At 46.8% G+C, this 56878-nt stretch carries 59 protein-coding genes, 1 riboswitch and 1 other annotated feature (1 of these 61 cut by a window edge); of the genes, 18 read left to right on the top strand and 41 right to left on the bottom strand.

Features of this window, described 5'->3' with window-relative positions:
• Nucleotides 1–163 carry the 3' portion of a PepSY domain-containing protein gene (locus M3212_RS02175; protein WP_251192304.1) on the top strand. The gene continues 146 nt to the left of window position 1, outside the view, so only the last 163 of its 309 coding nucleotides appear in the window; the start codon falls outside the window, past its left edge; the stop codon is at nt 161–163.
• Between the two features lie 289 nt (nt 164–452).
• Here the strand turns inward: M3212_RS02175 and M3212_RS02170 are convergent, their stop codons facing one another.
• The gene (locus M3212_RS02170; protein WP_251192303.1) at nt 453–1298 is read right to left on the bottom strand and encodes a YtnP family quorum-quenching lactonase; all 846 of its coding nucleotides are present in this window, start codon (nt 1296–1298) and stop codon (nt 453–455) included.
• Nucleotides 1299–1378: 80 nt separating this feature from the next.
• Nucleotides 1379–2020, bottom strand: a complete 642-nt coding sequence (gene trmB / locus M3212_RS02165; protein WP_251192302.1) for a tRNA (guanosine(46)-N7)-methyltransferase TrmB — start codon at nt 2018–2020, stop codon at nt 1379–1381.
• An 87-nt stretch (nt 2021–2107) separates the two neighbouring features.
• On the opposite strand from trmB, the gene M3212_RS02160 reads away from it, so the two are divergent.
• A complete protein-coding gene (locus tag M3212_RS02160) occupies nt 2108–2359 on the top strand; it encodes a YtzH-like family protein (RefSeq protein ID WP_251192301.1) in 252 nt (83 codons plus the stop codon).
• A gap of 130 nt (nt 2360–2489) precedes the next feature.
• On the opposite strand, the gene M3212_RS02155 is transcribed toward M3212_RS02160, so the two are convergent.
• Nucleotides 2490–3275, bottom strand: coding sequence for a phosphotransferase (locus tag M3212_RS02155; RefSeq protein ID WP_251192300.1), 786 nt, complete (start codon nt 3273–3275; stop codon nt 2490–2492).
• 108 nt (nt 3276–3383) lie between these two features.
• Nucleotides 3384–5537 (bottom strand): type I pullulanase, encoded by a 2154-nt coding sequence (gene pulA, locus M3212_RS02150; protein WP_251192299.1) that lies wholly within the window; start codon nt 5535–5537, stop codon nt 3384–3386.
• Nucleotides 5538–5661: 124 nt separating this feature from the next.
• On the opposite strand from pulA, the gene purU reads away from it, so the two are divergent.
• A complete protein-coding gene (purU, locus tag M3212_RS02145) occupies nt 5662–6531 on the top strand; it encodes a formyltetrahydrofolate deformylase (protein ID WP_251192298.1) in 870 nt (289 codons plus the stop codon).
• A gap of 67 nt (nt 6532–6598) precedes the next feature.
• Here purU and M3212_RS02140 read toward each other — a convergent pair whose 3' ends face one another.
• From M3212_RS02140 to thpR, 5 genes are all read right to left on the bottom strand, one after another.
• Nucleotides 6599–6922 carry a type II toxin-antitoxin system HicB family antitoxin gene (locus M3212_RS02140; RefSeq protein ID WP_251192297.1) on the bottom strand — a complete coding sequence of 108 codons (324 nt, stop codon included), beginning with the start codon at nt 6920–6922 and terminating at the stop codon, nt 6599–6601.
• A gap of 300 nt (nt 6923–7222) precedes the next feature.
• Nucleotides 7223–8179, bottom strand: a complete 957-nt coding sequence (locus M3212_RS02135; RefSeq protein WP_251192296.1) for a nuclease-related domain-containing protein — start codon at nt 8177–8179, stop codon at nt 7223–7225.
• A gap of 84 nt (nt 8180–8263) precedes the next feature.
• Entirely contained in the window at nt 8264–8950 is a 687-nt protein-coding gene (locus M3212_RS02130) for an LrgB family protein (RefSeq protein WP_251192295.1), read from the bottom strand.
• 2 nt (nt 8951–8952) lie between these two features.
• Nucleotides 8953–9315 (bottom strand): CidA/LrgA family protein, encoded by a 363-nt coding sequence (locus tag M3212_RS02125; protein WP_251192294.1) that lies wholly within the window; start codon nt 9313–9315, stop codon nt 8953–8955.
• Entirely contained in the window at nt 9302–9877 is a 576-nt protein-coding gene (gene thpR, locus M3212_RS02120; RefSeq protein WP_251192293.1) for an RNA 2',3'-cyclic phosphodiesterase, read from the bottom strand. Before thpR ends, M3212_RS02125 begins: the two co-directional genes overlap by 14 nt.
• 166 nt (nt 9878–10043) lie before the next feature.
• On the opposite strand from thpR, the gene cysK reads away from it, so the two are divergent.
• Nucleotides 10044–10976 (top strand): cysteine synthase A, encoded by a 933-nt coding sequence (cysK, locus tag M3212_RS02115; protein ID WP_251192292.1) that lies wholly within the window; start codon nt 10044–10046, stop codon nt 10974–10976.
• A 207-nt stretch (nt 10977–11183) separates the two neighbouring features.
• Here cysK and pepV read toward each other — a convergent pair whose 3' ends face one another.
• Nucleotides 11184–12602: a dipeptidase PepV gene (gene pepV / locus M3212_RS02110; protein ID WP_251192291.1), complete on the bottom strand. Its 1419-nt coding sequence runs from the start codon at nt 12600–12602 to the stop codon at nt 11184–11186.
• 286 nt (nt 12603–12888) lie between these two features.
• Between pepV and M3212_RS02105 the strand changes: the two genes are divergently transcribed.
• On the top strand, nt 12889–13110 hold the full coding sequence (locus tag M3212_RS02105) for a DeoR family transcriptional regulator (RefSeq protein ID WP_251192290.1): 222 nt from the start codon (nt 12889–12891) through the stop codon (nt 13108–13110).
• A 57-nt stretch (nt 13111–13167) separates the two neighbouring features.
• Here M3212_RS02105 and M3212_RS02100 read toward each other — a convergent pair whose 3' ends face one another.
• The 6 genes from M3212_RS02100 to M3212_RS22215 all read right to left on the bottom strand — a co-directional run bounded on the left by M3212_RS02100 (nt 13168) and on the right by M3212_RS22215 (nt 19440).
• Nucleotides 13168–13893, bottom strand: a complete 726-nt coding sequence (locus M3212_RS02100) for a pseudouridine synthase (RefSeq protein ID WP_251192289.1) — start codon at nt 13891–13893, stop codon at nt 13168–13170.
• 32 nt (nt 13894–13925) lie between these two features.
• Complete coding sequence (gene rodA / locus M3212_RS02095) at nt 13926–15107, bottom strand: rod shape-determining protein RodA (RefSeq protein ID WP_251192288.1); 1182 nt, start codon at nt 15105–15107, stop codon at nt 13926–13928.
• Between the two features lie 54 nt (nt 15108–15161).
• On the bottom strand, nt 15162–16310 hold the full coding sequence (gene ftsW / locus M3212_RS02090; RefSeq protein WP_251192287.1) for a putative lipid II flippase FtsW: 1149 nt from the start codon (nt 16308–16310) through the stop codon (nt 15162–15164).
• A gap of 146 nt (nt 16311–16456) precedes the next feature.
• On the bottom strand, nt 16457–18091 hold the full coding sequence (locus M3212_RS02085; protein ID WP_251192286.1) for a putative polysaccharide biosynthesis protein: 1635 nt from the start codon (nt 18089–18091) through the stop codon (nt 16457–16459).
• Between the two features lie 445 nt (nt 18092–18536).
• Nucleotides 18537–18992: a DUF3231 family protein gene (locus tag M3212_RS22220; protein WP_349774163.1), complete on the bottom strand. Its 456-nt coding sequence runs from the start codon at nt 18990–18992 to the stop codon at nt 18537–18539.
• 97 nt (nt 18993–19089) lie between these two features.
• Entirely contained in the window at nt 19090–19440 is a 351-nt protein-coding gene (locus M3212_RS22215) for a DUF3231 family protein (protein WP_349774162.1), read from the bottom strand.
• 326 nt (nt 19441–19766) lie between these two features.
• Between M3212_RS22215 and M3212_RS02075 the strand changes: the two genes are divergently transcribed.
• Together M3212_RS02075 and M3212_RS02070 are read left to right on the top strand one after the other, a co-directional pair.
• Nucleotides 19767–21032, top strand: a complete 1266-nt coding sequence (locus M3212_RS02075) for an NAD(P)/FAD-dependent oxidoreductase (RefSeq protein WP_251192285.1) — start codon at nt 19767–19769, stop codon at nt 21030–21032.
• A 324-nt stretch (nt 21033–21356) separates the two neighbouring features.
• Nucleotides 21357–21875, top strand: a complete 519-nt coding sequence (locus tag M3212_RS02070) for a YfiT family bacillithiol transferase (RefSeq protein WP_251192284.1) — start codon at nt 21357–21359, stop codon at nt 21873–21875.
• Nucleotides 21876–22026: 151 nt separating this feature from the next.
• Here the strand turns inward: M3212_RS02070 and leuS are convergent, their stop codons facing one another.
• Nucleotides 22027–24450, bottom strand: a complete 2424-nt coding sequence (leuS, locus tag M3212_RS02065; RefSeq protein WP_251192283.1) for a leucine--tRNA ligase — start codon at nt 24448–24450, stop codon at nt 22027–22029.
• Between the two features lie 218 nt (nt 24451–24668).
• Nucleotides 24669–24889 (bottom strand) — a binding site (T-box leader).
• Nucleotides 24890–25038: 149 nt separating this feature from the next.
• Between leuS and M3212_RS02060 the strand changes: the two genes are divergently transcribed.
• The 3 genes from M3212_RS02060 to M3212_RS02050 all read left to right on the top strand — a co-directional run bounded on the left by M3212_RS02060 (nt 25039) and on the right by M3212_RS02050 (nt 27178).
• Entirely contained in the window at nt 25039–25980 is a 942-nt protein-coding gene (locus M3212_RS02060) for a TIGR01212 family radical SAM protein (protein ID WP_251192282.1), read from the top strand.
• Nucleotides 25980–26552 (top strand): class I SAM-dependent methyltransferase, encoded by a 573-nt coding sequence (locus tag M3212_RS02055; RefSeq protein WP_251192576.1) that lies wholly within the window; start codon nt 25980–25982, stop codon nt 26550–26552. The genes M3212_RS02060 and M3212_RS02055 overlap by 1 nt, the downstream gene beginning before the upstream one ends.
• Before the next feature lie 62 nt (nt 26553–26614).
• On the top strand, nt 26615–27178 hold the full coding sequence (locus M3212_RS02050; RefSeq protein ID WP_251192281.1) for a beta-class carbonic anhydrase: 564 nt from the start codon (nt 26615–26617) through the stop codon (nt 27176–27178).
• A 221-nt stretch (nt 27179–27399) separates the two neighbouring features.
• Here the strand turns inward: M3212_RS02050 and M3212_RS02045 are convergent, their stop codons facing one another.
• Both M3212_RS02045 and M3212_RS02040 read right to left on the bottom strand, forming a co-directional pair.
• The gene (locus M3212_RS02045) at nt 27400–28461 is read right to left on the bottom strand and encodes a tetraprenyl-beta-curcumene synthase family protein (RefSeq protein ID WP_251192280.1); all 1062 of its coding nucleotides are present in this window, start codon (nt 28459–28461) and stop codon (nt 27400–27402) included.
• A gap of 79 nt (nt 28462–28540) precedes the next feature.
• The gene (locus M3212_RS02040) at nt 28541–29323 is read right to left on the bottom strand and encodes an alpha/beta hydrolase (RefSeq protein ID WP_251192279.1); all 783 of its coding nucleotides are present in this window, start codon (nt 29321–29323) and stop codon (nt 28541–28543) included.
• 109 nt (nt 29324–29432) lie between these two features.
• On the opposite strand from M3212_RS02040, the gene M3212_RS02035 reads away from it, so the two are divergent.
• The gene (locus tag M3212_RS02035) at nt 29433–29957 is read left to right on the top strand and encodes a gamma carbonic anhydrase (RefSeq protein WP_251192278.1); all 525 of its coding nucleotides are present in this window, start codon (nt 29433–29435) and stop codon (nt 29955–29957) included.
• Nucleotides 29958–30090: 133 nt separating this feature from the next.
• Here M3212_RS02035 and M3212_RS02030 read toward each other — a convergent pair whose 3' ends face one another.
• Complete coding sequence (locus M3212_RS02030; protein WP_251192277.1) at nt 30091–30246, bottom strand: DUF1540 domain-containing protein; 156 nt, start codon at nt 30244–30246, stop codon at nt 30091–30093.
• A gap of 233 nt (nt 30247–30479) precedes the next feature.
• Nucleotides 30480–31685 (bottom strand): methionine adenosyltransferase, encoded by a 1206-nt coding sequence (metK, locus tag M3212_RS02025; RefSeq protein ID WP_251192276.1) that lies wholly within the window; start codon nt 31683–31685, stop codon nt 30480–30482.
• A 161-nt stretch (nt 31686–31846) separates the two neighbouring features.
• A riboswitch (SAM riboswitch) is annotated at nt 31847–31960 on the bottom strand.
• Nucleotides 31961–32281: 321 nt separating this feature from the next.
• Between metK and pckA the strand changes: the two genes are divergently transcribed.
• Nucleotides 32282–33862: a phosphoenolpyruvate carboxykinase (ATP) gene (gene pckA, locus M3212_RS02020; RefSeq protein WP_251192275.1), complete on the top strand. Its 1581-nt coding sequence runs from the start codon at nt 32282–32284 to the stop codon at nt 33860–33862.
• A gap of 136 nt (nt 33863–33998) precedes the next feature.
• On the opposite strand, the gene M3212_RS02015 is transcribed toward pckA, so the two are convergent.
• On the bottom strand, nt 33999–34784 hold the full coding sequence (locus M3212_RS02015; RefSeq protein WP_251192274.1) for an alpha/beta hydrolase family protein: 786 nt from the start codon (nt 34782–34784) through the stop codon (nt 33999–34001).
• Nucleotides 34785–34876: 92 nt separating this feature from the next.
• Between M3212_RS02015 and M3212_RS02010 the strand changes: the two genes are divergently transcribed.
• The 3 genes from M3212_RS02010 to M3212_RS02000 are packed head-to-tail and all read left to right on the top strand — an operon-like array spanning nt 34877 to nt 37454.
• Nucleotides 34877–35878, top strand: a complete 1002-nt coding sequence (locus M3212_RS02010) for an ABC transporter substrate-binding protein (protein WP_251192273.1) — start codon at nt 34877–34879, stop codon at nt 35876–35878.
• Between the two features lie 12 nt (nt 35879–35890).
• Nucleotides 35891–36670, top strand: coding sequence for an ABC transporter ATP-binding protein (locus M3212_RS02005; RefSeq protein WP_251192272.1), 780 nt, complete (start codon nt 35891–35893; stop codon nt 36668–36670).
• Nucleotides 36654–37454 (top strand): ABC transporter permease, encoded by an 801-nt coding sequence (locus M3212_RS02000; RefSeq protein ID WP_251192271.1) that lies wholly within the window; start codon nt 36654–36656, stop codon nt 37452–37454. Before M3212_RS02005 ends, M3212_RS02000 begins: the two co-directional genes overlap by 17 nt.
• Before the next feature lie 55 nt (nt 37455–37509).
• On the opposite strand, the gene ytkD is transcribed toward M3212_RS02000, so the two are convergent.
• The 6 genes from ytkD to M3212_RS01970 form a co-directional block, all read right to left on the bottom strand.
• On the bottom strand, nt 37510–37992 hold the full coding sequence (ytkD, locus tag M3212_RS01995; protein WP_251192270.1) for an RNA deprotection pyrophosphohydrolase: 483 nt from the start codon (nt 37990–37992) through the stop codon (nt 37510–37512).
• A 70-nt stretch (nt 37993–38062) separates the two neighbouring features.
• Entirely contained in the window at nt 38063–39271 is a 1209-nt protein-coding gene (locus tag M3212_RS01990) for an MFS transporter (protein ID WP_251192269.1), read from the bottom strand.
• Between the two features lie 362 nt (nt 39272–39633).
• Entirely contained in the window at nt 39634–40122 is a 489-nt protein-coding gene (locus tag M3212_RS01985) for a YwpF-like family protein (RefSeq protein WP_251192268.1), read from the bottom strand.
• The gene (locus tag M3212_RS01980; RefSeq protein WP_251192267.1) at nt 40085–40273 is read right to left on the bottom strand and encodes a hypothetical protein; all 189 of its coding nucleotides are present in this window, start codon (nt 40271–40273) and stop codon (nt 40085–40087) included. Before M3212_RS01980 ends, M3212_RS01985 begins: the two co-directional genes overlap by 38 nt.
• Before the next feature lie 28 nt (nt 40274–40301).
• A complete protein-coding gene (locus M3212_RS01975; RefSeq protein ID WP_251192266.1) occupies nt 40302–40460 on the bottom strand; it encodes a hypothetical protein in 159 nt (52 codons plus the stop codon).
• A 140-nt stretch (nt 40461–40600) separates the two neighbouring features.
• Nucleotides 40601–41779, bottom strand: coding sequence for a MalY/PatB family protein (locus tag M3212_RS01970; RefSeq protein WP_251192265.1), 1179 nt, complete (start codon nt 41777–41779; stop codon nt 40601–40603).
• A 188-nt stretch (nt 41780–41967) separates the two neighbouring features.
• Between M3212_RS01970 and M3212_RS01965 the strand changes: the two genes are divergently transcribed.
• The gene (locus tag M3212_RS01965) at nt 41968–43521 is read left to right on the top strand and encodes an ABC-F family ATP-binding cassette domain-containing protein (RefSeq protein WP_251192264.1); all 1554 of its coding nucleotides are present in this window, start codon (nt 41968–41970) and stop codon (nt 43519–43521) included.
• A 168-nt stretch (nt 43522–43689) separates the two neighbouring features.
• On the opposite strand, the gene M3212_RS01960 is transcribed toward M3212_RS01965, so the two are convergent.
• Entirely contained in the window at nt 43690–44331 is a 642-nt protein-coding gene (locus M3212_RS01960) for a restriction endonuclease (RefSeq protein ID WP_251192263.1), read from the bottom strand.
• Between the two features lie 133 nt (nt 44332–44464).
• On the opposite strand from M3212_RS01960, the gene M3212_RS01955 reads away from it, so the two are divergent.
• Complete coding sequence (locus M3212_RS01955) at nt 44465–45088, top strand: restriction endonuclease (protein WP_251192262.1); 624 nt, start codon at nt 44465–44467, stop codon at nt 45086–45088.
• A gap of 206 nt (nt 45089–45294) precedes the next feature.
• On the opposite strand, the gene M3212_RS01950 is transcribed toward M3212_RS01955, so the two are convergent.
• Together M3212_RS01950 and M3212_RS01945 are read right to left on the bottom strand one after the other, a co-directional pair.
• Nucleotides 45295–46050, bottom strand: a complete 756-nt coding sequence (locus M3212_RS01950) for a glucose 1-dehydrogenase (protein WP_251192261.1) — start codon at nt 46048–46050, stop codon at nt 45295–45297.
• A 31-nt stretch (nt 46051–46081) separates the two neighbouring features.
• Entirely contained in the window at nt 46082–47068 is a 987-nt protein-coding gene (locus M3212_RS01945) for a zinc-dependent alcohol dehydrogenase (RefSeq protein ID WP_251192260.1), read from the bottom strand.
• Between the two features lie 212 nt (nt 47069–47280).
• Here M3212_RS01945 and M3212_RS01940 point away from each other — a divergent pair, with 212 nt between their 5' ends.
• Nucleotides 47281–47616 (top strand): DUF3243 domain-containing protein, encoded by a 336-nt coding sequence (locus M3212_RS01940; protein WP_251192259.1) that lies wholly within the window; start codon nt 47281–47283, stop codon nt 47614–47616.
• 171 nt (nt 47617–47787) lie between these two features.
• Here the strand turns inward: M3212_RS01940 and M3212_RS01935 are convergent, their stop codons facing one another.
• The 10 genes from M3212_RS01935 to M3212_RS01890 all read right to left on the bottom strand — a co-directional run bounded on the left by M3212_RS01935 (nt 47788) and on the right by M3212_RS01890 (nt 56350).
• On the bottom strand, nt 47788–48306 hold the full coding sequence (locus tag M3212_RS01935) for a gamma carbonic anhydrase family protein (RefSeq protein WP_251192258.1): 519 nt from the start codon (nt 48304–48306) through the stop codon (nt 47788–47790).
• A gap of 37 nt (nt 48307–48343) precedes the next feature.
• A complete protein-coding gene (locus M3212_RS01930; protein WP_251192257.1) occupies nt 48344–49555 on the bottom strand; it encodes a CaiB/BaiF CoA transferase family protein in 1212 nt (403 codons plus the stop codon).
• 62 nt (nt 49556–49617) lie between these two features.
• Nucleotides 49618–50205 carry a GntR family transcriptional regulator gene (locus tag M3212_RS01925; protein WP_251192256.1) on the bottom strand — a complete coding sequence of 196 codons (588 nt, stop codon included), beginning with the start codon at nt 50203–50205 and terminating at the stop codon, nt 49618–49620.
• 31 nt (nt 50206–50236) lie between these two features.
• Entirely contained in the window at nt 50237–50698 is a 462-nt protein-coding gene (gene tnpA, locus M3212_RS01920; protein ID WP_134229596.1) for an IS200/IS605 family transposase, read from the bottom strand.
• Between the two features lie 134 nt (nt 50699–50832).
• Entirely contained in the window at nt 50833–51030 is a 198-nt protein-coding gene (locus tag M3212_RS01915; protein ID WP_251192255.1) for a GntR family transcriptional regulator, read from the bottom strand.
• Nucleotides 51031–51116: 86 nt separating this feature from the next.
• Nucleotides 51117–52010, bottom strand: coding sequence for an AEC family transporter (locus M3212_RS01910; RefSeq protein ID WP_251192254.1), 894 nt, complete (start codon nt 52008–52010; stop codon nt 51117–51119).
• Nucleotides 52011–52055: 45 nt separating this feature from the next.
• Nucleotides 52056–53555 carry a tripartite tricarboxylate transporter permease gene (locus M3212_RS01905; RefSeq protein WP_251192253.1) on the bottom strand — a complete coding sequence of 500 codons (1500 nt, stop codon included), beginning with the start codon at nt 53553–53555 and terminating at the stop codon, nt 52056–52058.
• Nucleotides 53556–53581: 26 nt separating this feature from the next.
• Nucleotides 53582–54094 carry a tripartite tricarboxylate transporter TctB family protein gene (locus M3212_RS01900; protein WP_251192252.1) on the bottom strand — a complete coding sequence of 171 codons (513 nt, stop codon included), beginning with the start codon at nt 54092–54094 and terminating at the stop codon, nt 53582–53584.
• Between the two features lie 137 nt (nt 54095–54231).
• The gene (locus M3212_RS01895; RefSeq protein WP_251192251.1) at nt 54232–55257 is read right to left on the bottom strand and encodes a tripartite tricarboxylate transporter substrate binding protein; all 1026 of its coding nucleotides are present in this window, start codon (nt 55255–55257) and stop codon (nt 54232–54234) included.
• Nucleotides 55258–55327: 70 nt separating this feature from the next.
• Nucleotides 55328–56350 carry a 4-hydroxythreonine-4-phosphate dehydrogenase PdxA gene (locus M3212_RS01890; protein WP_251192250.1) on the bottom strand — a complete coding sequence of 341 codons (1023 nt, stop codon included), beginning with the start codon at nt 56348–56350 and terminating at the stop codon, nt 55328–55330.
• Nucleotides 56351–56878 lie beyond the last annotated feature (528 nt).

The raw sequence follows: 56878 nt of genomic DNA, 5'->3' as shown, positions 1-56878 counted from the left end.
AGGATCGTGGATACATATGCTGCCTGAAACGATTGAACGCAATCAAATCAGCTATGAGGTTTACCGCGGCGGGCTGTCGACTACGACAGCAGAAGGCACGGTGCAGTATGAATTTTTTGTCGACACAAAAACCGGCGCCCTGCTCGATTTGCAACCCGCGTAAGAGGGGCTGAGATCCAGCCCCTTAGCAATGTTCAACATCTGCGCCCGCTTTTAAAAGAGGCTGGACAAAAGGTTGTTTTTTACCTTTTGCCCAGCCTCTAAGCAATGAGCGGAACCGCCATGATCTTTTAAAGCCCGTTGTGAGTGGGTTTCTCACAACGGGCTGTGGCGTGTGAAGCATTGCCAGTAGGTCCAAAGCTGGTTTTGTCTCAAGCTCTTTACGCGGCACGGAGCGAATTCTATGTTTTTTCCTACTCAACTTCGACTTCTATCCCAGCTTTTGTTTTCAGTTATGTCCGTTCCCGCAACAGGCTGTATGTAATTTCTCCAGTCTTCCCCCACTTTAACGCGCGGTATTTGTAATCATGGTAAAACAAATAATAAGCATCCTTCTCTTCGGCATAGGCCTGCCATTTTTGCTTTTCGACAATTGAAGTCATCGGATAATCATCATAGGCCAGCACCCAGAGAACATTTTTATGGGCATGGGTCGGCATCAAATCGGCCATATGAAGAAAGGTCTCTCCCTGATGCTCGATTACTAAAATCGCATGTCCGTCACTGTGGCCCCCAGTATGAATCATTCTCACACCGGGAATGACTTCAAGCTCCTGTTCGAAGGTTTTGACTTGCCCGGCAATCGCGATACGATTCTGTTCCCAATACGTGTTTTTCGAGCGAATGTTAGGCTGCTGCATCTCATTCCATTCAATCGCTGATGTGTAAATCGTCGCGTTTGGAAAAACTGAGCGCTCCTGACCACGGTCGCCTTTCGTTAATCCACTTGCATGATCAAAATGAAAATGAGTCAGAAGTACGGCATCAATATCAGCCGGAGTCAGACCCATTTCGGTAAGATCCTGCTCAAGCGACGATTCCTCTAAAACACCATAATTTCGTTTTTGCTTTTCCGTGAACCTTCCCTTACCAATCCCGCCTTCGACAAGCAGACGATACCCTTCTTTTTCAATTAAAAAAGGATCGGTCCGTAGCTCGATTTGGTTGTTGTCATTGACCGGATAGGCTTTGCTCCAGAGCGGCTTTGGCACGACGCCAAACATCGCACCGCCATCCATATGGGTTACTCCGCCGTTAAGCCATGTTATTGTTAATCCGTCCCGTTCTAATCGTTCCAACTCTATCCCCCCTATCGTCTGATGTACTACTTCGTCATCAGACCGAAGCATTCCTTTATAAAGGAAGGAGGAGTTTCCATTTAAGTCCGGTATTTCGCTTCACAGCGGTAGATCCGCATCCCTTTCGCTGAGAACTTCTGCTCGTATTCGGTCATGACATTCCCTTCAAAATCGCTCGCATGAAGATCAAGACTGACCTGCTGCAGCTTCATTCCGTAATTGGCGAAGCTCTCCAAAGAAAATTCAAACAGCTTCTGGTTATCAGTTTTAAAATGGATCTCACCTTCTGGCTTCAACACCTTTTGATACATTTGCAAAAATCCTTCATGGGTCAATCTTCGCTTCGCATGCTTTTTCTTTGGCCATGGATCGGTGAAATTTATATAAATTCTGTCGATTTCTCCCTCTGCAAAAAAATCAAGCAGGTCACTGACATCCTGTTTTAACAGCTTGACATTTTCCCTGCCCGCTTCCTTCACTCGTTCCAAAGCGGTAATAATCACACTGTCGTACTTTTCGATTCCGATATAATTCACATCCGGATGCAGAGCGCTCATCCCGGTGACAAATTTGCCCTTTCCCGTTCCCACTTCGACATGAATCGGATAATCATTTCTAAAAATGTCTTTCCATTTCCCTTTTACCTCCGCCGGCGCCGGAATGACAATCTCGGGATGCCGTTCCAGCTCCCCGCTCGCCCAAGGCTTATGACGTAAACGCATTTATACCCCTCCACTTACTAGTTATCTTACATATGTTATTTATAAGCTGCGCAAGCTAGTGATAAACGCACAAGGAGTGTGACAAGTATGCCATTATCATCAGCCAACAAAATACAGCTATTAAAGGATATCTTACAAAATCAAGCTACTGAACAGCATATGACGATTGATGAGGCTGATCAAATTGAACAGCTGCTGACTCATTTATCTGTTGATGCATCCCTTCAACCTGGCGTTCAGCAAACATTGCAACAAATCCAGCAGCTTCATGTAAAAAACACAGAGCCATTCCAGCAGAATGATGTCGAGCAGTGGCTAACAAACCTGTCAATTGAATAATTCGACGGGATCATTGCCTATTCCCCAGGAAATAAAAGCAGATTATTGCTGGATTTTGCGCTCCAAAAAAGGTTGTCTCAAAGGGTAGCTGTAACCCTGGAGAGACAACCGGCACTTTCAAGCGAAAAAGCTATAAGCGGTTTACTAAAAGGCTCTTAATATAATCCTTCAATTGTTCAACCTGTTCATACTGCCTCCGTTCAAAATGCCAAAGAAGCGAGGAAATCGATTGAGCGACAACATACCAGTGCATGCGTTCCTGAATCGAATCTCCCAGAGCCAGTCCATATTGCTTCAGCCAGTCATCCCAGCTCTCTTCTGGAACATAAGAATAAAGCAGCAGGCCAAGGTCTAAAGCCGGATCAGATACTGTCGCCCCATCCCAATCGATTAAGTACAGCCGCTCTTCTTCATCCAAAATCCAATTGTTGTGGTTTATGTCACAATGACAAACGACAACATGCTCGTATAAAACATGCTCAAGCTGCTCTACCAGGTAATTCATTCCCAGTTCAATAATATCATTTTCAATCAGGTTCTTCTGCAGCCGTCTCCTTAAGTTTTCCACGAATACATAAGGAGTAAGTGGCTCATTTCCGATCCTTTTAAACATGTCGAGCAATTCACTGGAGCCGTGGATTTTCGCTAATAAAGCAGCAACGCGGCTCTCTTTCATCTCAAACGCCTTCAGCTCTCTCCCTTGGGCCCAGCGTTGGGCCGTCACGACGTCGCCGTTTTCTAAACGCTTTGTCCACAACAGCTTCGGTACGATTCCTTCCGCTGAAAGAACGGCTAAAAAAGGTGACGAGTTTCGTTTCAGGAAAACGGTCTGTTCACCTTGCTGGGCTATATATGCTTCACCTGTCGCGCCTCCAGCTGGTTGAACCTTCCAGCCTTCTCCTAATAAATGTTCCACCCAATTCACCCTCAATTTCTTCAGCTTAGCCTTTGTATCGCCACAAATTTCGTATTTCTAACCTACTTAATAAATAGAGAAAGCAGAGCTGCAACCGCAAGGCTCTGCTCAATTTCCTTTTACGCACACTAACGTCGATAATGGTTGAAGATACGCACAGTTCGAACCAATTATATATAATGGTATCAGAGATGCAGCCTGATCGTCAACGACAACTTGCCAGTTCCCCCTGCCTGGCAGCTCGATTTTTTGTTTTTTTGTGGTTGGATTATGACCGATCACAATTTCATCCCACTGATCATAGCGTCCGACCCTCTCCAAATGATAGACGATCCGCCGATGATCAAGATCCAAAAAGCGGAAGTGCCGCTCGATCAGCTCATAGGAGGGAAGCCGCAGGGCCGGATGATGACGGCGAAGCGCAATCAGCCCTTTTATATAATCAACATTTTCCTGAAATACGCTGCGTTGCTTCCATTCAATTTGATTGACCCAATCCGGGGAACGATAGCTGTTTTCCACTCCGTATTTCGTCCGGAAAAACTCCTGACCTGCCTGCAAAAAAGGAATACCTTGCGCAAGCAGCACAATCGCGCATGCGAGGCGATGCCGTTTTCGTAATTGACGTTCATCCTCAGATGGGGCCGCCACCTTTAATTTATCCCAAAGTGTATGATTGTCATGCGCTTCGACATAGTGAACCGCCTGCCGCGGTCTGGTGAAACTGGTCGGACTCCCTTTTAGCCCATGCGCCACAGCTTCGAGAACAGCCGGCTTTTGCTCAGCTGAAACATAGCCAAGGGACGAGCTTGAAAAAGCACTTCCTTTTAGCGCGTCACGAAATTGATCTTCAAAAAAACCAATTGCGGGAAGCTTCTTCGCCTGGCTTACACTCGCTTTTTGTTCAGCTGAAAGTGCGGTCGGTAAGTCCCAGCCTTCTCCGAGCAGGAAGAGATCATCTGCCCGTTTTGCTGTTTCGGCTGAAATCTGCTTCATTGTCCCAATATCAAGGATTCCCATTAAATCAAAGCGAAAGCCGTTCACCTGAAATTCCTCAAGCCAGTAGCACACCGCCTCAACAATCAGCTTCCTCGCCATCTTTCGTTCCGATGCAATATCATTGCCGACTCCTGTCCCGTTACTGATTGTTCCGGAAGGGTGGTAACGGAAATAGTAGCCCGGGACAAGCTTCTCCAGCGCCGATGCTTCCCAGATATATACATGATTGAACACCATATCCAAAATCACTTTCATACCGTGGCGCTGAATGCTCCGGATCATCATTTTGAGCTCTTTTATCCGGCAGTAGCCGTCATACGGATCGGTCGCGTAACTTCCTTCAGGCGCGAAAAAATGAGTCGTATCATAGCCCCAGTTATAGGCTGTCTCCCGCTCGCTTTCATCGATACTGCCGAATTCCTGCAGCGGCAACAGCTCCACATGGGTGATGCCGAGCTGCCGTAAATAGGAAAGCCCGGTGCTGAGTCCGTTATGGTCATGAGTTCCAGCCTCCGTTAACCCGGCGTATTTGCCTTTCTGACGAATCCCGTTATGCGGATCAATCGTAAAGTCCCGTACATGAAGTTCATAAATGATGACATCGGTCTCATCCCGTTCATTAGCTGGAATTGGAACCGGCCAATCAGCGGGATTCGTTTTTTTTAGGTCTCCAATCATCCCACGCTCGCCATTTACGGATAGAAACCGGGCATACGGATCAACTGCTCGCTGTCGCTCGCGGTTAACGACGACTTCATATTCGTACCATTTCCTTTCCAGATCGCCCTGGATCGTGACGGACCATACCCCCTTTTCTCCTCTTGAACAGACGTACTTCGTTCCCGTCTGTCCGTGCCATTCATCAAAAATGTGGATGGTCACCTCTGTCGCAGTCGGAGCCCAGACGGCAAAGCTTGTGTCGGCTTGATCATAACATGCACCAAGTTGAGCTTTTTCCTCCGCAAACAGCTCATCAAAGCTGTCTGTACGGACAACCTCTGTAATTTGCACATAGCAAGCCTGATCGAGATGGACGACAAATCCATCCTCACCGAACGGAAAGACGTCCGGAAGCTCCAGTTCCATCTCCGCCTCTTGGCGGCTGACAACTGTCAACGGCAGTTCCTTCGTTGCTGTCTGCAGCGTCCAGTCAGCCGATTGGAAAGTAGATAGCCCCGCACCTGTAAGTTTTATTCTAAAAAGGGTGACAAGCTCGGCAGAATGAAATCGACGATTGACAAGTGGCGGGTTCTTTTGCTTCAATGATGAAGGCCCCCTTCCTTCTGTTACTCTATTATTGTAAATTATGAAGTAGCCCGGTTAATTGTTAAAAAGGAGCCGGAGGGGAAGTAGCAGAAAAAAGGATTGAACTTACTGGAGGAAAAAGATGATACATGAAACAAACCCATTACGTGCACGTTTATTAATTTCTTGTCTCGATCAGCCTGGAATCGTTTCAGCGGTGTCGACCTTTCTGCATCAGCATCAGGCGAACATCGTCCAATCGGATCAATATTCTACTGATCCCTCTGGAGGGATGTTCTTTATTCGAATCGAGTTTGATTTATTTGAGAATGGACAGAAATTTGCCAACGTTAAAAAGGCGTTTGCCGAAGTGGCGGACAGCTTTAAGATGGATTGGCAAATGGAATTAGCGTCGCGCAGAAAGAAGATGGCGATTTTCGTTTCCAAGGAGGATCATTGTCTGCTTGAGCTTTTATGGAAATGGCGCGCCGGCGAATTGAAGGTTGATATTCCGCTCGTGATCAGCAACCATGACAACCTGCGCCAGGAAGTGGAAGCATACGGCATTCCTTTCCACCATATTCCGGTTACCAAGGAAACGAAGCATGAAGCCGAAGCGGCAGCGATTCAACTCATTAAGGAGCATGAGGCCGACTTCATCGTACTCGCAAGGTATATGCAAATTCTTTCACCCGCTTTTGTCGGTACGTTTCCGAAGCGGATTATCAATATTCATCATTCCTTCCTGCCGGCCTTTATCGGCGCAAATCCGTATGCGAAAGCCTTTGCGCGCGGAGTAAAGCTCATCGGGGCAACCGCTCATTACGTTACAGACGATTTAGATGAAGGACCAATCATTGAACAGGACGTGCTACGGGTCAACCATCGTTATACGACCGATGAATTGCGAGTCGTCGGACGGAATGTCGAGCGAATCACTTTAGCCCGGGCGGTTATGTGGCATGCGAATGACCAAATCATCGTTCATGGAAACAAAACGGTTGTTTTTTAACTAAAAGAGGGTTGGCCGAAAACGTATGTTTTCGGCCAACCCTCTTCTTATCATATGATAGATGATTTCAAGGTTTAATCATTTTCTTTACCTCATCATTGATGTGATGAAATTCTCTCGTCGTCATAGGCGGTTCAAGGATAATAAGATGGGCGCTTTGTTGCACCTCCGGCAGCTGCTGCTCACCGTGTTGGCGAATCCACAAATAAAGGGCTTCCTTAAGTCCATCCTTCGCTTCCCGGACAGTATCACCAAAGCTTAGACACCCGTCAAGTTCTTCAAGCTCAATCATGATTTCCTCTTTCCCGCGCCAATCAAAAACCTTCCGTAATCTCCATTGAAAGTCTTCCGGGTGAAACCCATCCCGAAGTAGTCTGCTCTCTCTAGTCAATGTATCTCTCCTTTGCCAGTCTACGCGCTTCTTCTCGACGCTTGCGCCTTTCCTATATGAGTCAATTCTTCCCCAAAGAGAGGATGCCTTCAAAAAGTCCAAAAAGAAAAGGCAGCGGACTTTCTGCTGCACTCAGCAAACAGGAAAGAATCTCGCTTTCCCGCCTGCTTCCTCTTTATCAATCTCTTTGCTCGCTGTTTTAGATAGTGGCTAATAAAGCAGGATTCTACCCTCACTTGCCTTATCCTCCTGCCAGCATAAAAAAATGGATGCTTTGCTTATTATACGGATTTTGCCCGCTTAATTCAATTGCTCATCAATGAATTGTTCATCCTCTTCTTTTTCTACCTCTCTCGAAACGGTATGGCAGTATGACAGGATTGCTGCTGTCACCTTCATTTGCTGGTGCTTTAAAGGAGACGGGTGCTTTCGCAAACGTTGATGCCACGCATCAAAGTTTCTCCGGTCAACAAGGTCGAACTTCGTGCCCTGAAGCTTATGATCAATCATACTAGAAGGGGACAGCACCACCTTACGGATTGGATAGGATAATTCTGCTTCATCCAAAATTGCTTTCAGCACCCTGGACATCCGCCCTAATGAGATGAGTGGGCTGACCCTTTTTTTCCTCGTTTTATCGACATACTCGATCCAGAATTTGTCTGAGCTTGCTTCAAATACGCTCAATTCGCTCCCTTCAAGCATCGTCATGCAAATGATCTCTGTCGGGCTGATCAAAATAATATCAAGCTCAATCGGCGCTTTTTTCATAAAAAGAACCGGCTTATATAACAGAAAGTAGTTATCTGGAATGCGCTGACAAAAAAAGCGCAACCATTTGTCCGCCCTATATTGAGGGTGAAGGGAGGATTCCTCAAGCAAAGAAGAGCTGGCCCACCTCAATTGTGATTTGTACAGTTCATCAAGGAATTCCTGCTTTACTTGCTCCAACGATTTCGGCGACACCTCGCTGCCCGTATACGCCAGGGAGGATTCCAGCTCATCCTCTTCACTTGCTGACCGCCGCCACCCTTTCAGCCGTTCGATCGCCTGCGACCAAATGCTTTCCCCTTTTTCTGAGAGATCTTCATCCTCCACCGCTTCTTCCATTGGCAATGAAGGATGCTGGGCCTGCTCCCATTCAGACTTCACATAGTACCAGCGCTCTTTTTTCATTCTTGAGAATTGACTTGGATAGCGATGCAAGTCAAATTGGTAACGAGAGATGTAATCTTCTAATTTTATTAAATGAGCCACACTCGTACCTCCATTATCTATTCGATATGATACTTGTTACTCGTCTTTTGTTAACCGCTTGTTTTTTTGATCGTACCATAGCTGCTAGTAAAAAAGAAAGACAAGCATCGGTCCGATTACTGAAACAATAATGGCACTTAACGTCATCGCGACCGAACTGGCTGCTCCTTCCCTTTCACTGTTTTCAATCGCTTTGGCCGTTCCAATCGCATGGGAGGCACTCCCGATCGCCACTCCCTTGCTCACCTCATTCTTGATGTTGAACCACCTAAAGCAATAAGGAGCAAAAACGCTCCCGCCTACTCCGGCGACCATCACCAATACCGCAGCAAGCGGAGAGATGCCGCCAAGCGTCGTTGCCATATCCATCGCGACCGGAGCTGTCACCGATTTCGGTACCATCGTGTACACAAGCTCTGCTTCAAAACCGCCCCATTTTGTCAAAAGAAGGCCACTCGTCATACCGATCACCGCGCCAATAAATACGCTGATAACAATCGGCCAAAAATAGCTTCTGAGCAGCTTCATTTGCTTGTAGAGCGGATAGGCAAGCGCGACAACCCCCGGTCCAAGCAATTTTTCCAGCCATTGCCCACCTGTATAATATGTCTCAAATGAAATTTGAAAGAGTAGAAGAAGAAAGATAAGGACAATTGTACTGACTAAAACCGGCAGCATAAAAGGATAAGGAAAACGCCGGTATAACGCTTTTGCTCCTATGTATACGACCACTGTGGCAAAGATAGATAGAAAGATTTGTAGAAAAAGCATACCTATTTTTCTCCTTTTTTCATCACAAGCACTTGACTGGCCAGACCTGTGATAACAAGAACCATGACCGTGCTGATTAACGCAATAACAATTATAAAAATACCTTTACCGGCAAACACGTCGAAAAACTGCAAAATTCCGACCGTTACAGGTAAAAATAGCAGCGGCATATGCCGCAGCATAAAGGCAGAACCTTGTTCAATAAAGCGAACCGGAAGAATATTCGTACTAAGCAGGCTAAACAGCAGCAGCATTCCGATTATACTTCCGGGAATAAAAAGATCAAAAGCCTGCTGAATTGAGCGTCCAATGATGTAGAACACCGTCAACAGCAAAACATGCCAAATGCCATTAATCACTTTCATGTTGAACTCCTTTTAAAGAAAAAGCATCGTACGTTTTATATTTTGGTTCCTGGTGAACATGACTTTCATAAAGAATGATTTCCTTGACCTCCCAGCTTTGTCCATTTCCAAGCGCGATCCCATCACCATGATAGTCCTCATCGCCTGCCCACTTCCTAGCTAGTGTAAGATGAGGGGAATAAGGACGTTGATCGATTGAAAAGCCGAGCGTCTGACAAAGATCAGCCAGCTGAGCCTGATAATCAGCCAGCTGCCGGCTCGCTTTTACACCCGTCCAAAAAATTCGCGGCTGTTTTTTTTGTCCAAAACTGCCCGATTGAGAAAGCGTTAAAGAAAAAGGGGACCAGCTTTCAACGAGGTCTTTGCCATGCCGAGTCAGCTCATTGAGCTGCTGTTCTGTGCATCCGCCAAGAAAAACAAGCGTCAGATGTATATCCTTTGGATGAACCCACCGTTGAAAATGAAGCTGCTCGTTCTGCCGCGCCTCCTGATGGATCGCTAACTGAATCGGCGGCGGCACCGGTACTGCCAAAAAATAATGGGGCTGCATGTCCTTCACCATCCTTCTGTCTCTTCTATTGTAGCCAAGGTTTACTATGCTGTCTTCCGTTTTGATTTATTTCCTCGTGCCGATGCCTTCTTTTCCTATTAACTAAATAGGAAATATCAACAAAGGTATGATAAACTAAACTAAAGCTAGTCTTATCATTTACAGAGGAAGTGGATTTATGACCGTTGTAAACAATATTGCTGATCTAATTGGAAACACCCCGCTCGTCCGTTTGAACCGGCTCCCTGCTTCTGACGGGGCCGCCGTCTACTTAAAAATGGAAATGCAAAACCCGAGCGGAAGCGTGAAGGACCGCGCTGCGTTTAATATGATCGTCCAGGCAGAGAAGGATGGCCTGCTTAAACCAGGAGCGACAATTATTGAGCCGACGAGTGGCAACACAGGAATCGGTTTAGCAATGAATGCAGCCGCCAGAGGCTACAAGGCAATTCTGGTCATGCCGGACACGATGTCTGCTGAACGAATTAATCTGTTAAAAGCTTACGGTGCCGAGGTCGTCCTTACACCCGGTGACAAAAAAATGCCTGGTGCGATTGATAAGGCGCACGAGCTCGTTGAGGAGATTCCGAACAGCTTTATGCCGATGCAATTTGAAAATGAAGCCAATCCTGATGCCCATCGCCATACGACGGCTCGTGAGATTAAAGAGGCGCTCACACAATTAAATAAACCGCTTTCCGCCTTCGTTGCGGCTTCTGGTACAGGAGGAACGATTACCGGCACTGGAGAAGAGCTGAAAAAGTTTTATCCGAACCTGTCCGTCCATGTCGTCGAACCGGCCGGATCACCTGTCTTATCAGGAGGAAAGCCGGGACCTCATAAGCTGGTCGGGACCAGCCCGGGCTTCATCCCGCCAATTTTGAACGAACAAGTATACAACGAGATTTTAAAAATTAAAGATGAAGACGCTTATTTCATCACGCGCGAGTTAGCCCGCAAAGAAGGCATCCTCGTCGGACCATCTTCAGGGGCAGCCTGCTTTGCCGCATTGGAGGTCGCCAAAACGCTCCAGCCGGATGAAATTGTCGTCGCCATTGCCTGCGATACCGGAGAGCGTTATTTATCGACCGATTTGTTTCAGTTTGAATAAGAAAACCGGGCGGCGGTTTTCTTTAATGCGTGGTGCGAAGTCGTTACATTTTTTTAAGCTTAACTGAAAGCGGGTTTCTTTCAGTTAAGCTTGTAACGAACGAAGCCAACGCCCTTCTTCGAACCTACTTCCCCTCTCAAAGGCTATAATTCTTATTGTGCACAAATAGCGAAGTCTGTTCTTTTGCCTCTCCTGTTCATTTTTCTATTATTGTCCTCCTGCCAATTCATAAATCGCCTCGGCGTAAAGAGCGGCGGCTTTGAGCAGGTCCTCGATCTCGATATATTCATCTTTTTGATGGGCGACGTCTTTTCGTCCTGGAAAAAGTGGACCGAATGCGACACCTGTCGCTAATGTACGTGCATAGGTCCCTCCGCCTGTCGAAAGCAAGCTTGGCTCTTCGCCGGTTTGCCGCTGATAGACAGCTTGTAACGTCCGGACGAGCGGATGCTTGGCATCGACGTAGCTTGGTGTCATATGATCCTTCACCATCATTTTTGCGCCGAATTCGCTCATCTTTTGCTCAAGACGCTGCAAGCAGGTTTGCCCGTCCGCCGTCACCGGGTAGCGAATGTTGAGACCGAATCCTGCTTCTTTTTCATCCCATGAGAACAAGCTGCCATTGACGGTCAATCGACCTGACACTTGATCCTCCTGCGCAATTCCGAGTGCCTCTCCCCGCGTACCATTTTTCAGCAGAGCTGTAATCATCCGCAAATAGGAGACTGCCTGCTCCTGGAAGGAAAACGGGGTTAAAAAAGCCGCCAGCTCTACTCCGGCATTAATACCGGCCTCCGGAGTCGATCCGTGGGCAGCGACACCTTCATACATAAGAGTTAGCTGTTCGTCTCCCGTAAAAATCGCTTCACCGTTATGCTGCTGCTCGAGCAGGTGCTTGCGGAATCGTCTTTCCAGCTGATCAAGTTCGGCCCGCTCGCCCTCCAATTCGGCGATCGCCCGGTCGGGCACCATATTCAGTCGTTCTCCTGCGCTGAACTTCCTCAAGGTAAGCGCCGCAGCCGCACCTTGCTCCACCGTCCATTCAAAAAGCACATCGGCGATCCCTTTTTCAGCATGAATGATCGGAAAGTCAGCATCAGGGGCAAAGCCGACCGTCGGCATTTCCTCATGCTTAAAATAATGGTCGACACAGCGCCAGCCCCGCTCTTCATCTGTTCCTAAAATCAACTGAACCCGTTTCGTTAACGGCAGCTTCAGCTCCTTTACTAAACATAATGCAAAGAACGCAGCCATCGTCGGTCCTTTGTTATCAATCGCTCCACGCGCGTAAATTCGGCCGTTTCTGATGTCCGCTGAGAAAGGCGGAGAGGTCCAGCCCTCACCTGCTGGCACAACATCGATATGGCAAAGGATGCCGACACTCTCTTCTCCGGTGCCAAGCTCTATCTTACCGGCGTAGCCATCGAGATTTTTCACCGTAAAATCATAGCTTTCAGCTTTGTTTAGCAAGTAAGAAAGCGCCTGATCGATTCCGTTCCCAAAAGGGCGCTCCTTTGTGATCGTCGCTTCGTCAAATACGCTGTTTATTTTAAGAAATTCCTGCGTTTCTGCAAGCAGGACATCCTTTCTTTTTTCCACTTCCAATCGCCAGTCGATTCGTGTCATTTCGCTTTCATTTTCCTTTCTTTTTTTAAAGTTGAGCATTCCGTTTTGCTTAATTTGTAGAAATATTGTAAAATATAAGCGTCGGAGATTATAATCATTTGCCACTGGATTGATTCGCATCGTTAATCACTACAACCTTAACTGTCTTCCTGAAAAAAAGCAAATGGAAAAAGGACAGGCAGGGACAGTAGAATGCTCTCCGCACCGGTGGTATGTATGTTTTTTTCTGCCACTGCATAGACTGTAAGCAAGGGCCAAGTCATGATTATGAATAAGGAGTGGTTTTTTGAAAACTTCAACTGATCGTATGCTGACTCGTATTAAGTCCATTTATCTCTATATTAAACAAAAGGAGATCGTCACAACGAATGAGTTAGTTGAAGAATTCGGTATAACCCAGCGGACAATTCAACGCGATTTAAATGTGCTAGAGTACAATAACCTTGTCGAGAGTCCGACACGTGGCAAATGGAGTATCATTAAAAAGAAAAAAACTCGTGTGTCTTAAAAGGTTGCGTCAATCATAAAGGAAACATAACACAAACAGCTAGTCCCGCCGAGGAGACTAGCTGCTTTTTTTCTCTTGTCCAAGTAGCTGTTCATATTCTGCTTCCGTCAATTCCCGATAGGCGCCTCTCTTCAGCTGCTGATCGAGCTGAAGCGGACCAATTGCGATACGCTCCAGCGCCGTCACTCTTTTGCCGACGGCGGCGAACATCCGCTTCACCTGGTGGTACTTTCCCTCGGTAATCGTCAGAGACACGTTCGAATGACTCCCCCGCTCAAGAATAACCAGGTGAGCGGGCTTTGTCACATAGCCATCCTCAAGCTCCACTCCTTCATGAAAGTGGCTGACATCCGCTTCCGTCACTTCACCTTCCACCTCGGCCAAATAGGTTTTCGCCACATGCCGCTTCGGCGACATGAGCGCATGAGAAAACTGTCCGTCATTCGTCAGCAGCAGCAGCCCTTCCGTATCCTTATCGAGCCGGCCAACCGGAAAAGGTTCGTACCGGGCATCCTCAGGCTGAAGCAGATCAATCACAGTTTTATGCTGCCCGTCCTCCGTAGCCGAAATCACTCCTTTCGGCTTGTTCAGCATCAAATAGACGAAAGGCTTGTACTCGACGGCAACCCCGGCGACGGTCACTTCCTGCCGGTCAGGATTCACATGCACCTTGCCGTCCTTGACGGTCTCCCCGTCAATTCGGACGCTGCCTGTTTTCAACAGCTTCTTCACGTCTTTCCGCGAGCCGTAGCCCGTGTTGGCAAGCAGCTTATCGATTCTCATTGTATTCCCTCCTGTTATGAGAGGTCGTTGTCTTAAAGGGCTTCCTCTTCTGCCTCAAACATATAATGCTTTGTGCGCATATTGACATTCAAGACGATGCCCATCGCCAGCATATTCGTCAACAGGGCACTTCCTCCATAGCTGATAAACGGCAGCGCAAGACCTGTGATCGGCATTAAACCAATCGTCATCGCAATATTTTGAAACACCTGAAACACGAGCAGGCCGATTACGCCGGCTACGAGATAGCTTCCATACATATTATTGCAGGTCAACGCGATAATAATCATCCTGTAGAACAGCAAAAAGTAGGTAATAATGAGGATCGTGGCGCCGATAAAGCCGAATTCCTCCCCGATGACGGTAAAAATAAAATCGGTATGAATTTCCGGAATGCGGTCACTTTGCGTTTGCACGCCCTGCATAAAACCACTGCCATACAACTGACCTGAACCGATGCCGCGCATCGCCATGACGAGCTGATAACCGAATGTTCCCTGATGCTCATACGGGGCGAGCCAGCCATATATTCGATCAAGCTGATGTGATTCAATAAAGATCGAAAAAATCTCAAAGTGATAATTATGGAGCCAGACCAAGCTAACAATACCGGCAACAGCCGAAAGCGCGAGAAAACCGAGGATTTTCCAGGAAATCCCCGACATGAGCAGCATCGTCGCCATAATGCTGGCAATGACGAGCGCTGTCCCGAGATCCGGTTGGGTCAAAATTAAGAAAAACGGCGGCAACCCAACGAGAAATACTTTTCCGACAATCACCAAATCAGATTTTATATCCCGTTGAACACGCTGGCTCGTTACTTTATACAGGAGATGAGCCGTCGCAATAATGACAAAGATCTTGACGAATTCCGACGGCTGAATATCCGTCACTCCCACGTTCAGCCAGCGCGTCGAGCCGTTGCGGAAAACCCCTAAAGGGGAAAAGGCCACGAGCAGCAAAGCAACTATCCCGATTCCATAAAGCGGAATCGAAAAATTCTTAAACAGATCATAATCAACAACCATCATACAAATCATCGCCACAATGCCAATCCCAAACCAGATCAGCTGCAGCTTGACATAATGCATCGGGTCAGAATGATACTGACCCGATCCGCTATAGATGGCCAACAAGCTAAAACACATGAGCACAAACAGCAGAAACAGCAATGTATAATCCAACTGCTGAAAGCCCGTTTTTCGTTCCTCCATTGTCGCCTCCATCTAGTGTGTACTTTATTATCTTTTGTTCATTCGTTTTCTTGATTAAGAGACTGAACGTTTCTCTTCCTTTAATTCTTGCAAGCGCCGCTGGCGAATCGTGTTTCGGGAGATGTTGGCAAGGATCGCGATCGAAACAAGGGTGATAAGCAGCGACGAGCCCCCGTTACTGACTAAAGGAAGCGGAATTCCTGTTATCGGCAAAAGTCCCGAAACAGCGCCAACGTTAAAAATCACCTGAATCGCAATCTGAAAGACTATGCCAAAAGCAAGCAGAGTCCCAAACGGGCTTTTGCAGCGGGTACCGATCATCACCCCGCGAAACAGGATTAAGGCGTGACAGCCCAGCACGAATAAAATCCCGAAAATCCCCAATTCTTCCGCAATAATCGCCAAAATAAAATCCGTATGCGGCTCCGGCAAATAGAGCAACTTCTGCACACTTTGTCCAAGGCCTGTCCCCGTCAGGCCGCCATGTGCAATCGCAATATACGATTGAATCAGCTGCATCCCCGTATCCCATGGATCGGCAAACGGATCGCGATAGGACGTCAGCCGCTCAACCCGGTAAGGGGCAGATAAAGCAAAAGCAGTAAACAAAGTAGCACCGACAAGTCCCAGTCCGATCAGGTGGCGCCATTTCGCCCCTGAAAAATAAACAAGCAGCAGCGTTACCATCATAATCGAAGTAGCCGTTCCGAGATCGGGCTGAAGCATAATTAGTCCGAACACAAAGCCGACGATAACGAGAGGGGGCATAACCCCTCTAATAAACTGATCAATATATGCCTGTTTCTGAGAGTATACTTGAGCGAGATAAATAATAATCCCGATTTTCACAAACTCGGAGGGCTGAACATTGAGTGGCCCGACATTCATCCAGCGCTGGGCATTATTAATTTCCACTCCAATCCCCGGTATAAGCACAAGCACCAAAGACAGCAAGGACAAAAGAATAATAAACGGTGATAGTTTTTTATAAAAACGGTACGGTATATGCATGACAAACAAAAATACAAAAACAGCCAGTCCAAACCATAACAGCTGTCGTTGAATAAAATAGTAAGGGTTGTCAACACGGTCCATCGCCCACACGTAGCTTGAGCTATATACCATCACTAAGCCGAACCCAGCCAAGAGGAACGTCGTGATGATTAATAACCAATCGTTATCTTTTCGAAATGAATAGTTCATCGAGTCCTCCAACCTGTATTTGCCCCGGCTGTTGAAATGCCTGTGTAGTAAGCTCTATTATATCAAACGATAGAATCAAGCAAAAGAGGCTTTCGTTGCCAACCATTGTCGAATGTAACGATCATTTTGTCAGCTTTCCGCCGAAGCTAGTTGGATGAGCTGTCCGTTTTCCTCAAAAAGCGGAAACGGTCACCGAGAATCTTGCCGGCTAAATGGGAGCGATAGCTGATATATAAGTAAATCACCGCTCCCGAGCTAACCGTCACAAGCACGATCGCCAACGCATTGCCCCGCGTTGTAAGCGGGAACCAGCTCTGCATCCCGACATTGATAATGATAATGCCGATTGCCATCACAGCGGCAAAGAGAAAAATCAAGATCGCCCGTTTCATTATCAAGGTATAACGGAAGTGAGCAAATTTCCCAATCGCCCAAACCGTGACCGCGATCGAAGCAAGATGCCCCGCATAGGTAGCCCATACTCCTCCCAACGGACCAAATGCTTTTAAAAACGATACATTTGTCACCAGCTTAATCACAAGCCCTACGGCAAGAGCGATCACCGCGTATTTCTGCTTATTCATCCCCTGTAAAATCGCTGCCGTCACGGCAAACAAGGAAAAAAACAACGTGATTCCGGCATAATAGCGCAAAATATAACCGCCGATCTCAAGATCCTCAATCGAATAGAGCGTGCCGAACACAGGATAAGAAAGAACAGCCAGGCCAACCGCGGCAGGCACCGTCAAAAAGAGAATCACTTGATACGTCTGGGTGATTTGCCGTTGCAGCAAATCATGATCCTGATTCGTAAATGATTTCGTAATCGTTGGCACGAGCGTAATCGACAAGGCCGTTGCCAGAGCCATCGGAATCAGAACAATTTTATGAGCAGTAGAAGTAAAAACAGCGAAATATGTTTCGACTTCGAGCTGACTGTAGCCGATCGCCTGCAGCGTCCGGTTAAAGGTCGCTCCGTCAATTAATTGATAGAGTGGAATCGCCAGCCCAACAAATGACAGAGGCAACGCATAGGCAATCAGCTCCTTATACATTGCTTTTAATGAAAGCTGATGGTCAACCTTACTTTTTTCCACCTCGGCAAGAATATGTTCTTTCCTCTTCACCCAGTAATAAAGAAGAACGCCCAGTCCGCCAAGAGCCCCAACAAAAGCACCAAAGGTCGCGAAGCCCACCGCAAGCCCATTGCTGCCATTCATCAGCTGTACGATTGAAAAGGTCATCGCCAAAATAAAGAGAACGCGGACGATCTGCTCGACCACTTGAGAAACAGCGGTCGGCCCCATTGATTGAAATCCCTGGAAATAACCGCGGACGACCGACATTAGCGGCACAATCAGTAACGCCACACTGACCATCCGGATCGTAAAGACAATGTCTTCAAAGGAGTTCCCTTCTGTCGCTGTTGGATCATTGACCACAATCGGCGTAATGACCGGCGCCAGGAAGAACAAAAGCAAGAAAGCTAGCAAACCGCTGATTGCCATGATGACAAGCCCCGATTTAAAAAGGCGGTAGCCTGTCCGGTAATCGCCCAAGGCATTATATTTCGAAACAAATTTTGATACGGCCAGCGGAACGCCGAGCGTCGCCAGACTCAGCAAGACGGTGTATGGAATATAGCCATACTGATAGAGAGCAACCCCCGTCTGTCCGACGATTGCCGTAAATGGAAAGATATAGATCAGCCCTAATATTCTTGAAGCAAGCGCCGCACCGCTTAACAGCATCGTGCCGCGGATTAATTTTGAATCTGCCATCCCCGATTCCTTCTTTCATTGATCCAAATAAGGTTTTGAAACGACCTGTTTACTTGAAAAGGTAAACGTCCCTCTGCATTTTACCATAGTCATCCATGGATTGCTTCCATCCGGCAAATAAATCCTCGAATTGACAAAAAGATAAGAAAACCGCTTAGCAGCTTTTTTTAGAAGCGGTGTGCGGTACCGTTACAATCGTTTAAGGAAGGCGGAAAACGGGCATTTTTCAGCCACCCGCGTAGTGCGCGTGCCGTCGCCCCGCCCTGAATCATCCCGGAACTTATCTTTTAAAAAGACCGCCGATCGTGACTGTCCCAGTCTCCAATTGGCGGTCATGCTGCTTTTGATTTTGATGATGGCTTCCATAGCAATTGATATATTACGACAGCAAAAAAAAACAATCGGGCCCCTTTACGAGCAATCATTTCAATCCATGACAACTACTCTACTTTCCTCTTTTCACTGCCTGCGGCGGCTGTTCCATCCCCCCTTTTTCAATCATGATCTTTGTCGCATCTTCAACAAATAAATAAATTTTTATTAATGACTTTGCATAGATTTGCCCGATATCACGCCGGCCGTTTACCGCGACGGAATTTCCGAACGCCCTTATTTTCATCATAAACATATCCATCTTATGGTAAAGCATCAGCCGGTCCGAGAATGGAGAAAAAGCCGAGGTCGTAACAAGATGATCAAGGAACGCCGGAGATGATAAATTTTCGTCATGCAGCTTTTGCATATAGTTTTCAATATCAGTCGTCGTGAACGTTTTTCCTCTTTCAAACAGTTTTCGGATCTGTTCATCCTTCACTACCTGAGCAAAAGCCAAAATCAATGCTTTACTTGTGACATTGCTCTCAATATTATCGTAAAAATGAGCGATTTCTAAGGCGTGCATCGGTCTCACATGTCCAAAAAAGCCATTTAAAAAATCTTTATGGACAAATTCAACCTTTTCAGGAGTCGGAATCAAAGGCGGCTTAATAATCAGCCCTTTATTCCTTCGTTTGATCGATTAAACTCATCATCTCCTTCATGCAATAGGTAAAAAATTCTTTTACATCCTTTCGGTAAACCAGAGGAACCGCGACATTATAAATACTCATACCGGCTTTTGACGTATACTTTAAGTAATGAACATAAAATTCATCCTGAAATAATCGGGGGGCGCCTAAATTAATATCCTTTTCAGAAAACCCTTGCGGAATCGGGAATTCGTCTCTTGTAAAAATGTCTTCAATCACACCCAAAAATTCTTCACTTAAGTGTAGAGCCTTTTGCAATAAAGCTTTAATCTCCTTATCCTCAACATGGTGAAGAAAGTACGTTAAAATACATTTGGCCATGCTGTTCCCCATAAAAAGTGCCCCAAAGTTTGCCCATCTCGACCGAAGTCAGCTTCGCTTCCGGTTTCATTTTAAATGATTTAAATAGATTCGATTTCGCCGTCCCCATCAAAACAACTCCTTCGTTCCATGCATTTGTTGCCGTTATTGTCCCCCTACGATTCCCCGTTTTATGCATCCCGGCTCGGGGTTGAACAACGCAGCGACGAAGAAAGGGACGAGGGAGTACGGCCGCCTTCTTGCTCGAATCAAGGGAAGAGGATATGATTAGAGTCGAATAGAGACACACTACAAGTAAAGAGCTTAAAGCAGAAAGGTGTAGCAACATGCATGATGTAATTGTAATTGGAGGAGGGCCGGCCGGGCTGATGGCGTCGATCGGTGCGGCGAGTCATGGTGCGAACGTGCTCTTAGTAGACAAAGGCGATCGCCTCGGACGCAAGCTGGCGATTTCCGGCGGTGGTCGCTGCAATGTGACGAACCGCAGTCCGTTTGACGTCCTGATCGCTAACATTCCCGGGAACGGCCGGTTTATGCACAGTCCGTTTTCCGTTTTCAATAATGAGGATATTATTCAATTTTTCGAAGGACTTGGGATTGCTTTAAAAGAAGAGGATCGCGGGCGGATGTTTCCAGTTAACGATAAAGCCACGACCGTCGTCGACACATTATTAAGACGGGTAAAGGAGCTTGGCGTCGAGATTCGCACAAATACAGCCGTGCAGACACTGGAATATACAGAGGATGCTGTTTCAAGTGTGCTGTTAACGGATGGTGAACGATTACCTGCGAAAGCGGTAATTATCGCCACCGGCGGCAAATCCGTGCCGCACACCGGCAGCACCGGCGACGGCTATCCGTGGGCGGAGAAAGCCGGGCATACGATTACCGAACTCTATCCGACCGAAGTGCCGATTACGTCGGACGAGCCTTTTATTAAAGCAAAATCGTTACAAGGGCTTTCTTTGCGCGATATTGAATTAACCGTCTTCAATCCGAAAGGCAAGAAAATCATCACCCACGAAGGCGATATGATTTTCACTCATTTTGGCATCTCAGGTCCAGCTGCCTTACGCTGCAGTCAATTTGTCGTCAAAGCCTTAAAGAAATTCGATACTCCTTCCATTCCGATGGAGATTGATCTTTTTCCACAGCAGTCGGAGGAGGCGCTTTTTCAGCAGCTTCTTGCTAAGGCAAAGCAGGAGCCGAAGAAATCGCTCAAAAACAATTTAAAAGGATTCGCGCCCGAGCGCTTCTTGCTCTTTCTATATGAACGGTTAAAGCTCGATGCACAGCTGCCTTCGTCCACTGTCTCTCATGATACATGGCGCACCATCGCTCGGAGCTGCAAGCACTTTTCAATAGCGGTCAGCGGTACGCTCTCAATCGAAAAAGCATTTGTCACAGGCGGCGGGGTTTCGATCAAAGAAATCGAGCCTAAGACGATGCACTCCCGTAAGAAGGACGGACTGTATTTCTGTGGGGAAGTGCTTGATATCCATGGCTATACCGGCGGATACAATATTACCTGTGCGTTTTCCACAGGATATGCAGCCGGCAAGTCCGCGGCCGAACAGGCTGCCCACAAATAGCATCCACATTATCCACAGATATTAGGAGAAACTATCCATTTTTTATACACAGCCGTTTGCTCGGTAAATTGCTTATTTAGATGGATCGTGCTTTATTTTTATCCACATCGTTATCCACATAACCACAGAACAGAACAAATAACATGTATTTTGTTCTGTTCTGTCTTTTGTTTACCTCCGTTTTCCTTCCTGAAACATTGCCTTTAGTTTGTCGATACTATGTTAGGATTGATTGTTTTTCAAAAAATGTTAATATTAAGAAAAAGTCAGCAATCAATCTGGCTTATGTTTAAAATACGCTATGAGCATTCGGAGGGGATAAAAATGGACGAGCGTTATCCAATTGGGCAGTTTGAGTATAGCGGTGATCCTTCAAGCACTGTGATTAAAGGCTGGATCGAAGAGGTCGAGCGTATGCCGGCGGCGCTGCGGACAGCGATAGCCGGTCTCGATGAGGAGCAGCTAAATACTCCATACCGCGTCGGCGGATGGACAGTTCGGCAAGTCGTTCACCATCTTGCTGACAGCCATATCAATGCGTACACGCGCTTTAAACTGGCGCTGACCGAAGAGAACCCGACGATCCTGCCGTATGATCAGCAAAAATGGGCCGAGCTCGCTGATTCGCAGCTTCCGATTGACGTTTCCTTACAGTTGATTGATGCCTTGCATGAAAGATGGGTTTCCTTACTGCGCTCTCTTAGCCCAGCCGATTTAGAGAAGGTTTTCATCCATCCGGAAATCGGTCAGGTAAAGCTCGGCTGGAATATTGGAAACTACGCCTGGCATGGAAAGCATCATGTCGCCCATATTACGAGTTTACGAGTTCGCAAAGGATGGTAAAAAACATACAAACTTAGGGCAGGGCAAAAGATTTACCTTTTGCCCTGCCCCTAAGCAGTGTGTGCGGAACCTCCGCGTTCTGTTAGTTAAAACCCGTTGCTACCAGTTGCTGACTCGTGTTTCCACATCCATGCATAACGCATGGATCATTTTAGCCAACGACGATATTGACCAGCTTGCCTGGTACGGCGATAAGCTTACGGATCGTCTTTCCTTCAATCGCCGCCTGGACCTTCTCGTCCTGTCTGGCGATTTCCTCCATCTGTTCACGATTTGCCTCAGCCGGGATCGTCAGTTTCGTCCGGACTTTGCCGTTAATTTGCACGACGATTTCAACCTCATTTTCGACAAGCTGTGTCTCATCATATTCAGGCCATGCTTCGTAGGAGACCGTATTGCTGTGACCAAGCTTCTCCCACAGCTCCTCAGCAAGATGAGGCGCAATCGGTGAAAGCAGCTTCACAAAGCCTTCCATCAACGCTTTCGGCAGGACCTCCTGCTTGTAGCCTTCATTAATGAAGACCATCATTTGCGAGATGGCGACGTTAAAGCGCAGCTCTGTCATATCATCGGTAATCTTTTTCACCGATTGATGGTAAACGCGGAGAAAGTCCACGCTGCCTTCCGCATCCTGAATGGCCGGATTCAATTCTCCCGTTTCTTCATTTACGAACAGACGCCAGACGCGATCAAGGAAGCGGCGAGCTCCGTCGAGGCCGTTCGTCGACCAGGCGATCGAACCGTCAAGTGGTCCCATGAACATTTCATAAAGTCGCAACGTATCCGCTCCGTGACTTTTGACAACATCATCAGGATTGACGACATTCCCTTTCGATTTACTCATCTTCTCATTATTTTCCCCGAGGATCATCCCCTGATTGTACAGCTTTTGGAATGGCTCCTTCGTGGAGACGACGCCGATATCGTACAGGAATTTATGCCAGAAACGAGCGTATAGCAGATGAAGCACAGCATGCTCCGCTCCACCGATGTAAATATCAACAGGCAGCCATTTCTTCAGCTTTTCCGGATCAGCGAGCGCATCCTGGTTATGCGGGTCAATATAGCGTAAAAAGTACCAGCAGCTACCCGCCCATTGTGGCATTGTATTCGTTTCACGGCGACCTTTTTTACCTGTTTTTGGATCAACAACTTCAAGCCAGTCCTTCGCATTGGCAAGCGGTGATTCACCGGTACCAGACGGCTTGATTTCCGTCATTTTCGGCAAAATTAACGGAAGCTCTTCTTCCGGAACCGTCGTCATCGTGCCATCCTCCCAATGGATGACCGGGATCGGTTCCCCCCAATAGCGCTGGCGACTGAACAGCCAGTCACGTAACCGGTAGGTGATTTGCCGCTTGCCGTAATGGTTGGCCTCAAGCCAATCAATCATATTACGAATCGCCGTTTCCTTATCGAGTCCGTTAAGGAAGTCAGAGTTGACATGCTCGCCGTCGCCTGTATAGGCTTCCTTCTTCACATCGCCGCCGGCGACCACTTCTCTGATCGGCAAGTCAAATGCGTTTGCAAACTCATAGTCACGCTCATCGTGAGCCGGGACGGCCATGATCGCACCGGTCCCATAGCTGACGAGAACGTAATCGGCGATCCACACCGGAATCCGCTCGCCATTTACCGGATTGACAGCAAATGCTCCGGTAAAGACACCGGTCTTTTCCTTTGAAAGCTCGGTACGTTCCAAATCGCTTTTCGCTGCAACCTGCGCTTTGTAGTCCTCCACTTCCTGCAGCTGCTCCTCTGTCGTAATCACATCGACAAGCTTATGCTCAGGGGCAAGCACGATATACGTCGCACCAAATAGCGTATCCGGTCTTGTCGTAAAGACATTAACCTCGGCATCATCATGACCGTCCATTTTGAACGTCACTTCGGCCCCTTCAGAGCGCCCAATCCAGTTGCGCTGCATATCCTTAATGCTTTCCGGCCAATCAAGCTCTTCTAAATCCTCGAGCAGACGATCAGCATAAGCCGTTATTTTCAGCATCCATTGCTTCATCGGGCGGCGCTCGACAGGATGTCCGCCACGCTCGCTCTTGCCGTCGATGACTTCCTCGTTCGCCAGCACGGTTCCAAGTGCCGGACACCAGTTGACAGCGACTTCATCTATGTAGGCTAAGCCTTTTTCATACAGCTTCGTAAAGATCCATTGCGTCCACTTGTAATAATCGGGATCTGTTGTATTGATTTCACGATCCCAGTCATAGGAAAAGCCCAACTCTTTAATTTGACGGCGGAACGTGTTGATGTTCTGCTCGGTAAAAATGGCCGGATCATTCCCTGTATCAAGGGCGTACTGTTCAGCCGGCAAACCAAAGGCGTCCCATCCCATCGGATGAAGGACATTATACCCTTGCATCCGCTTCATCCGCGCCAAAATATCCGTAGCCGTATAGCCTTCCGGATGCCCGACGTGGAGGCCTGCTCCAGATGGATACGGGAACATGTCCAAGGCATAAAATTTCGGCTTATCTTCATCCTCTGTCGTGCGGAACGTCTTTTGTTCTTCCCAATATTTCTGCCACTTTTGCTCAATTTGCTCATGTGAAAATGACATTGCTTTTCATCCTCCTGTTTGGTAGCCATTGCTAGATCGTTGACCTTCATAGAATGGTTGTCGACTAAGAAAACCGCGCAGCGGCTTTTCTTAGAAGCGTCGTGCGGAGCCGTTCCATCTGTGTAACGTGCGAAGCCGCCGCCCTTCTTCGAATCCACCCGAAAATTTTATACTTTCTTATCCTTTAAAAAAGACTCCCCTCCCCAACACTTCCTGTTGTTAGGGACGAGAGTCTGTATACTTCCCGCGGTACCACCCATATTAATGAACTTATCATTCATCCACTTATCACGTGTAACGGACGTGACCCGTCAAAAGCTACTCTCGTTTTTCACTTTTAAAACTCTAAGGCGAGTTCACCATATTGTTCCACTGACTTGCACCATCTGCCAGCTCTCTATTCCCAAGTATGACTGCTAATCCTTGTCTGCGTCTGCATATGAACTTACTTGTATTGTATGAATTCGCACGCACACTGTCAAGCTGCGCTCTAAATCTTTCCATTTGCCGCAGCCGGCATCCCTCCCTTTTTCCTCTCACGTTGAAATGCTACAATACAGGAAGAGGAAACGAGAAAGGAAGAAGCCGATGGAACTGTTTGGAGAAAAGAGATATCACAGTTGGAATCATCATTTACGCCGGCACTTTGGCGAAAAAATATTCAAGATCCCTCTCGACGCCGGCTTTGACTGTCCAAACCGTGACGGCAATGTCGCTTTTGGCGGCTGCACCTTTTGTAGTGAGCGGGGCTCCGGAGATTTTGCCGGAGATCGCGCCGATGATCTTGTCACCCAATTCGAGACGATTAAAGGCCGGATGCACCGAAAATGGAAGCAGGGCAAATACATCGGCTATTTCCAGGCCTATACGAACACATACGCACCGGTTGAAACGCTTCGAACCTATTTTGAAACGATTTTGGCGCAAAAGGACGTTGTCGGTCTGGCCATTGCGACAAGACCTGACTGTCTGCCTGATGATGTCGTTGACTATTTGGCGGAGCTGAACGAGCGGACATATTTGTGGGTCGAATTAGGGCTGCAAACCGTCCATGAGCGCACGGCGCAGCTAATTAACCGCGCCCATGACTATCAATGCTATGTCGACGGCGTCGCCAAGCTGCGGCGCCATGGCATTCGCGTGTGCAGCCATATCATTAACGGCCTCCCGCTCGAAAGCTATGAGATGATGATTGAGACGGCGAAGGAGGTCGCCAAGCTCGACGTGCAGGGCATCAAAATTCATTTGCTCCATCTGTTAAAGAAAACAGCGATGGTCAAGCAATATGAAAAAGGCTTACTCGAGCTGATGAGTCTGGATGACTATGTGAAGCTTGTCGTCGATCAGCTGGAGATTCTCCCGCCTTCGATGATTATTCATCGCTTAACAGGAGACGGGCCCGGCGATCTGATGATCGGCCCGATGTGGAGTATGAACAAATGGCGCGTGCTGAACGCGATCGAAGCGGAGTTGAAGGCACGGAACAGCTGGCAAGGAAAATTTTATCAGAAGGAGCAGGTTACAGTTTAATGAATGTACCGGGAATTTTGCCGTTTGCGCGGCTCTTATTGGAAAAGGCACTTGATGAAGGGGATACAGCGCTTGATTGCACGGTCGGCAACGGTCATGACACGGCTTTTCTCGCCAGAATGGTTGGCGAAAATGGCCATGTGCTTGGCTTCGATATTCAGGCGGCGGCGATTGAGAAGACACGGGCGCGGTTACGGGACGAGCAGCTCGAAAACAGAGTGACACTTTTTCAGCAAAGCCATGAGCATGCCGCTGCCCAGCTGTCTGCCACCAATGCACAGCGACTGAAAGCAGCGATCTTTAACCTTGGCTATCTACCGGGCGGAGATAAAACGATTGTTACGAGACCTGAATCAACGATTTCCGCTGTGCAATCACTACTTGAGCTGATGCAGCCGGGCGGCATCGTCGTCCTCGTCATTTATCACGGGCACCGTGAAGGCCAGCGTGAGAAAGAGGAGCTCCTCTCTTTTGCCGCACGGATTGACCAGCGCTATGCCCATGTGCTGACTTATCAATTTATCAATCAAGCGAATCATCCACCGTTCATTCTCGCGCTTGAAAAGAGATAACTCTTGACAAAAAAACAGCTTTGCTTAAATAATGTAGAAAATCAACTGGGGGTGGCTAGACTTTGACACTACTAGACTCGATTATTACTCATAATGATCAATTTGTTGAAAAGAAAGTATACGAGAAATACCAGACAACGAGATTCCCAGATAAGAAGCTTGTCATCTTAACGTGCATGGATACACGTCTGCTTGAACTTCTGCCATCAGCGATGAATGTTAAAAATGGCGATGCGAAGATTATTAAAAACGCGGGCGCTGTCATTTCCCATCCATTTGGCAGTATTATGCGCAGCATTCTTCTCGCGCTTTATGAGCTAAAAGCCGACGAAGTGATGATCGTCGGTCACCATGGTTGCGGGATGGCAGGTCTTGAGCCAGGCAGCATTTTGCAAAAAGCCGAAGAGCGCGGAGTCGACCTTGATATCCTGAACAAGCTGGAATATTCAGGCGTTGATATCAACAAGTTCCTGACCGGTTTCCAAACGGTCGAAGAAAGCGTCCAGCACAGCGTTGAAATGGTCAATCAGCATCCACTGCTTCCGGCCGATACACCGGTGCACGGACTCGTGATTTGCCCGACAACCGGCAAGCTTGACGTCATCGTCAATGGGTATAATAAATGAAAAACATACTAAGCCTGTCGACTTTGTCGACAGGCTTAGTATGTTTAGTAGTGAGGGTTTTGCTCTTCGACCTCGCTCCCGGGATGGGGGGCACGCTTTCCGCAGGCGGGCGTTGAACGAACCGGCTACGCCGGTGGATTTCAACCTGCTCTTGTCATATAAGCAGGAAACGTCCGGGCGTAACGGCTGTCACTCGGGCGTTGTCCAAGCATCTTGCCGCCTTATTTCCCGCGGCGGAACATCCAACGATTTAAATAAAAAATCATCGTCGGCAGACCGCCCGTTTTAATCATTTGCTTCGCCTTTTGCTTCATTTCTTTATCACCTTGCACTTTCTCATCGGCAATATAGATTGCGATCACCCCGCGCATCAGCATCCGGTGAAATTTCGGATCTGGCAACGCCGCTAAGCTCTCTTCCGCCTTCTCAGCAAAAAATTGAAAACGTTCAATCATCTCTTTTTCATCCCGGTAATAAAAAAGAAAGTTCAGCTCATCATCAGCAATATCTTCCTCTTGATCAATAAAATAATCGAGCAGAATATGAAGTCCCTGCATCCATGGAAAATAGCCGCTTTTAATGAGCGCGGCTGTTTCCTCACTCAAATCTGGTGTGGTCGAGTACGCAGCAAGCGCATAGACCCCGAGCGTCGAAGCCGTACAGGCCGAGAACTCAAACCATGTCATCTCCGGCACTTTATGACGATGCTCTTCAAACCAGCTTTCAAGTCGCGGAATTCTTTCTTCTTTGATGACATGCTTATGTACTTGTAAATCTCCGTAATAGCCACTCAGCTCCTTCATCGCCGGCTGCAACGCTTGAAAGGACGGAAACGAGGCCACCTTCTCCTGACATGTCCGAACGAGGGCCTGTAGATAGCCACCGTCCTCATGCTCCTGTCGGAACTGATAATAATTTCCAGGATCGGCACCTGGCGTCAACGCGTCAAGCAGCGCCTGGTGCAAGGAACGAAAATCATTTGGATCGAGTGACGGACTTTGATCACAAAGATTATCTAAATAATCACACGTAATTTGATAGGCAACCATAAATTGAACCAGCTCTTCAAAGCGGCCATTTTCTTTCGCGATTAAGCCGTAAACACCTCCACCCTCACAGTGAAACGCTTTTCTCTCTAGCGCATCCTGGGCCTGTGAACGCAGCTCATCATCTGGAATGTCGGCGGCACGCTCCTTCCATTGATTATAATAATCATGAACGGTTGGCAGCACCTCTTTATAAATGTTAATTAATAACGGAATCGGCTTTGTTGGAACACCCACTGCATAATCCTCCTTGATTCGACTCAATACATGTAACACTAGCATACTTCAAAATCAGCAACAACTAAGACCTTCTTTATTACGGAAAAAGCAAATTTACAAAGCCGATCGCCTGACGAAATACATCCTCCCGCTCAGGTTCATTAAACACTTCGTGATACAGCCCGTCCCATTCTTTATAATATTTCTCTGTCAGTGGAAGCTGGTCAAACCAATCTCTGACATCATATTTATTCACAATCCGGTCCTCACCAGCCTGGACGACCAATAAAGGGACATTCGGAAAATTCTCCGGATAGCGGTGCGCAATCCGCATCGCCTTCACAAGCTCCTGATACCAGCGAATCGAGACCCGTTGTACTCGCAGCTCGTCGCGAAGGTAAGCCGCACGCACCTCTTCATTTCGCGTTGCGTCCTCGGAACGAATACCGGAATTGGCGCTGAAGGTCGGCGCAACACGGTGAAAGACTTTGGCCGCCAGCTCCTTTGTTTTTGGCAATGGCCGGCTCAAGCCTAAACAGGGCGATGATAAAATCACGCCGTTAACTAGTAGCTGAGGGCGTTCCATCAACGTCCGAATGACGACAAGTCCGCCCATGCTATGACCAAATAAAAGGATTGGCAGCTGCTTCGATTTCGCCTCCTCCATCCATTCTTCAACGGTTTCAATATATTGGTTAAATGATTGAATATGCCCACGTCTTCCTCTTGTTTTGCCCTGACCCGGCAAATCACCCATCACGACATCAAAGCCGTGTTCATTCCATTTTTTAGCCAGCCATTGATATCTCGCATGGTGCTCCCCGGCTCCATGAACGCTGACAATGACCCCGCGCGGCTCTTCTGCTTCCCATTTCCACATTGATGTATTCCCCCTTGCTTCTTTTTAGTGAAAAGAAGGAGCCTCCCCTTATAAATTTTGTTAAAATAAGTATAGCGATTTTTTGACTAAAGGCAAAGGAAGTGAGCAGATGATTTACCCTTATAAGGAAAAATACCCGGTTATTTCAGAAAGCGCTTTTTTGGCGGATGGTGTTATTGTCAGTGGAGATGTGACGATTGGGGACGAGACGAACATCTGGTTTCATACTGTCATCCGCGGCGATGTCTCACCTACGCGGATTGGCAACCGTGTCAACATTCAGGATCAGTGCATGCTTCATCAAAGTCCGAAATACCCGTTGCTGCTGGAGGATGACGTTTCAATCGGCCATCAGGCAATGCTGCACAGCTGTACGATTCGCAAAAAAGCGTTAGTCGGGATGGGCTCGATCATTCTCGATGGAGCCGAAATCGGCGAGGGCGCATTTATTGGCGCAGGCAGTCTTGTTCCCCAGGGAAAAAAAATACCGCCGAACACGTTAGCTTTTGGCCGTCCGGCGAAGGTCGTCCGTGAGCTAAATGAAGAAGACCTAGCAGAAATGGCCCGAATCCGGCGTGAATATGTGGAAAAAGGTCAGCACTATAAGCAGGTCATTGCCGAGACAAACCAATAGTTGTATAAGATTGATTATTATTATCAATACTATACATACGAGCACAAAAAACTTAAGACAAAAGGAGCCAACCCTTTTGTCTTAAGCGGAGAAACAGCAAAGCGATGGTCACTTCACATTTTGTCAGCATTTTTTAGTGTGTCGGTTCAAAGGTTTTGCAGTCCGTTTCTTCCGAGCGGGCGGCCTGCTCTCCTTTGTGGCTCACGACATAAATTCTGTCGGCACTGCAGTTGTTTCCATCTTCCCAATATACACAGTTATTCACTTCGCATAATACATCCTGTGCCATTTTCAATCACCTCCCTAGCTTTAGTGTGACCAAAAAAATTTCCTCCCATACTTTTAAGCGGGTAGTGAACAAAGCCATTGCCTTCCTGCAAAAGATGCTTTCAGCCAGCGATGTAACACCCTGTTGATGCGCTTGCCCCTCACCCTTATCTTTAATTATGAAAAAGAGCTTGCGGCAAAAGGTTGGCTACCTTTTGCCGCAAGCTCTAAAATCAGTTACTTTGTTTCTCTTTTTTACAAACCAGCCTGTGCTTTCAAATCGTCCGCTTTATCCGTCTGCTCCCAAGGAAGCTCAACATCCGTACGGCCAAAATGTCCGTAAGCGGCTGTTTGCTTGTAAATAGGCCGACGTAAATCGAGCATTTTAATAATGCCGGCTGGGCGAAGGTCGAAATTATCGCGGATAAGCGTGACAAGCGTTTCCTCAGAAACCTTTCCTGTCCCGAATGTATCAACAGAAATCGAAACCGGTCGGGCAACCCCGATCGCATAAGCAAGCTGAACCTCACACTTGTCAGCGAGACCAGCAGCGACGATGTTCTTCGCCACATAGCGGGCCGCGTAAGCGCCGGAACGGTCAACCTTAGTCGCATCCTTACCGGAAAACGCTCCGCCGCCGTGACGCGCGTAACCGCCGTATGTGTCGACGATGATTTTCCGTCCGGTTAATCCGGCATCACCCTGCGGACCGCCGATAACAAAACGGCCTGTCGGGTTAATGAAATACTTCGTATCCTCGTCAATCAGCTCTTCCGGTACAACCGGCTTAATGACATGCTCCTTCAAATTGCGCTGGATCTGCTCCAGAGAAACTTCAGGATGGTGCTGCGTGGAGATAACAATCGTATCAATCCGCAATGGCTGATCGTGCTCATCATATTCAACAGTGACCTGCGTTTTTCCGTCAGGGCGCAAATAAGGAAGAATTTCTTCCTTCCGCACCTCTGTTAAACGCCGTGCCAATTTATGGCTTAACGAAATTGGAAGAGGCATAAGCTCTTTCGTTTCGTTGTTGGCATAGCCGAACATTAAGCCCTGGTCACCCGCGCCGATCGCTTCAATCTCTTCGTCCGTCATCTGGCCTTCACGAGATTCAAGCGCACGGTCGACACCTTGCGCGATATCAGCCGATTGTTCGTCAATCGACGTAAGAACAGCGCATGTTTCCGCATCAAATCCGTATTTAGCGCGCGTATAGCCGATCCCTTTGATCGTTTCCCGGACCGTTTTCGGAATATCAACGTATGTGCTTGTCGTAATTTCACCCGCAACAAGGACAAGACCTGTCGTCACAGATGTTTCGCACGCTACACGGGCATTGGGATCCCGTTTCAAAATTTCATCAAGAATGGCATCTGAAATCTGGTCACAAATTTTATCAGGATGTCCTTCCGTTACAGATTCAGATGTGAACAAACGACGGCTTCTTTTCTCTGTCATGATTGATTTCCTCCTTTAACACTGCCTTCTCTCCGGCATGTGTTTTTCTTTGAGACGGCACTCATGTCCCACAGAATGGGAGATACCTTCCTGGTTAAGACGTGTATAAACGATAAAAACCCTTTTCCAGCGAGGAAAAGGGTTGATTGTTTACCTTTCGCCTCTTATCGTTCAAGGCAAATAGCCTTGCAGGTTAGCACCTTTAACACTCATGGCTTTGAGTATTGGTTGCTGGGCTTCTTCGGGCCTGTCCCTCCGCCAACTCAGGATAAGAGTATCCGTTCGACGCATATCATATCGCACATCACGTGTACTGTCAACTGCCAGAGGACAAGAATAAAATAAGGAAACGGGTTGATTCTTCAGGATAATCCTCTTGTCCGGCCATTTTACCTGATACTTCCATCGTATGCAAAAGGATAAAAATGTCTACCTTATATTCAGGTAATTGGATGACAGCCTTTTTTAATTTATAAGCCGCACATAAAAAAAAATTCGCTAATAGTATAGACTATTAATCTAAATGTGTTATACTATTAACCAAGTTAAAGCTGTTAATGTTAACCAAATTTTTTGATGAAAGAAAGGGTGCGGCAATGAAAACGATTAGCCTACAAACAGAACTAGCAGAGTTACTTAAGCAGGACCAGGTCCATCATGATTTACCGATCTCATCTCTAATCGAGGAGGCGTTAATGCGCGGCGAAGGAAAGCTCTCTGTTACCGGTGCATTAAGTGTCGAAACAGGCGCCTATACAGGCCGCTCCCCTAAAGATAAATTTATTGTGAAGGAAGAGAGCGTTCAAGATAAAATTAACTGGGGAGCTGTAAACCAGCCGATTGAAAAAGAGGTATTTACCCGTCTTTTCCAAAAAGTTGTCCGCCATTTAGAGAAAAAAGATAAACTTTATGCGTCAAGAGGCTTTGCCGGCGCCGATGAAGGATTCCGTTTACCGTTAAGAGTCATTAACGAATTTGCGTGGCAGCAGCTCTTCGCCCGTCAATTGTTTATCCGTCCGACAGCTGAAGATGCCCAGACTTACGACAACGCGTTCACCATCGTTTCAGCACCAAGCTTTAAAGCTGATCCCGCGGTCGACGGCACGCTGTCTGAGACATTTATTATCGTATCATTTGAGGAGCGAATTGTCCTCATTGGTGGAACCGAATATGCCGGAGAAATGAAAAAATCAATTTTCTCCGTGATGAATTACCTGCTTCCTGAGCAGGACGTCCTTTCGATGCACTGCTCAGCCAACGTTGGCCGGGAAGGCGACGTCGCCTTGTTCTTCGGGCTTTCCGGTACCGGGAAAACAACTCTTTCCGCCGACCCTCACCGTTCATTAATCGGTGATGATGAGCATGGCTGGTCAAGCAACGGCGTGTTTAATATTGAAGGCGGCTGCTATGCGAAATGCATCAACCTTTCAGCTGAAAAAGAGCCGCAAATTTGGAACGCGATCCGCTTCGGCACCGTTCTGGAAAATGTCGTGATCGACGAAAAAACCGGCGAGCCGGATTACGATGATGTATCGTTAACAGAAAATACGCGCGCCGCTTACCCGTTAGAAGCGATTCCGAATGCGATTTTCCCAAGTCTGGCCGGACATCCAAATACGATTATTTTCTTAACAGCTGATGCGTTCGGCGTGTTGCCACCAATCAGCAAGCTGACAAAAGAGCAGGCGATGTACCACTTTCTTTCCGGCTACACAAGTAAATTAGCTGGAACAGAGCGCGGCATCACCTCACCTGAAGCGACCTTCTCAACATGCTTTGGCGCCCCGTTTTTGCCATTGCCGGCGGCCCGCTATGCAGAAATGCTTGGTGAAAAGATCGACCAGCACGATGTCGATGTTTTCCTTGTCAATACAGGCTGGTCAGGCGGCCCATACGGCGTCGGCAGCAGAATGAACCTGCAACATACCCGGGCGATGGTTCAAGCGGCGTTGCACGGTGAACTGCGCACAGTTGAAACGACGGTTGATCCGATTTTCGGTCTTCACATTCCGCTTCACTGCCCTGGTGTGCCGGACACTGTCTTAAAACCGCGTGATACTTGGTCCGACCAGGCGGCCTATGATGAAAAAGCAGCAGAATTAGCAGCTAATTTCAAAGAAAACTTCAAGAAATTCGATAATATCAACGACAATATTAAAGCAGCAGGACCTAAATAAGCACTTGTTCATGAGGGGCTGTGTCAAAGGTAAACAAACTTTTGGCACAGCCCCTCCGCAATGCACGGAACCGACGCACTCTAGTAAAGCCCGTTGTAAGCCACTTACAACGGGCTTTTGGCGTTTGAGGTCATTGCTACTTCCCTCCCTGTCCTTTCATCCATGCAGCTGCTTCTGACAAGATTACACGCTGCTCCGTCGGTGGAAAGTGATGGCTGAATTGAGGAAAATACCAGGTCGCAACTTCCTTCCCCTCCTGCCTGCATACCTGTTCTACGAGGCGGGCATGGGTCAGCGAGACATGCTCATCTTTTTCTCCATGAATTAGCAATATCCGTGGCTTAAGAGCGGCCAGCTGATGAAGAGGTGTTCGCCAACGGTAGCGCTCCGGATACTTATTCGGCGTTCCGCCGATGACCCGTTTCATCATTCTGCGCAGGTCAACCCGTTCCTCATAGGTCAGGACCATATCGGATACCCCGTTCCAGCAGGTGACGGAGCTCGCCTGCGGTCTCGCCAGAGCTGTCTGCAATGCCATCACCCCACCCCTTGAAAAGCCGAGAATATGGAGAGACTCGCGCTCGACCCGCGGCACGCTTTGCAGAAGGTCGAAGGCGGTAAAAGCATCCTCGCGGTCATCCCCGCAAAAATCCTCATTTCCTTCGCCTCCTTTATTGCCACGGTAAAACGGAGCGAGCACGATCATCCCTTCAGCCGCCCATTGAATGAGGCGCTGCACTCTGACCATGCCGACAGTTTTTATGCCGCCCCGTAAATAGAGAAGTCCCGGCAGCTTTTCTTTTCCATCCGGGACAGCAAGATAGCCCTTAACCCGTAAGCCCGCGCTCCAGTACGTAATCAAATAAAGGGAAATGCGGGGATGAGGGGACGGAATCTTAACCTTATCGATTAAGCGCTTCATCCATTTCCTCCTTTCTAGTGGGTAAAACACACATTTTCTCCTTTGTTCATACACTATCGTAATCGACACCATTTTTAAAGGAGATGACCGTTATGCCAATTTGGAAAAAGGCTTCAGCCTTGTTTGCGGTCCTGCTGCTGACAGTGACGACAACCGCCTGTGCGCTTGGAGGCTCGTCAAAAACGGAAACAGTGCGCGTTGCCGAGGTCACGAGATCGATTTTTTACGCTCCTTTTTACGCCGCGATCGCTCAAGGCTTCTTTGAAGAAGAAGGCATTGAGCTTGAATTAACGACGGCCTGGGGCGGCGATAAAGCAATGACTGCCTTGCTGTCGGACGGGGCTGACATCAGTCTCGTCGGTGCGGAGACAACGATTTATGTCTATGCCCAGGAAGCGGCAGATCCGGCTGTTACCTTTGCCGCGCTCACGCAGACCGACGGCACCTTTCTCGTCTCGCGGGAAAAGCTCGATTCCTTTTCCTGGGAGGATTTAAAAGGCAGCACCTTCCTCGGCCAGCGCAAAGGCGGAATGCCGCAGATGGTCGGTGAGCATGTGCTGAAAAAGAATGGTATTGATCCGCACAATGATTTGACACTGATTCAGAGTATTGACTTCGGCAACATTCCTAGTGCATTCGCATCCGGCACTGGTGACTTTGTCCAGCTTTTTGAGCCGCAGGCCACGCTGTTTGAAAATGAAGGTCTCGGTCATATTATCGCTTCCTTTGGCACGGAATCAGGCTCGGTTCCTTACACCGGCTTTATCGCGAAGCAAAGCATGCTGGACGACAATCCGGAAACATTGGAGCGGTTCACCCGCGCGCTCTATAAAGGGCAGCAGTGGGTCGAGCAACACCCGGCAGAAGAGGTTGCCGAGGCCATTATCGACTTTTTTGAAGATACGCCGGTCGAGCTGATCGCCCAAGTTGTGGAACGTTATCACGCCCAAGGCTCCTTCGCTTCATCACCGATAGTCCAGGAAGAAGCCTGGGATAACCTGCACCTCATTATGGAAGAGGCCGGTGAGCTGCCACAACATGTTGATTATGACATCCTTGTTGACACTTCAATAGCAGAGAAGGTCATCGAATAGGGGGAATGCGGCATGTCTATTCTTGAGCTAAATGATGTTACGTGCAGCTATATCACCGAGCGCGAAGCAATGCTGGCGCTTGAGTCGATTTCTTTTTCTGTCGAGGAGGGAGAATTTATCTCCCTTCTTGGCCCAAGCGGCTGCGGCAAAACGACCCTGCTTTCTCTCATCGCCGGTCTGCTCGTGCCGACAAGTGGTCAAATTAGAATCGATGGTCAGGTCCAGCCTTCCTCCGAAAAGGGAGCCAATATCGGCTACATGCTGCAGCAGGATTACTTATTTCCGTGGCGGACGATTGAGGATAATATCACCATCGGACAAAAAATCCGCGGAGACTATTCATCACAGTCACACAAGCGGGCGCTCGACTGGCTCGAGCAAATCGGACTTGGCGATAAAAAGGATGATTACCCGAATCAATTATCCGGGGGCATGCGGCAGCGCGTCGCACTTGTCCGGATGCTCGCGACAGATCCCTCCCTTCTTTTGCTTGATGAGCCGTTTTCAGCGCTCGATTATCAAACAAAGCTGAAGCTGGAGGATCTTGTTTTCAGTACGTTAAAAGCCGCTCACAAAACAGCGATTCTCGTCACCCATGATATTGGCGAGGCGATCGCGATGTCTGACAGGATTATTCTTCTGACTCCACGGCCGGGACGCATTCATCGCACCTTTACGATGCCGGAGGAAATAACCTCCGTCCTACCGTTTGAAGCAAGAAGTCATCCGCGCTTCAATGAGCTGTTTCAGTTAATATGGAAGGAGATGGAACACGTTGAGACGAACACTTGAGGCGTTACATCAGCAGTACTTAGCCAGCGTAAAAAAAGAAAAGCGTCTAGTTCTCACCGTTCAGCTCAGCTTGTTCGTCCTTTTTATTCTCCTCTGGGAACTGGCGGCACGACTTACTTGGATTGATCCGTTGCTGTTCAGTATGCCAAGCCGGATTGGGCAGCTGTTTATCGAACGCCTGACAGACGGCTCCTTACTCGGTCATACAGCGGTCACGTTACTTGAGACGATACTCGGCTTCCTGCTCGGCACTTTCATTGGTACTGCCCTTGCCGCCCTGCTCTGGTGGTCGCGCTTCCTCTCGAAAGTACTTGACCCTTATCTCGTCATCCTAAACTCGATGCCGAAGGTCGCTCTCGGGCCGCTGCTTATTGTCGGCCTCGGCCCCACCTTCACCTCGATCGTGGCGATGGGAGCACTGATCTCCGTCATTATTACAACAATGGTCGTCTACACCGCCTTTCGTGAAGTTGACCCTAACTATTTAAAAGTGATGCACACGTTTCGAGCGACTAAGACACAAACGTTTCAGCATGTTATTTTTCCGGCCTGCCTGCCAACGATCATTTCGACCTTGAAGGTCAATGTCGGCTTAGCCTGGGTCGGCGTCATCGTCGGTGAATTTCTCGTCTCCAAACAGGGACTCGGCTATTTGATCATTTACGGCTTCCAGGTATTTAACTTTACCTTAGTTCTGATGAGCCTGTTTGTCATCGCGATTTTAGCGACAGTTATGTATAAAGGAGTCGAGCTGCTTGAAAGCTATTTGCTGAAACGGTTTTAAACCGTTTCAAAAAAAGAGGAGAGCAACCGGCAACGGTCTGCGCCCTCTCCTCCTTTCACTCTGCAAGCAAGCCTTTCCGCTTGATTTCAGCAAGGACAAGCGGCAGCACCTGATCCTGCATAATAAAGCTGAAACGCTGATCCTCAGCGACAGCAGCAGGAAATTCCTCCAACAGCACCGGCCCCGCCGTTTCCAAATAATCATCTTTCTGCAGCAATTCCTTCACTCTGGCAAAATAAATATTTTTATAAATCGTTTCCTGCCGGCAGCTTACTTCATATTGACCAAGATAATGGACGGCCTCCAGCCGCGCTCCCGTTTCTTCGAATACTTCTCTTTCTGCTGCTTCGACTGCCGACTCTCGTTCCTCGACTTTCCCTCCTGGAAATTCCCAGCCTCTTTTGCTATGGTTCGTCAACAGCCACTTTCCCTGATAGCGGCAGACAATCCACACATGGCCGGCGATTGGAGACAGGCTTGCTTCTTCACCGAAGACCAGCCGCACCTGGCAGCCGTGCTGATCAATAAACTGTTTCATGATCGGTCATCCTTTTTCACTTGTTACGTCAAGTATAACGAGGAAAACGGATAAATACTATTTCTTTTCCTCACCATGTCGCCTTAACGGTTTCCTCCGGCTTGATCGCAAACAGGATAATGACAAGAGCGAGCAGGCAGACAAGAGTATTCAGCAAAAACATCGTCGAATGAGACAGCTTCATAAGTAAAGCAAAAACAGGGGGCCCCAGAGCGACACCAACAAAGCGCATACTGCTGTAAAAGGACGTGATCGACCCACGCTGCTCCATATCAATCCCCTCTGTCACAAGAGCATCGAGGCTCGGCAACGCAATCCCGATCCCCACTCCGCTTATGAACAGCGAGGTCAAGAGTAAATAGACATCTTTAGAGAAGGAGACAGCAAAGATCGCAACGGTTAATAAAGCGATCCCGACAACCGTCATCCACTTCATTTTTTGCTTGTCCTGACCGATCGCCTTACCTGTTGCATAAGAGGCAAAGCAAAGCGCCCCTAACGGAATCGCCAATATAATCCCCTTTTTTATCCCATCAATGTGATAGTCATCCTCAAGCATCGTTGATAAATAAAAAAGCACACCAAAAAGCACAAACATGCAAATGCCGCCCACGATAAACACGGCATACAGCCATCGCCCTTCACGCTTAAAAATCACTTTCATATTTTGCCAAAACTTGCGGAAGCGAATCGGCTCCTTTTTTAAAGGCGGAGATTTCACAAGGAAGATCATCAACAAAATCGAGATGACGCAAAAAGCCGGAAAAGCAAAAAAGGGCATAAACCAGACGATGGTCGCCAATGCTGCGCCGAGTATCGGACTGAGCACCTTACCAAGCGTATTGGCTGTTTCAATCATTCCTAGCCCTTTACTGACATCATCCTCTTTCACATACATATCGCCTACCAGCGGCATCACAATTGGAGATGCACCGGCCGCACCCACTCCTTGTAACAACCGGCCCAGAAGGAGGATCATGTACGGCGCCTCCATTTGCCAGGAGGCAAAGCCGGAAATCAGCCCGCCGATTCCCGCAATGATCAAGCTCGGGATAATGACCTTTTTCCGCCCGATATGATCCGAAATATAACCGGCTACCGGAATACAAAGAATCGCGACAATGGAATAAACCGTGATGAGCATACTGACTTGAAAGGAGGAAATCGACAGCTCCTTTTCAATCTGTGGCAAAACCGGAATCAGCATTGAATTCCCCAACGTCATTACTAACGGAATAGACGAAATGGAAAGAATATCCCATGTCTTTTTTTCCTGCATCTCAAGCTCCCCCGCTCCACCTAGATTGTAGTAGTGTTAGTATGGGGAAAAAGCGGCTTTCTATGCAAAAGAGCTTGAGATAAAAGGTAAAGCGAACCTTTTATCTCAAGCTCTTGAAGTGTGTGCGGAATCTGGGTATGGTTTTGAAGGCTGGAAGTGTGGTTCTTGTCGGGCAGCGTGCGGAGCCATTGCTTTCGCTTTTACTGAGGCAACTCAAGGATGTCAGCGGCTGCATACTGCACGCAGTGAGCAAGGAAAGAAGACCACTTTCCTTGCTCACTTTTAAACCCCTTGTGCAGACTCCGCTCGCTGTTTCAGGCTTTGTTCCAAAAGGATAAAGCATCCTTTTGGAACAAAGCCTCTTACCAATTCAATTCATTATTTTTTTGCAGTGAGCGGTAGAGCTCGTCGAGCATATGCTGCGAATGGGCGATCCGGCTGGCGGTTTGCTGCCGGAATTCCTGCAGCAGTTCTTCGCCGCTCAATCCCTTTTCAATTAAATCCTTCAGCACACTTTCAAACAGTTCGCCCTTTTTCTGAGCGAGCTTCGCTTCAAATAGTACGCTGATTTGTTCAGAAAGCTTCGTGATCGCTTTTAATTTCGTAATCATCGTAGCCGGCTGGTTCTCTTTACTAGTGATGACCACATCAGCCAACATATGGCGGTCCTCTCTTTGCACCCGTTCAAAAAAGTCGAGCTCAGTATGAGCAAACACGGCTTCAATGTACCACGTTTTTTCCGGGTTTTCCATGTTAATGATTAATCCGTCTTCGATCGAGATCTTTTTCTGTTCCACACTGTCTTCCTTACCTTCAAGTAAGCAAATCGAATACAGCTTGAATGTTTTCATCAGTTGCTCCCTCCCTGCTGCCCTGACTGAGAACGGCCTTTTTATCGAATGCCTCCATTTTATCACAGATGACCGGCAAAGAACCAATCCCTTCCCCGGTCGGTACGGCTTTTTCCGGCAAATAAAAAATGTTGACCCAATGGAAGAACAACTCATTGGGTCAACAACCTTCGCTCAATTTATGATGTTTTCATATTCTTGTAATGCAATTCGAGCTGCCGTTCTTCAATCCATTTGATCAGCATTCTTTCCTGTTCATCTAGGCCCCTGCCAAGCTTGCCTTCACACTCATCAATAAGCACCTCAAACAAAGCTTCAACTGCCATAATACAAAACATTCCCTTCTCCAATTAGGATGTTTGACTACCTACCTGTAGAGTCGATTACAATGTATTCCGGCAAGTTTCCATTCATGCATGTATATAACGATTTCGACGAGTATTTGCTAATTCCTGCTAGCAAAAGCGTAAAATTCCTTTTAAAAATTGCTGCGCTCGTAGGCCTGCCTAATTTGCTCCAAGCCTTGTTCAAGCGTTTTGCGTGGACACGCTAAGTTCACCCGCTCAAAATCTTTTCCTTCTTCGCCAAAAATCAAGCCATGATTTAAGGCCACTCTCGCTTCTTCGATGAACCACTTTTTCCTTTCATCCGCGGTCAACGGCAGCTTGGAGCAATCAAGCCAGAGTAAATAGGTTCCTTCACAATCCATCACGCGTAATCGCGGCAAATGCGTTTCGACGTAGCTCTTGACAAATTGATAATTGCTTTCCACATAGCTCATCAAGTCTTCCAGCCATTGCTCCCCGTGTGTGTAGGCGGCTTCTGTCGCCACCTCAGCAAACATGTTGGTCCCGCTGACAAACATATTGGCTAAATGATTAGCCAGCTTTTGCCGCAATTGCTTGTTCTCCGCCACGACATAAGACGTCTGAATTCCGGCCAGGTTGAATGTTTTACTCGGCGCGAGGCATGTCAGCGTCCGCTCGGAGGCATCCTTGTTTAAGGAGGCAAACGGAATGTGCTGCTGGCCTTTAAACAGTAAATCGGCATGAATTTCATCCGAAACAACGAGGAGATCATGCTTCTTGCAAACTGCTGCCAGCTTTTCCAGCTCATCCTGCTTCCAGACACGACCGACCGGATTATGAGGATGACATAAAATAAGCATTTTCGTTTTTTCAGTTATAATCGATTCAAGCTGATCATAGTCCATTTCATAGCGCTCTCCATCAAAGGCCAATGGATTGCGAAGCAGCGTGCGCTTGTTCTTTTTGACTACCTCAAAAAAAGGATAATAAACAGGGGTCTGAATAATGATTTCATCTTCTGGCTCCGTAAAAGCCTGAATAATAAAGCTGATTGTCGGAACGACTCCCGATGTGTACAAAAAGGAGTCGGCCTCCACCTGCCACTGAAAGCGGCGTTGAAGCCAATTTTGCACTGCTTTATCCACCGACCCGCTATGTGCCGGATAGCCGTAAATGCCGTGTTCCACCTTTTGGTGAAGCGCGTCTATCACCGCCTGTGGTGCTTTAAAGTCCATATCGGCGACCCATAAAGGCAGGAGGTCTTTTTCGCCGAATCGCTGCTCAGTCATGTCCCACTTCAATGAATTCGTGCCAAGACGAGGGATTACTTGATCAAATTGCTGATTCATTATGTACACTTCCTTCCAAAATAAAGCGACTATGCTCTTTCCTCTATCATATCATGTTTTCTCTTTTTCGCATGAATGACACCTTCCCTTTCCATCCGTTTTCATTATTTGCTATGTCAAGACGATGGCTTCCTATGGTAAGATGAGGAGGCAAATACCGATGTTTTTTAAAGGATAGGTGGCCATTCATGAGTATTTTAACAGTCAAGAATTTAAGTCATGGCTTTGGGGACAGAGCTATTTTTCATAACGTTTCCTTCCGTCTGCTAAAAGGTGAGCATATCGGCCTGATTGGCGCTAATGGAGAAGGAAAATCAACCTTCATGAATATTATAACCGGAAAGCTGATGCCTGATGAGGGGACCGTCGAATGGTCGAAAAAAGTCCGAGTCGGGTATCTCGACCAGCATACCGTACTGGAGCGCGGCATGACGATGCGCGATGTGTTAAAGAGCGCATTTCAATATATGTTCGACCTTGAAGCTGAAATGACAGCGATGTACGATAAAATGGGCGAATCCGGGCCCAATGAACTTGAGAAGCTCCTCGAGGAAGTCGGTGTCATTCAGGACATGCTGACAAACAATGATTTTTATACGATTGATGCCAAGGTGGAGGAAACCGCCCGGGGACTTGGGCTTGATGAAGTCGGTCTTGACCGTGATGTCGCTGATTTAAGTGGCGGGCAGCGGACGAAAGTGCTGCTGGCCAAGCTCCTGCTGGAAAAGCCCGATATTCTGCTGTTGGATGAACCGACAAACTATCTTGATGAACAGCATATTGTCTGGCTGCAGCGTTATTTGCAGGAGTATGAAAATGCGTTCATTCTGATTTCACACGATCTTCCGTTTTTAAATAGTGTCATCAACTTGATTTATCATATGGAAAATCAGGAATTGAATCGCTATGTCGGTGATTATCATCACTTCCGCGAAGTATATGAAATGAAGAAGCAGCAGCTTGAAGCCGCGTACAAAAAACAGCAGCAGGAAGTCGCCCAGCTCAAGGATTTCGTCGCCCGTAACAAAGCGCGGGTATCCACACGAAACATGGCGATGTCCCGGCAAAAAAAGCTCGATAAAATGGACATGATCGAACTCGCCAAGGAAAAGCCGAAACCGCAATTTCATTTCAAATCGGCCCGGGCAACAGGAAAGCTGATTTTTGAAGCGAAGGATCTTGTTATCGGCTATGATGAGCCATTATCAAAGCCATTAAATTTACGAATGGAGCGTGGACAAAAAATCGCCTTAACAGGAGCAAACGGAATCGGAAAGACGACGTTATTGAAAAGTCTCCTCGGGTTGAACCCGCCGCTTTCCGGTCAGGTAGAGCGCGGCGATTACCAGGAAATCGGTTATTTCGAACAGGAAGTAAAGGACCCGGACCGCACTTGTATCGAAGAGGTGTGGCAGGAATTCCCTGCGCTCAGTCAGGCAGAAGTTCGCGCCGCCCTTGCAAAATGCGGCTTAACGACAAAGCATATTGAAAGCAAAGTCGTCGTATTGAGCGGTGGCGAGAAGGCCAAAGTCCGGCTTTGTAAGCTGATTAACCGCGAAACGAACATTCTCGTGCTCGATGAGCCGACAAACCATCTCGATATTGACGCCAAAGCCGAATTAAAACGCGCGCTCAAGGACTACAAAGGAAGCATCCTCCTCATTTGCCACGAGCCTGAATTTTACGAAGGTCTCGTAACCGATGTCTGGAACGGGGAAACATGGACGACAAAGCTTGTCTAAAAAAGATTGTTTTTTCGTGCCCGTTAGCTATTGGCAATGGCTTCACACGCCACAAGCCCGTTGTGAGAAATCCACTCACAACGGGCTTTAAAAGATCGTGGCGGTTCCGCTCATTGCTTAGAGGCTGGTGTAAAAGGTAAAAAAACAACCTCTTGTCCCAGCTCTCTTTCAACCTTTTGAGACACCTCCGCGATAATAAAACTCCCCGGCTTGAATCAGTCCTTTTCCCGAGCCAAGCTGTTCAAGGCTGTCCTCCTCGCGATAGGCGACCTGCTCGTAAGGTGCCTCCAGTTGAACGCGGGCCAGCTCTTCTCTTCCGCGCTTAAAATCCTTGACGATATCCACCAGCTGCTCCCGGTCAACAATCGTTACTTTGGCGGCTGAAGCCAGCTTACGGCATGATTCTGTCAAGGAAGGCGCCGTTGTAATAATGAGAGCCTTGTCCGCTTCATAGTAAGCCTTGGCGGCATACACCTCCTGGACGGCTGTCAATCCAAGCGGATCGGCCAAACGCTTCGCCTGGACAACTGTTTTTTGGTCATATGTATCATAAAAGAGCAAATCAGCTCCGAAATCCCGGCTTTTTTTCGTAAGAAACGTTTCATAGTCCAATGCCGTCAGCAGGACATATAAATACTCTTCAAATTCATACCCCGTCATCCGGTCAATATCAGCAAGGGTAATCTTCGCGACGTCAAACCTTCTTCTACGCCGGAGGCGCCAAATAAATAACGCGAGAAAAAGCAGAGCCGTTACCGCCAGAACGAAAAAAAGACCCGGCATCATCCACGGTGAGAGAGCATCCTTCATGTCTTCAACTCCTTTCCTTTTATTTTATGTGTTTTTCAGCAGTGATGCAAACATTCGTTTGCTATAAAGTCCCGTTTATATTCTGACTGAGACTGGGCACACTACCAATAAACGCTAAAAGGAAGTGAGATTATTGGTTGAAAATTCATCACGCAAAAAAAGAGCAGCTCTTCTTCCTGTCGTGCTGTTTGTTTTGACATTTCTCCTTGTCCAGTTGTTTCACCTGGACTATACGATATTCGCCTTGACTCTTTCCGCTCTGTTGACCGTTCTCGGCCTGCGGTATATGGTGAAGAATAGATCTCAGATCAAGCTGTTTGATCAAGCCGGATCGCTGTTGGATCTTGATGAAATGACGGAGCAGGAATTTCAGCAGTTTTTGGTTCCCCTTTTTCAATATCAGGGCTATTCGGTGACCCGTCCGATAAAAAATGAAAAAAGAACCGCCGATCTTATTTTGCGAAAACGGGGTGTAAAAGCAGTTGTCCATGCCAAACGGCAAAATGGCCCGCTCGATAAGCAGGCCATTTTGGACGTAATGTCATTAAAGCAAAAATACAAAGCCACGCGACTCGTCATTGTAACGAACCGTTCGTTTTCCTTAGCGGCGGTTAAGCTCGCCCGGGCAAACAAGATAAACCTGATTGACCGGACCTCTCTCGAAGCAATGTACGACGCTTATCTCAGTCATAAACAGCGTCATCGCTTTATTCAACGGGTCCGGACTCTTTTCTTCCGTGAAGAGGCTGGTCAGTAATAGGACTATTTCCGACTTCTATCACAATAAGAAATCAACAGGGAAAAACGCCCTTTTCCTGTTTTCCAGCAAAATAAGCTATGGCTCCACTCGCCACAAGTCCGTTGTGAGAAAACCACTCACATCGGACTTTAAAAGTTCGTGGCGGTTCCTCTCATTGCTTCACAGAGAAACCAAAAGGGAAATACGCCCTTTTGGTTTCTCTGTTACCTTCCCATCCAACCGCCGTCGACTACGATCACTTCTCCATGAATGTAATTGGCGGCTGGTGTGGCTAAATAGAGCACGGCTCCGGCAATGTCCTCCGGCTGGCCCCATCTTCCGGCAGGAATCCGCTCGAGGATCTGACGGCTTCTCGTTTCATCATTAATCAGTGCTTCATTCATATCCGTCGCGATATAGCCAGGAGCTACTGCGTTGACATTCACACCCTGACTCGCCCACTCGTTCGCGAGCGATTTTGTAAACTGGGCAACCGCCCCTTTGCTGGCTGCATAAGCAGGTACGGTAAAGCCTCCCTGAAATGAAAGCAAAGAGGCGAGATTAATAATTTTCCCTTCCTTGCGCTCGAGCATCGCTTTACCAAACGCCTGACAAAGGAAGAAAACTGATTTTGTGTTTACCGCCTGGACCAAATCCCAATCTTCTTCACTGAATTCAACTGAAGGAGAACGCCTTTGCACTCCGGCGTTATTGACAAGAATATCAATATGACCGGCTTCCTTCTTCACTCTGTCGACCAGCTCTTTCATATGACTCGTATCACTTAGATCATATTGGAGCGAGACCGCGCGGACGCCTTTTTTTACAGCTTCTTCGACGACTTCCTCCGCCCGGCCTGATTGACTGACGATGACAATATTAGCTCCAGCCTCGGCAAAGGCCAATGAAATCGCTTTGCCAAGTCCACGGTTCCCTCCGGTAATCAGAGCCGTTTTTCCTTTAATATCGAATATACTCATGGACACTATTCTCCTTCCCCGTCTGATCACATTATTCAGAAAATGAAATAAGAGCCTTCACCATTTCTCCGCCGGCTTTTAGTTCCTTAAACAATCGGCCTGTTTGCTCAACCGGTTCAATATTCGTAATCAGCTGCAACGCTTCCTCGTGCTGATGAAGCAGGGCGGCGGCAATGGTAAAATCTTTATCCGTATATACTCTCGCTCCTTTAAACGTAAGCTCCTTAAAGTTTACATTTTGCAGATCGAGCTGCGTCGGCTTTTTATATGTACCGATCAGCATAATTTCTCCTTTGACGTGGGTGACATCCACCAGTTTCTCAGCGACAGAAGGATGGGCTGCACAGTCAAACACCAAATCATTCTTTGGAATGGCCGCTGTTGCCGGATCCACCGTATGAAAGCCCATCTTCTCAGCCAGCTCCCGTCTGAACGGATTCACTTCAACGACAGTGACACGCTTCGCACCGAAAAATTGCAAAACGAGCGAAATACAAAGACCGATTGGTCCCGCACCGAATACCGTAACGTCGTCCCCGCCTTTAAAACGTGACTCTCTCACAGAATGAACCGCGACAGCGAATGGCTCGACTAGGGCTCCCGCCTTCAAGGACATCCCTTCAGGCAATGGAATCACTTGTTCATTCGGCACCGCCACATATTCCGCCATTCCGCCATCCCGATCAATGCCGACAAGCCTTAGCGATTCGCAAACATGTGGAATGCCTTCGCGGCAAGGCTTGCATTCTCCACAATATAAAAGAGGGTTGACCGTTACCGCACTACCGTCCGCAACCGAAGGATGATCATAAATATGACCGGCCAGTTCATGTCCCATAATAAGCGGCGCCGTCGCCCGCGGATGTCCCCCTCCGTAAATATTCAAATCCGTACCACAGATTCCACAGTAAGAGACTTTCATCAAACACCAGCCGTCCGGCACATCAGGAAAGGTTACCTGCTCAGTCGTGATCGTTTCCGGTCCTTGATAAATTGCGGCTTTCATTGTTTTTGCCACAGCTACCCATCCTTTCTCTCTATATACAATAAGATAACGCTTTCATAATCATACTTTTATATTTTACGTCTGATTATTCCCTTCGTCAATGAACAATCGGAAAACTCTCATTTATCGGACATTTTTTTAAATTAGCCGATCTAAATGTTTAGTTTCGGCAAAAAAAGGGATAGTAAGAACTAAACACATTATTTACAAGGAGGCGTTTGGTAATGAGTGAACAGCACCATGTCGTTTCAAAAGAAGGAAAAGTCAAGCTCAATAAGGTGGATAACGCAATTGAGCGTATGGATCAAGAACGCGTCGAAGATATTTTAGCCAGCTTTGAAGACTTTAAGGCCTATTTAAGCAAGCGGGTCGATTTAGCAAAAAAAATCGGTTTAAATGAAGAGCAGCTTGCTTTATCTGCCGAAAAAATCGGCGACTATCTCTCCAATCACGTCGAGCCACAAAACCGTGAGGAAAAATTGCTGCAGGAATTATGGAGAGCCGGCAACAAGGAAGAACGTCATATGCTCGCCCATATGCTGGTTAAGCTTGTTGATTAAAGAAGAAGAGGTCCAGACAAAACCAGTTAGCGTACAGGAGCAATGGCTCCACTCGCCACAATCCCGTTGTGAGAAACCCACTCACACCGGGATTTAAAAGATCGTGGCGGCTCCGCTCATTGCTTAGAGGCATGGATAAAAGGTAAAAACAACCTTTTATCCATGCCTCATTTACTCGCTTACATTTTCTTTTTTGTATAATGCGCCATTTTCCACATAATGATGGGCGCCTTGTTTCGCCCGTTCAATATTCTCAGGTGATAGCTGGCGGATCGCTTTCGCCGGGACCCCGGCAACCAGCATTCCAGGCTCGATGACTTTTCCTTCTGTAACAAGCGCCCCGGCCGCAATCAATGCGCCCTCGCCGATGACCGCGCCATTTAAAATCGTCGCGCCCATTCCAATAAGCGCTCCATCCTTCACGGTGCAACCGTGTAAGGTCACATTATGACCAATCGTAACGTTCTCACCAACAGTTACAGGATAGCCCGGATCGACATGAACGACCGTGCCGTCCTGCACATTCGACCCTTTTCCGATTGTAATTTTTTCATTGTCGCCGCGCATGACAACATTAAACCAGACAGTGGTATCTTCCTGTAATTCAATATTTCCGATTAACTGGGCTCCTGGTGCAATATACGTGCTTGGATCAACGCTTGGATAATGTCCCTTTAGTTTATGCAACATATGCTTACCACCTTTTCGAATAGAATATGAAAACGGATTAACTCTTTACTTCTTCTTTGCCGCTATTAATAATTCCTTTCTCTTCAAGCTCTTTAATTTGCTCCGGTGTGTAATTTAATGCTGCCAATACTTCAGCAGAATGCTGTCCCAGTGTCGGAGCAGCAGATTTAATTTGTCCAGGCGTTTCAGAAAACTTCGATGCCGGACCAATTGTTTTCATCTTCCCAATAACCGGATGCTCAACCTCTTGAATCATATCTCTTGCTAAATAATGTTCGTCCTCAACCGCCTGAGCGAAGTTATTAATCGGGCCGGCCGGTACCTTCGCTTCCTCACATTTCTTCACCCAATAATCCGTTGTGTTGACAGCAAAGATTTCTTCAATCATTTCCTCAAGCTCTTCGACATTGTCATGACGGTCCGTATTCGTTTGGAAGCGCGGGTCTTCAATCCATTCTGGCTTCTCAATGACGAGGCGGCAAAACGCTTCCCATGTCCGCTGATTGGCGCATCCGAGCATCAAATAGCCGTCCTGCGTCTTTAATGCCTGATACGGAGCTGACACACGGTGTCTCCAGCCTGTTGGCTCCGGAAGTGTTCCGTTGGCAAAATAAGCAGCCGCTTCCCAAATGAACCACGGTAAACCGGACTCGACAAGCGAAACGTCAACGTGCTGCCCTTTACCTGTTTGCAGCTTATGAACATAAGCGGCAAGAATTGAATAAGCCGCGGTGATACCGGCGCCGATATCATAAACCGCGATACCTGATTTCAATGGACGCTTTCCAGGCTCGCCGGTCATGCTCATTAAACCGGTCATCCCTTGAGCAACTAAATCAAATCCGCCTTTATGGGCATATGGACCACTTTGTCCATAACCGGAAATTGAGCAATAAATGATCCCCGGATTAATTTCTTTAATCGTGTCATAATCAATTTTCAGTGATTTTGTTACGCCAGGCCGATAATTTTCAACAATGACATCGGCTTCTTTCGCAAGCTTGTAGAAGATTTCCTTCCCTTCCTGCTCTTTTAAGTTCAAGCCGACGCTTTTCTTATTGCGGTTAATTTGGAAAAAGCAGGTCGATTCGCCGTTGACGTATGGGCCCATTTGCCGAGAATCATCCCCACCGTTTAGTTTTTCAATCTTTGTCACTTCTGCTCCTAAATCACTGAGCACCATTGTACAATAAGGTCCCGCCATAATTTGTGAAGCATCTAAAATTTTCATTCCTTTTAATGCTGACATGTCTGTCACCTCCACTTTTTTTGGAAACGCTTCCACAATCTTGCTTTGTTCTCTTGATCTATTTAGTTGGACTCTGCCGAATTTTCTTTTTTAGTAAAAATGATGCGTCCACGATTCATATCATTAGTCACATGAGTACCAACCGCTTCGATTGCTTTATTGACATCCCTTTCCTGGACCGCTTCAAGTATCTTCCCATGTTCCTCGGTCACTTCTCGATTATAATCCAAGTATTTTAGCGCATTGGCCCGGTAAATGAGAAGCAGCGAGCGAATATTTTCAAGCATTTGTACTAATCTTCTATTTGAACATGTATGATAAAAGACTTCATGAAACTGAGTATTTAACGTTAAAATATCCAAGTAATTTTCATTTTTCAGAGCATTTCGTGCCTGTACCAAAATATCGGCAGCCTTTTCTAAACTCTCATCTGAAATTTCAGCGACCACCATACTCATCACTTGCTTTTCTAATAGCAGACGACAGAAGTAAAGCTCTTCATAATCCGTTAAATTAATCGAAACAACCCTCGTACCTAAATGATTCTGAATCAAAACCACCAGTGTGAACTGGTGGTTTGTTCTGCGGCTGAAAGCCTCTCTTACCGGCCTTGGCCTTAAAGGCCCACTGAAAGGGTTTCCCGTCTGCACCACATTCACTCACTAATTCTAAAGAATTTCCTTATTTCTTCTTATTTTTCTCACCAGTAAAAGGGTCATGTTCTTCGAATAATGTTAACTGATCACCCATGTAGTCTTCTCTCAGCTGATTCTTAATATATTCTTGTATTTGTTTCTTATTTCTGCCTACTGTATCGACATAGAATCCCCGGCACCAGAACTTCCGGTTCCCATATCGATACTTCAAATTGGCATGTCGATCAAATATCATGAGACTACTTTTCCCTTTTAAGTAACCCATGAATTGAGATACACTTAACTTTGGTGGAATACTGACTAACATATGAATGTGATCCGGACAAGCATTGGCTTCATGGATAACGACTCCTTTCCGTTCACATAAATCTCTTATAATTTGTCCAATGCTTTTTTTGTATTTTCCATAAATGATTTGTCTTCTGTACTTTGGCGCAAATACTATGTGATACTTACAATTCCATGTTGTGTGTGCTAAACTATTCATGTCCTTCACAGGGCATACCTCCTTCGATGATGAGATGAAGTGGTCGGGAAACCAACTTTATCCTATCATGAAGTGAGGTTTTTTTAATACCACGCTAGAAGCTCTTTTGAACCCCCGGCATAGCCAGGGGTTTTCTAAACCACTAAAATAAGCAGTCCCTCTTTTTGGAGCTGCCTTAATGCCTCACGCAACGGTGTTCTACTAACCTGATATTCTTTTGCAAGCTTTGAAACAATTACCTTTGATCCCGGTGTCAGTTCACCTGTTAGAATCAGATGTTTTATTCTGTCATATGCCTGTTTATATAAAGGCTGTGCCAATTCAAACTGCACTTGTCATCCTCCTTCCACAAACCACTGAATATTGGATCCAGTTTGGTTCTTATGATAAAAAATCACCTGCCAACAGTCAAATATTATCATAGAATCGAGATCAATACTGTAATCGTTAGGATACTCACTAAAGTCGTAATAAATGTCGTACCAGAAACTAACTTCGCCTCTGCATTAAATTGAACAGCAAAAATTGTAGCTGCTGAGGCTGTCGGCATCGCCGCCGTTAAAATTAACACCTTCTGTAAAAGCGGGTCCATTGTAAACAACTGGGTTAACCCAAAGGCGAAAAGCGGAGCAACGACAAGCTTCATAACCGTTGCAAATGAAATGTATTCCCATTGAAGGCTCTTGACCTTAATTTGTGCAAGCTGCATCCCCAAAATAACCATCACACATGGAATGGAGGCGTCAGCGACAAACGATACCATTGAAAAAATATTCTCCGGCAATTGTAAGTGAAACAATTTGACCAATGCCGCGGCGAATACAGCATAAATAGCTGGTATCGTAAAGACGGCCTTTACCGCTAATTTCATATTCATGTTTCCGCGGGCGGCATAATAAAGGCCAACGGAATTTAAGAGAATAGAAGATAAAATATAAAAGGAAATGGCATAATCAAATGCAGTGGTTCCATACGCAAACAGAATGATCGGTGAGCCGTAATTTCCGGCGTTCATATAGGAAGTTGATAAAATCAGCCCACTTTCCACCGATGATGGCAGTTTGCGTATTTTCGCATACAATTTCACTGTTACGATCGTTAATGTCAGCAGCAGCAGACTAAAAGCGATCAAATAGACGTATTGGACCGTCACTTCTGTTGTGTACAACGTCCGAAAGACGAGACATGGCATGAAAATATACACAACGAGCGTAGAAATGGCCTTCGTATCTATTTTTTTCGTCTTTTGCAGGACAAACCCGACTGCAAACACTAACAATACCGGAACAATGACTTCAAAAAATATGCCCACCAGTTACCACTTTCTTTCTACAGTCTTTCCTTTCGCAAATCAGCTTTATTGCCCATCTGCTGCTGGTTTTGATTTTGTGAATAGTTTCTTGATTGCTGGAGCGAATAAAGCCAGCACTGCTAATGCTAATAATGTCGCACTGATAGGCCGAGTAAAGAAGACAGAGTAGTCACCACCCGACATCGTTAACGAACGGCGGAATTCTGCTTCCCCGATCGGACCTAGCACAACTCCTAAAATGATCGTCGCCAATGGAAATTTCAATTTTTCAAGGAAAAATCCAATGATCCCGAACACGAACATCACCCAAATATCAAAAATAGAGTTTCTCACCGCAAATGTACCGATAATACAAAGCATCAGGATTAATGGTCCTAATACCGTGTAAGGTACCTTCATTACATAAGAGAACATTCTGATAAACGGCTTGGCAAATATCAGGATTGAAATGTTAACGATTAATAAGCCGATAAAGATCGTATAGACAAGCTCAGCTGATGACGTCAATAGCATCGGACCAGGCTGGAGACCGTGAAGAACAAATGCACCAAGGATTACGGCTGTCGTTGCACTTCCCGGGATACCAAGGGCGAGTAACGGAACCATTGCCCCCATCGCCGCCGCGTTATTCGCCGATTCCGGTGCGGCAATTCCTTCCGGCACCCCTGTACCGAATTCTTTCTTTGGACGCTTTGACCAGCGCACCGCTTCACTATAACTGAGCATCGACGCGGTTGTCGCTCCAACGCCCGGCAGAATCCCAACGAGGATACCTAAAATTGACGATCTCGCGAGAGTACTGCTGATTTGTTTGAAAATAGCCATTTCGAAGATTTTTGTTTTAACCTTTTGGAATTTTTGCTTAATCGTATGGTCTTCAGCGCTCTTCCGTAGCACTTCAGAAATCGCAAATAATCCAATTAAAATTGGGATTAACTCCACTCCGGACATCAGGTTGCTTGAGTCAAATGTAAAGCGCGCTGTTCCGGTCATCGAATCCATACCGATTGTGGCAATAAACAATCCAAACAAGACACCGATTAATCCTCTCGTTAAATCACCGCCACTTAACGAAGCAACGACAGTCAACCCAAGGACAGCTAAAGCAAAAAACTCAGGTGACGAGAAGTTTAACGCAAATGTAGCTAACGGCGGCGTAAGAAAAATCAAGGCAATACAGCCGACGACCCCACCAATGACCGAGCTTAAAATCCCGATTCCGAGCGCCTGCCCTGCTTTCCCTTTCTTCGTCATCGGATAACCATCAAATACCGTCACGATTGCTTCAGGAGTACCCGGTGTTCTAAATAAAATTGCGCTGATCAGCCCGGAGAAAACAGCTGAAGCATAAATTCCTGTCAACAGTAGGAAAGCTGGTTCGGTTCCCATGCCGTATGTGACAGGCAACAAAATAATAATAAGCATCGTCCCGCTAATCCCCGGCATCGCTCCACCAAGGAATCCAACAAATACAGCGACCAGCAAAACAAACAGGTTCATTGGATCAAGAACACTGACAACGCCAGTCAATAACCCATCGAGCATGAATCTCCCTCCTTATCGCTCATATCTTAATAAAGAAAATAGCTTAACTCTCTGAATATACCAACGCCTCTGGGTAATGGGATATTTAGCGTGTTTGCAAATAAATAAATGAAACAAGCCGTCCCAAGCACCCCGGTCAAGGCCATTGAGTACCACTTTCTCATTCCGATAATAAGCGCAATTCCAATCAGCATAAATGGAGTTGTCGGCACAAATCCGATAAAACTTAAAGATAGAATATAAACAAACAGCGCTAGTATAATAATGAGATAACGTGATTTATGCACTTCTTCTACTTCGAATTCTTCTTCTACCTTCTCAGTTTCACTTATGCTTTCTTCAACGATTGCAGGGCGTTTCATTTCACGCAGTGATTTGATTAGGAGGACAATCCCCATGATCGCTAAACTAATTAGAACGACTCTAGGCCAAAATTCCGGACCTATGGATGTTGAAGAAGAGGCAGGAATTTGCAAAGTGTAAATGAAAAAGAATATAGAAAAGATAATTGTTGCAATCGACAATGCTAAATTGCCCATAATTTTCATACCTCCTCAAAAAAAGATCAAGAGGATGTCCCGAAAGAATGGTTCAGGACAACCCTCAATATAATGATCGAAATGAAAGGTTATTTTCTTAGCTGAATGCATTCACTTACATTCACTTTTTCTAAGAACTATTCTACTTCTACGCCTGCCAGAATCTCTGTAAAGGCATCAATATCATTTCTTAATTTCTCCGTATAATCCGCTGAGCCTAACCAGCCTTCGCGAAGGTGAAGGAATGAATTTTCTGCGTATTGCTGATATTCCTCTGAATCATAAACCTCTTTTGCAACTTGCTCCAGTTTGTCAATAATTTCTTGTGGCACATCATTGCGGATAAGGAACCCACGCTCAACCCCATTTGTAATATCCCAACCGTTTTCAACAGTTGTTGGGATTTCAGGGAAATCTTCAATTCTTTCTTCCGCGAAGAAGACAAGTGGCTGGATTTCTCCACCTTCAATAGAAGAGATCGTCGGTCCAATTTCCTCCATCATTGCTTCAATATGTCCACCGAGTACAGCCGCGTGCATTTGACCTGCTCCCTCGAAAGGTACAAATTCTAAATCAAGACCTGTTTCCCGCTCTAACAACGTAAATGCAACCTGATCCATTGTCCCTACGCCAGTACCGCCAATTCTGATTGTTCCCGGATTGGCTTCCGCCTGGGCGACAAAGTCCTCAATGCTTTCAAAGGTTCCTGTTTTTGCTTGTAAGGCATACGTGTCGCTTTGGAAGCGAGCAAGGGCATTAAAGACATTCAATTCGTTGTTTGTGTTAATTCCTGTCGCAACCTGGATTGGAAGAGCAGATGTTGCCACGATTGTATAACCGTCAGCCGGAGCCTTTGCCCCCATTTCCTTGGCAATCGCACCACTTGCTCCTTCCTGGTTAATGACATTAATATTAACGCCGAGAATTTCTTCCATTTGTTTCGCTACTTGACGGGCAAAGTTGTCAGTTCCTCCACCGGCACCATGACCTACAAGAATTTCAATGTCTCTTTCCGGATATCCATCAGCAGCGCCTTCAGCCGCTGCGCCGTCGTCTCCCCCATCTGCCGATTCTCCTCCGCCATCTGTTTCAGAGCTTCCACATGCCACAAGGCCGACGCTAAGCAATAATGCAAATAATACATACAGTAAGTTTTTCTTCATCATTTTCCCCCACCTTTTTAGTAAAATTCAAATAATTGATAACGGATACATTTTTGATCATTCAATCTCTTTATTTCGCCAATTCGCTTCTTTGCTTTCTTCCAGCTACAAGACGCAATGCCAGTTTCATTGCCGCTTCCATCGCTCCTGAATCCGCTTCGCCTTTACCGGCGATATCAAAGGCTGTTCCGTGGGCCGGAGTTGTTAATACAACAGGTAACCCTCCACTGACTGTGACACCTCTGTAGAAACCGAGAAGCTTCATCCCAGTCTGCGCCTGATCATGATACATGCCGACCAGACAATTAAACGGATCTTTATCTCTCCGTAAAAAGAGCGTATCTGCCGGGAACGGACCGGTTACATTGATTCCTTCAGATTGCGCCTCTTTCACCGCCGGAATAATTTCATCAATTTCCTCCCGGCCAATCATTCCGCCTTCCCCGGCATGCGGGTTTAATGCAGAGACAACGATTTTTGGATTTTCTACTCCGGCCATCGTCATATTTTCATAGGCAAAATTGATGACTTCATGAACGCGCTCTTTCGTGACAAGCGAACTCACCTTACTAATTGGAACATGTGATGTTACGCGGGTAACCCAAAGATCATCCATGACATTGATTTCGCCAAAGCCTTTTTCACAGTTCAGCAATGAAGCAAAATAGTGAATCTCATCTTCAAAATGATGGCCACCACGATGCAGCGCTTCTTTATTTAGCGGAGCATACACAATTCCGTCTAAATCACCGGCCTTGGCCAGATCCATTGCATATTTCAATGTTTCTCCCGATACACGACCGGAATCGATTGAAAGCTTCCCTAACTCATACGTTTCAGGATTTAAATTTTCCAGGTCAATAAACCAAACACGATCTTCCTCCGGTTTAACATCGGCGATTGATTTAACTTTTGTATACTCGACCGATAGACCTGTAATTGCCTCTCCCTGGCGATAAACTCTCTCATCCCCAATCAGTACCCATCTCGCGTGATTTTTGATTTCGTCTTTTTGAAGTGCTCGGATAACAAGCTCGGAGCCAATACCGGTTGCCTCTCCAAAAAGCAAACCCATCGTTAACTTTTCTCCCAATTTACGCCCCCCTGACATTATTTCAAATTCAAATTAATAGATTGCAGCAGTTACAGCGACCTATATGAGAACCCTTTCATAATTGGCAATTTGGTTTAAAGAGTATCCTGGATCCAGCACCCAACTAAAAAAAGAGATACTCAAACCAGATATTCTATCTTTCGACAATTTTCTCACCGAGTGCCAAAAAAGTTCACAAATTTGTAACTGACAAGTTAATAGTAAATTAAACCGTTTACATTCGTCAACATATTGTTTTTGACACCCTTAAATTACCGAAAGTTGACGGTATTGCCTGTCCAGAATTAGTCGATTATAATGTCCGTATATAATTCGAAACATTTCGACATTTATAATTCTGGGGAAAGGAAAAAGACATCTCCCATAACGTATAACTGCGCCAACAGTTATACGGGAGACGTCCCACCAAAAAAGTATATGGTTATTGTATCAGATTATCAGCTGATTGAAAACATACTTACTGGAGTTTTTAGTTAGGGGTGCAGAGAGGATCCCTTCTCCATGTTG

The sequence above is a fragment of the Halalkalibacter oceani genome (assembly GCF_023715705.1).
In the GTDB taxonomy this organism is placed as follows: domain Bacteria; phylum Bacillota; class Bacilli; order Bacillales; family Bacillaceae_D; genus Halalkalibacter; species Halalkalibacter oceani_A.
This window is presented reverse-complemented; position numbering and strand designations above follow the sequence as displayed.

Excerpts from the sequence above, each read along its gene's own strand:
- M3212_RS02100 (WP_251192289.1), bottom strand. The coding sequence starts at position 13,893 with ATGAGAATCGATAAGCTGCTTGCCAACACGGGCTACGGCTCGCGGAAA.
- M3212_RS01975 (WP_251192266.1), bottom strand. The coding sequence starts at position 40,460 with ATGTTTTGTATTATGGCAGTTGAAGCTTTGTTTGAGGTGCTTATTGAT.
- thpR (WP_251192293.1), bottom strand. The coding sequence starts at position 9,877 with ATGGTGAAGGACATGCAGCCCCATTATTTTTTGGCAGTACCGGTGCCG.
- M3212_RS01940 (WP_251192259.1), top strand. The coding sequence starts at position 47,281 with ATGAGTGAACAGCACCATGTCGTTTCAAAAGAAGGAAAAGTCAAGCTC.
- M3212_RS02060 (WP_251192282.1), top strand. The coding sequence starts at position 25,039 with ATGGAACTGTTTGGAGAAAAGAGATATCACAGTTGGAATCATCATTTA.
- M3212_RS01990 (WP_251192269.1), bottom strand. The coding sequence starts at position 39,271 with ATGCAGGAAAAAAAGACATGGGATATTCTTTCCATTTCGTCTATTCCG.
- M3212_RS01895 (WP_251192251.1), bottom strand. The coding sequence starts at position 55,257 with ATGAAGAAAAACTTACTGTATGTATTATTTGCATTATTGCTTAGCGTC.
- purU (WP_251192298.1), top strand. The coding sequence starts at position 5,662 with ATGATACATGAAACAAACCCATTACGTGCACGTTTATTAATTTCTTGT.
- M3212_RS01950 (WP_251192261.1), bottom strand. The coding sequence starts at position 46,050 with ATGAGTATATTCGATATTAAAGGAAAAACGGCTCTGATTACCGGAGGG.
- M3212_RS01960 (WP_251192263.1), bottom strand. The coding sequence starts at position 44,331 with ATGAAGGATGCTCTCTCACCGTGGATGATGCCGGGTCTTTTTTTCGTT.
- M3212_RS02085 (WP_251192286.1), bottom strand. The coding sequence starts at position 18,091 with ATGGCAGATTCAAAATTAATCCGCGGCACGATGCTGTTAAGCGGTGCG.
- ftsW (WP_251192287.1), bottom strand. The coding sequence starts at position 16,310 with ATGAACTATTCATTTCGAAAAGATAACGATTGGTTATTAATCATCACG.
- metK (WP_251192276.1), bottom strand. The coding sequence starts at position 31,685 with ATGACAGAGAAAAGAAGCCGTCGTTTGTTCACATCTGAATCTGTAACG.
- M3212_RS02125 (WP_251192294.1), bottom strand. The coding sequence starts at position 9,315 with ATGAAAGTGATTAATGGCATTTGGCATGTTTTGCTGTTGACGGTGTTC.
- M3212_RS02040 (WP_251192279.1), bottom strand. The coding sequence starts at position 29,323 with ATGTGGAAATGGGAAGCAGAAGAGCCGCGCGGGGTCATTGTCAGCGTT.
- trmB (WP_251192302.1), bottom strand. The coding sequence starts at position 2,020 with ATGCGTTTACGTCATAAGCCTTGGGCGAGCGGGGAGCTGGAACGGCAT.
- M3212_RS01970 (WP_251192265.1), bottom strand. The coding sequence starts at position 41,779 with ATGAATCAGCAATTTGATCAAGTAATCCCTCGTCTTGGCACGAATTCA.
- M3212_RS01935 (WP_251192258.1), bottom strand. The coding sequence starts at position 48,306 with ATGTTGCATAAACTAAAGGGACATTATCCAAGCGTTGATCCAAGCACG.
- M3212_RS02015 (WP_251192274.1), bottom strand. The coding sequence starts at position 34,784 with ATGAAGCGCTTAATCGATAAGGTTAAGATTCCGTCCCCTCATCCCCGC.
- M3212_RS02130 (WP_251192295.1), bottom strand. The coding sequence starts at position 8,950 with ATGCTTTTTCTACAAATCTTTCTATCTATCTTTGCCACAGTGGTCGTA.
- leuS (WP_251192283.1), bottom strand. The coding sequence starts at position 24,450 with ATGTCATTTTCACATGAGCAAATTGAGCAAAAGTGGCAGAAATATTGG.
- M3212_RS02010 (WP_251192273.1), top strand. The coding sequence starts at position 34,877 with ATGCCAATTTGGAAAAAGGCTTCAGCCTTGTTTGCGGTCCTGCTGCTG.
- M3212_RS01900 (WP_251192252.1), bottom strand. The coding sequence starts at position 54,094 with ATGGGCAATTTAGCATTGTCGATTGCAACAATTATCTTTTCTATATTC.
- cysK (WP_251192292.1), top strand. The coding sequence starts at position 10,044 with ATGACCGTTGTAAACAATATTGCTGATCTAATTGGAAACACCCCGCTC.
- M3212_RS01930 (WP_251192257.1), bottom strand. The coding sequence starts at position 49,555 with ATGTCAGCATTAAAAGGAATGAAAATTTTAGATGCTTCACAAATTATG.
- M3212_RS01985 (WP_251192268.1), bottom strand. The coding sequence starts at position 40,122 with ATGAAAACATTCAAGCTGTATTCGATTTGCTTACTTGAAGGTAAGGAA.
- M3212_RS02055 (WP_251192576.1), top strand. The coding sequence starts at position 25,980 with ATGAATGTACCGGGAATTTTGCCGTTTGCGCGGCTCTTATTGGAAAAG.
- M3212_RS02035 (WP_251192278.1), top strand. The coding sequence starts at position 29,433 with ATGATTTACCCTTATAAGGAAAAATACCCGGTTATTTCAGAAAGCGCT.
- tnpA (WP_134229596.1), bottom strand. The coding sequence starts at position 50,698 with ATGAATAGTTTAGCACACACAACATGGAATTGTAAGTATCACATAGTA.
- M3212_RS02030 (WP_251192277.1), bottom strand. The coding sequence starts at position 30,246 with ATGGCACAGGATGTATTATGCGAAGTGAATAACTGTGTATATTGGGAA.
- M3212_RS02070 (WP_251192284.1), top strand. The coding sequence starts at position 21,357 with ATGGACGAGCGTTATCCAATTGGGCAGTTTGAGTATAGCGGTGATCCT.
- M3212_RS02075 (WP_251192285.1), top strand. The coding sequence starts at position 19,767 with ATGCATGATGTAATTGTAATTGGAGGAGGGCCGGCCGGGCTGATGGCG.
- M3212_RS22215 (WP_349774162.1), bottom strand. The coding sequence starts at position 19,440 with ATGGCCAAATGTATTTTAACGTACTTTCTTCACCATGTTGAGGATAAG.
- M3212_RS01905 (WP_251192253.1), bottom strand. The coding sequence starts at position 53,555 with ATGCTCGATGGGTTATTGACTGGCGTTGTCAGTGTTCTTGATCCAATG.
- M3212_RS02005 (WP_251192272.1), top strand. The coding sequence starts at position 35,891 with ATGTCTATTCTTGAGCTAAATGATGTTACGTGCAGCTATATCACCGAG.
- M3212_RS02160 (WP_251192301.1), top strand. The coding sequence starts at position 2,108 with ATGCCATTATCATCAGCCAACAAAATACAGCTATTAAAGGATATCTTA.
- pepV (WP_251192291.1), bottom strand. The coding sequence starts at position 12,602 with ATGACACGAATCGACTGGCGATTGGAAGTGGAAAAAAGAAAGGATGTC.
- pckA (WP_251192275.1), top strand. The coding sequence starts at position 32,282 with ATGAAAACGATTAGCCTACAAACAGAACTAGCAGAGTTACTTAAGCAG.
- ytkD (WP_251192270.1), bottom strand. The coding sequence starts at position 37,992 with ATGAAACAGTTTATTGATCAGCACGGCTGCCAGGTGCGGCTGGTCTTC.
- M3212_RS22220 (WP_349774163.1), bottom strand. The coding sequence starts at position 18,992 with ATGCACGCCTTAGAAATCGCTCATTTTTACGATAATATTGAGAGCAAT.
- rodA (WP_251192288.1), bottom strand. The coding sequence starts at position 15,107 with ATGGAGGAACGAAAAACGGGCTTTCAGCAGTTGGATTATACATTGCTG.
- M3212_RS01965 (WP_251192264.1), top strand. The coding sequence starts at position 41,968 with ATGAGTATTTTAACAGTCAAGAATTTAAGTCATGGCTTTGGGGACAGA.